50 protein-coding genes (1 of these 50 cut by a window edge) are annotated in these 57039 nt (G+C 76.3%); 26 read left to right on the top strand and 24 right to left on the bottom strand.

The annotated features are described in order from the left end of the window. Window positions 1–30 carry the 5' portion of a sugar kinase gene (locus tag HNR12_RS24865; protein ID WP_179769818.1) on the bottom strand. The gene continues 921 nt to the left of window position 1, outside the view, so only the first 30 of its 951 coding nucleotides appear in the window; it begins with the start codon at window positions 28–30; its stop codon lies beyond the left edge, outside the window. 173 nt (window positions 31–203) lie between these two features. On the opposite strand from HNR12_RS24865, the gene HNR12_RS24860 reads away from it, so the two are divergent. Then, a complete protein-coding gene (locus HNR12_RS24860) occupies window positions 204–1499 on the top strand; it encodes an amidohydrolase family protein (protein WP_179769817.1) in 1296 nt (431 codons plus the stop codon). Between the two features lie 106 nt (window positions 1500–1605). Next, window positions 1606–2943, top strand: coding sequence for an alanine racemase (locus HNR12_RS24855; RefSeq protein ID WP_179769816.1), 1338 nt, complete (start codon window positions 1606–1608; stop codon window positions 2941–2943). 319 nt (window positions 2944–3262) lie between these two features. Here HNR12_RS24855 and HNR12_RS24850 read toward each other — a convergent pair whose 3' ends face one another. Both HNR12_RS24850 and HNR12_RS29275 read right to left on the bottom strand, forming a co-directional pair. Continuing rightward, on the bottom strand, window positions 3263–3925 hold the full coding sequence (locus HNR12_RS24850; protein WP_218903347.1) for a hypothetical protein: 663 nt from the start codon (window positions 3923–3925) through the stop codon (window positions 3263–3265). 112 nt (window positions 3926–4037) lie between these two features. Continuing rightward, window positions 4038–6698, bottom strand: a complete 2661-nt coding sequence (locus tag HNR12_RS29275) for an AAA family ATPase (RefSeq protein WP_179769814.1) — start codon at window positions 6696–6698, stop codon at window positions 4038–4040. A 207-nt stretch (window positions 6699–6905) separates the two neighbouring features. Between HNR12_RS29275 and HNR12_RS24840 the strand changes: the two genes are divergently transcribed. After that, a complete protein-coding gene (locus tag HNR12_RS24840; RefSeq protein WP_179769813.1) occupies window positions 6906–8336 on the top strand; it encodes an MFS transporter in 1431 nt (476 codons plus the stop codon). Between the two features lie 43 nt (window positions 8337–8379). Here HNR12_RS24840 and HNR12_RS24835 read toward each other — a convergent pair whose 3' ends face one another. Next, the gene (locus HNR12_RS24835; protein WP_179769812.1) at window positions 8380–9189 is read right to left on the bottom strand and encodes a DeoR/GlpR family DNA-binding transcription regulator; all 810 of its coding nucleotides are present in this window, start codon (window positions 9187–9189) and stop codon (window positions 8380–8382) included. 575 nt (window positions 9190–9764) lie between these two features. Between HNR12_RS24835 and HNR12_RS24830 the strand changes: the two genes are divergently transcribed. The 10 genes from HNR12_RS24830 (at window position 9765) to HNR12_RS24785 (ending at window position 21178) form a co-directional block, all read left to right on the top strand. Further along, the gene (locus HNR12_RS24830) at window positions 9765–11447 is read left to right on the top strand and encodes a sodium:solute symporter family protein (protein WP_179769811.1); all 1683 of its coding nucleotides are present in this window, start codon (window positions 9765–9767) and stop codon (window positions 11445–11447) included. Between the two features lie 46 nt (window positions 11448–11493). After that, window positions 11494–11751, top strand: coding sequence for a hypothetical protein (locus HNR12_RS24825; protein WP_179769810.1), 258 nt, complete (start codon window positions 11494–11496; stop codon window positions 11749–11751). A 122-nt stretch (window positions 11752–11873) separates the two neighbouring features. After that, complete coding sequence (locus HNR12_RS24820) at window positions 11874–12689, top strand: alpha/beta fold hydrolase (RefSeq protein WP_179769809.1); 816 nt, start codon at window positions 11874–11876, stop codon at window positions 12687–12689. Next, the gene (locus HNR12_RS24815; RefSeq protein ID WP_179769808.1) at window positions 12676–13140 is read left to right on the top strand and encodes a MarR family winged helix-turn-helix transcriptional regulator; all 465 of its coding nucleotides are present in this window, start codon (window positions 12676–12678) and stop codon (window positions 13138–13140) included. Before HNR12_RS24820 ends, HNR12_RS24815 begins: the two co-directional genes overlap by 14 nt. A 219-nt stretch (window positions 13141–13359) precedes the next feature. Continuing rightward, a complete protein-coding gene (gene fdh, locus HNR12_RS24810) occupies window positions 13360–16611 on the top strand; it encodes a formate dehydrogenase (protein WP_179769807.1) in 3252 nt (1083 codons plus the stop codon). Window positions 16612–16674: 63 nt separating this feature from the next. Further along, window positions 16675–17559 carry a 4Fe-4S dicluster domain-containing protein gene (locus HNR12_RS24805; protein ID WP_179770895.1) on the top strand — a complete coding sequence of 295 codons (885 nt, stop codon included), beginning with the start codon at window positions 16675–16677 and terminating at the stop codon, window positions 17557–17559. Next, complete coding sequence (gene nrfD, locus HNR12_RS24800) at window positions 17556–18647, top strand: NrfD/PsrC family molybdoenzyme membrane anchor subunit (protein WP_179769806.1); 1092 nt, start codon at window positions 17556–17558, stop codon at window positions 18645–18647. The genes HNR12_RS24805 and nrfD overlap by 4 nt, the downstream gene beginning before the upstream one ends. Before the next feature lie 393 nt (window positions 18648–19040). Further along, on the top strand, window positions 19041–19634 hold the full coding sequence (locus HNR12_RS24795) for a dihydrofolate reductase family protein (protein WP_179769805.1): 594 nt from the start codon (window positions 19041–19043) through the stop codon (window positions 19632–19634). A 127-nt stretch (window positions 19635–19761) separates the two neighbouring features. Further along, window positions 19762–20733 carry a polysaccharide pyruvyl transferase family protein gene (locus HNR12_RS24790; protein WP_179769804.1) on the top strand — a complete coding sequence of 324 codons (972 nt, stop codon included), beginning with the start codon at window positions 19762–19764 and terminating at the stop codon, window positions 20731–20733. Window positions 20734–20878: 145 nt separating this feature from the next. Further along, window positions 20879–21178: a putative quinol monooxygenase gene (locus tag HNR12_RS24785; protein ID WP_179769803.1), complete on the top strand. Its 300-nt coding sequence runs from the start codon at window positions 20879–20881 to the stop codon at window positions 21176–21178. An 88-nt stretch (window positions 21179–21266) separates the two neighbouring features. Here HNR12_RS24785 and HNR12_RS24780 read toward each other — a convergent pair whose 3' ends face one another. After that, a complete protein-coding gene (locus HNR12_RS24780) occupies window positions 21267–22139 on the bottom strand; it encodes a sigma-70 family RNA polymerase sigma factor (RefSeq protein ID WP_179769802.1) in 873 nt (290 codons plus the stop codon). Window positions 22140–22322: 183 nt separating this feature from the next. Here HNR12_RS24780 and HNR12_RS24775 point away from each other — a divergent pair, with 183 nt between their 5' ends. Further along, a complete protein-coding gene (locus tag HNR12_RS24775; RefSeq protein ID WP_308118945.1) occupies window positions 22323–22691 on the top strand; it encodes a DoxX family protein in 369 nt (122 codons plus the stop codon). A gap of 52 nt (window positions 22692–22743) precedes the next feature. Here the strand turns inward: HNR12_RS24775 and HNR12_RS24770 are convergent, their stop codons facing one another. Continuing rightward, the gene (locus tag HNR12_RS24770; RefSeq protein ID WP_179769800.1) at window positions 22744–23388 is read right to left on the bottom strand and encodes a TetR/AcrR family transcriptional regulator; all 645 of its coding nucleotides are present in this window, start codon (window positions 23386–23388) and stop codon (window positions 22744–22746) included. A gap of 93 nt (window positions 23389–23481) precedes the next feature. Here HNR12_RS24770 and HNR12_RS24765 point away from each other — a divergent pair, with 93 nt between their 5' ends. From HNR12_RS24765 to HNR12_RS24745, 5 genes are all read left to right on the top strand, one after another. Then, window positions 23482–24324, top strand: a complete 843-nt coding sequence (locus tag HNR12_RS24765; protein WP_179769799.1) for an SDR family NAD(P)-dependent oxidoreductase — start codon at window positions 23482–23484, stop codon at window positions 24322–24324. Between the two features lie 94 nt (window positions 24325–24418). Further along, entirely contained in the window at window positions 24419–25444 is a 1026-nt protein-coding gene (locus HNR12_RS24760) for an SDR family oxidoreductase (RefSeq protein WP_179769798.1), read from the top strand. A 66-nt stretch (window positions 25445–25510) separates the two neighbouring features. Beyond that, window positions 25511–27541, top strand: a complete 2031-nt coding sequence (locus tag HNR12_RS24755; protein WP_179769797.1) for a glycoside hydrolase family 15 protein — start codon at window positions 25511–25513, stop codon at window positions 27539–27541. A 151-nt stretch (window positions 27542–27692) separates the two neighbouring features. After that, window positions 27693–28688: an ATP-binding cassette domain-containing protein gene (locus tag HNR12_RS24750; protein ID WP_179769796.1), complete on the top strand. Its 996-nt coding sequence runs from the start codon at window positions 27693–27695 to the stop codon at window positions 28686–28688. A 160-nt stretch (window positions 28689–28848) separates the two neighbouring features. Further along, a complete protein-coding gene (locus HNR12_RS24745) occupies window positions 28849–29700 on the top strand; it encodes an ABC transporter permease (RefSeq protein WP_308118668.1) in 852 nt (283 codons plus the stop codon). A 69-nt stretch (window positions 29701–29769) separates the two neighbouring features. On the opposite strand, the gene HNR12_RS24740 is transcribed toward HNR12_RS24745, so the two are convergent. The 5 genes from HNR12_RS24740 to HNR12_RS24720 form a co-directional block, all read right to left on the bottom strand. Further along, a complete protein-coding gene (locus HNR12_RS24740) occupies window positions 29770–30453 on the bottom strand; it encodes a response regulator (RefSeq protein ID WP_179770893.1) in 684 nt (227 codons plus the stop codon). Between the two features lie 529 nt (window positions 30454–30982). Continuing rightward, window positions 30983–32764: a sensor histidine kinase gene (locus HNR12_RS24735; protein ID WP_179769795.1), complete on the bottom strand. Its 1782-nt coding sequence runs from the start codon at window positions 32762–32764 to the stop codon at window positions 30983–30985. A gap of 177 nt (window positions 32765–32941) precedes the next feature. Continuing rightward, window positions 32942–33763: an ABC transporter permease gene (locus HNR12_RS24730; protein WP_179769794.1), complete on the bottom strand. Its 822-nt coding sequence runs from the start codon at window positions 33761–33763 to the stop codon at window positions 32942–32944. Continuing rightward, window positions 33760–34530, bottom strand: coding sequence for an ABC transporter permease (locus HNR12_RS24725; protein WP_179769793.1), 771 nt, complete (start codon window positions 34528–34530; stop codon window positions 33760–33762). Before HNR12_RS24725 ends, HNR12_RS24730 begins: the two co-directional genes overlap by 4 nt. Then, the gene (locus HNR12_RS24720; RefSeq protein ID WP_179769792.1) at window positions 34530–35447 is read right to left on the bottom strand and encodes an ABC transporter ATP-binding protein; all 918 of its coding nucleotides are present in this window, start codon (window positions 35445–35447) and stop codon (window positions 34530–34532) included. Before HNR12_RS24720 ends, HNR12_RS24725 begins: the two co-directional genes overlap by 1 nt. A 168-nt stretch (window positions 35448–35615) precedes the next feature. Here HNR12_RS24720 and HNR12_RS29630 point away from each other — a divergent pair, with 168 nt between their 5' ends. From HNR12_RS29630 to HNR12_RS24700, 4 genes are all read left to right on the top strand, one after another. Then, the gene (locus HNR12_RS29630) at window positions 35616–36869 is read left to right on the top strand and encodes a sensor histidine kinase (RefSeq protein ID WP_218902044.1); all 1254 of its coding nucleotides are present in this window, start codon (window positions 35616–35618) and stop codon (window positions 36867–36869) included. A gap of 62 nt (window positions 36870–36931) precedes the next feature. Beyond that, on the top strand, window positions 36932–37591 hold the full coding sequence (locus tag HNR12_RS24710) for a response regulator transcription factor (RefSeq protein WP_308118667.1): 660 nt from the start codon (window positions 36932–36934) through the stop codon (window positions 37589–37591). 168 nt (window positions 37592–37759) lie between these two features. After that, entirely contained in the window at window positions 37760–38701 is a 942-nt protein-coding gene (locus HNR12_RS24705; protein ID WP_179769791.1) for an ABC transporter ATP-binding protein, read from the top strand. Window positions 38702–38706: 5 nt separating this feature from the next. Further along, window positions 38707–39522: an ABC transporter permease gene (locus HNR12_RS24700; RefSeq protein WP_179769790.1), complete on the top strand. Its 816-nt coding sequence runs from the start codon at window positions 38707–38709 to the stop codon at window positions 39520–39522. A gap of 97 nt (window positions 39523–39619) precedes the next feature. On the opposite strand, the gene HNR12_RS24695 is transcribed toward HNR12_RS24700, so the two are convergent. From HNR12_RS24695 to HNR12_RS24680, 4 genes are all read right to left on the bottom strand, one after another. Next, window positions 39620–40279, bottom strand: coding sequence for a response regulator (locus HNR12_RS24695; RefSeq protein ID WP_179769789.1), 660 nt, complete (start codon window positions 40277–40279; stop codon window positions 39620–39622). 106 nt (window positions 40280–40385) lie between these two features. Beyond that, window positions 40386–42038, bottom strand: coding sequence for a sensor histidine kinase (locus HNR12_RS24690; RefSeq protein WP_179769788.1), 1653 nt, complete (start codon window positions 42036–42038; stop codon window positions 40386–40388). A 78-nt stretch (window positions 42039–42116) separates the two neighbouring features. Next, window positions 42117–43358 carry a phospholipase D-like domain-containing protein gene (locus HNR12_RS24685; protein ID WP_179770890.1) on the bottom strand — a complete coding sequence of 414 codons (1242 nt, stop codon included), beginning with the start codon at window positions 43356–43358 and terminating at the stop codon, window positions 42117–42119. Between the two features lie 334 nt (window positions 43359–43692). Further along, complete coding sequence (locus HNR12_RS24680) at window positions 43693–44190, bottom strand: DUF3145 domain-containing protein (protein WP_179769787.1); 498 nt, start codon at window positions 44188–44190, stop codon at window positions 43693–43695. A 218-nt stretch (window positions 44191–44408) separates the two neighbouring features. Here HNR12_RS24680 and HNR12_RS24675 point away from each other — a divergent pair, with 218 nt between their 5' ends. The 3 genes from HNR12_RS24675 (at window position 44409) to HNR12_RS24665 (ending at window position 49215) form a co-directional block, all read left to right on the top strand. Continuing rightward, a complete protein-coding gene (locus HNR12_RS24675; RefSeq protein ID WP_179769786.1) occupies window positions 44409–44993 on the top strand; it encodes an RNA polymerase sigma factor in 585 nt (194 codons plus the stop codon). After that, the gene (locus HNR12_RS24670; protein ID WP_179769785.1) at window positions 44983–45501 is read left to right on the top strand and encodes a hypothetical protein; all 519 of its coding nucleotides are present in this window, start codon (window positions 44983–44985) and stop codon (window positions 45499–45501) included. The genes HNR12_RS24675 and HNR12_RS24670 overlap by 11 nt, the downstream gene beginning before the upstream one ends. Before the next feature lie 1062 nt (window positions 45502–46563). Next, window positions 46564–49215: a CHAT domain-containing protein gene (locus tag HNR12_RS24665; RefSeq protein ID WP_179769784.1), complete on the top strand. Its 2652-nt coding sequence runs from the start codon at window positions 46564–46566 to the stop codon at window positions 49213–49215. Window positions 49216–49444: 229 nt separating this feature from the next. On the opposite strand, the gene HNR12_RS24660 is transcribed toward HNR12_RS24665, so the two are convergent. From HNR12_RS24660 to HNR12_RS24620, 9 genes are all read right to left on the bottom strand, one after another. Beyond that, a complete protein-coding gene (locus HNR12_RS24660; protein WP_179769783.1) occupies window positions 49445–49912 on the bottom strand; it encodes a DUF1707 SHOCT-like domain-containing protein in 468 nt (155 codons plus the stop codon). A 34-nt stretch (window positions 49913–49946) separates the two neighbouring features. Beyond that, window positions 49947–50369 (bottom strand): DUF1707 SHOCT-like domain-containing protein, encoded by a 423-nt coding sequence (locus HNR12_RS24655; RefSeq protein WP_179769782.1) that lies wholly within the window; start codon window positions 50367–50369, stop codon window positions 49947–49949. Between the two features lie 255 nt (window positions 50370–50624). Then, on the bottom strand, window positions 50625–51092 hold the full coding sequence (locus HNR12_RS24650) for a DUF1707 SHOCT-like domain-containing protein (RefSeq protein ID WP_179769781.1): 468 nt from the start codon (window positions 51090–51092) through the stop codon (window positions 50625–50627). A gap of 157 nt (window positions 51093–51249) precedes the next feature. Next, window positions 51250–52041 carry an inositol monophosphatase family protein gene (locus tag HNR12_RS24645; protein WP_179770889.1) on the bottom strand — a complete coding sequence of 264 codons (792 nt, stop codon included), beginning with the start codon at window positions 52039–52041 and terminating at the stop codon, window positions 51250–51252. 83 nt (window positions 52042–52124) lie between these two features. Continuing rightward, window positions 52125–53129 (bottom strand): ATP-grasp domain-containing protein, encoded by a 1005-nt coding sequence (locus HNR12_RS24640; protein ID WP_179770888.1) that lies wholly within the window; start codon window positions 53127–53129, stop codon window positions 52125–52127. A gap of 221 nt (window positions 53130–53350) precedes the next feature. After that, window positions 53351–53977 (bottom strand): HAD family hydrolase, encoded by a 627-nt coding sequence (locus tag HNR12_RS24635; RefSeq protein WP_179769780.1) that lies wholly within the window; start codon window positions 53975–53977, stop codon window positions 53351–53353. A gap of 104 nt (window positions 53978–54081) precedes the next feature. Next, window positions 54082–54618 (bottom strand): YbhB/YbcL family Raf kinase inhibitor-like protein, encoded by a 537-nt coding sequence (locus HNR12_RS24630; RefSeq protein WP_179769779.1) that lies wholly within the window; start codon window positions 54616–54618, stop codon window positions 54082–54084. Between the two features lie 84 nt (window positions 54619–54702). Beyond that, window positions 54703–55386, bottom strand: a complete 684-nt coding sequence (locus HNR12_RS24625; RefSeq protein ID WP_246425762.1) for a PIG-L deacetylase family protein — start codon at window positions 55384–55386, stop codon at window positions 54703–54705. Window positions 55387–55618: 232 nt separating this feature from the next. Beyond that, window positions 55619–56842 carry an MFS transporter gene (locus HNR12_RS24620; RefSeq protein WP_179769777.1) on the bottom strand — a complete coding sequence of 408 codons (1224 nt, stop codon included), beginning with the start codon at window positions 56840–56842 and terminating at the stop codon, window positions 55619–55621. Window positions 56843–57039: the final 197 nt, after the last annotated feature.

Raw genomic sequence — 57039 nt, 5'->3', positions numbered from 1 at the left:
CCAAAGGTCCGTGTGCCGCTGGTGGTCCATGCGCTCAGCGCCCCTTCTCGCCGATGCCGGTGCGCGGCGCGGGCGCGCCGCCGCACCGGGTGTTGACCCGCGTTCCGGCGGAATGCTATTCACGGTGCTGAGACATGCGCAACAGTGCTGCGCCCTGCGCAGCACGGCGGTCGGCACCAGCGCGGAGCAAGGGGTGGGCGGGCATGTGGGATCTGCTGCTGCGCGGCGGCCGGGTCATCGATCCGGCCTCGGGCCTGGACGGCCCCGCCGACGTCGCGGTGCGCGGCGGGCGCGTCGCCGAGGTTCGGCCCCGCCCGCCGGGCGGCGGCGCCCCCGATCCGGCGCAGCCCCCGCAGGCGGCCGAGGTCGTCGACCTCCACGGCGCCCTGGTCACCCCCGGCCTGGTCGACCTGCACACCCACGTCTGGCACGGCGCCACCTACTGGGGCATCGACCCCGACCCCGTGGCCTGGCGCACCGGCGTGACCACGTGGGTGGACGCGGGGTCGGCCGGGGCCTACGGCCTGGCCGGGCTGCGCCGCTTCGCGGCCGAGCCCGCGCGGGTGCGGGTGCTGGCGCTGATCAACGTCTCGGGCCTGGGCCTGGTCGCCGAGACCGGCGAGCACCACGACCTCGCCAACCTCGACGTGGACACCGCCGCGGCGGTCGCCGCCCGCCACGGCGGCTTCGTGCGCGGCGTCAAGGCCCGGATCGACTCCCGCACCGTGGGCCGCCACGGCCTGGAGCCCCTGCTCCGCGCCGCCGCGCTCGCACGCCGCCTGGAGCGCCCGCTGATGGTGCACGTGGGCTACGGCCCGCCCGACATCGCCGACATCGTGCCGCACCTGGCGCCCGGCGACATCATCACCCACTGCGCCTCGGGCTGCCCCGCCGACCTGGTGTCCGGGGGCCGCCTTACCGACGCCACGCGGCGCGCCCTGGACCTGGGCGTGGTGTTCGACCTGGGCCACGGGTCGGGCGCGCTGGCCTTCGACGTGCTGGAGGCCGAACTGGCGGCGGGCGTGCGCCCGGTGGCCTCCACCGACCTGCACGCCCGCTCGGTGCACGGGCCCGCCTTCGACCTGCCCACCGTGCTGGCCAAGCTCACGGCCGCCGGGGTGGACCTGGCCGAGGCCGTCGCCGCCGCCACCGTGCGTCCGGCCCGCGCGCTCGGACTCGACCCCGGTATCGGCACGCTGGCCCCCGGCGCGCCCGCCGACATCGCCGTCTTCGACCTCGCCGAGGGCCGATTCCCGGTGCTGGACGTGCACGGCGGGGTGCGCCACGCGCCGGTGCGGCTGACCAACACCGCCACCTACGTGGCGGGCCGACTGCTGCCGCCCTGCGCGGCCGAGCCGCCCGCGCCCTGGATCCCCCTCAGCGCCGCCCAGCGCGCCGCCGAGGCCGAACGCCGAGAGCGCACCCGCGCGGCGGTGCGCCACCTGACCCGCCCCGAGGACTTCGAGGAGCCGTTCCCGCGTTCGCCGGCCCGGCCGTGACCCCGCTTTCCGCACCGCACGCACCCGCAGTCCGCCACCGCCCACGGAGGGAGGGAAGCGGTGCCGCCCTCCGCGCCGCCGGGCCGGCGGGCGGGCCGCGCGCCCGATGACCAGTTCCCACAGCCCCGGTCCCGCGTCCCCGACCGCGCCCGCCTCGGCCCTGGCCGGAAGCGGGCTGCCCGCGCACCCGCTCGCCGCCCTCGACGCCGAACCCGTCGAGGCGCGCTCCCTGCCCGAAAGCCCCACCAGCCCCGCGCGTGTGCGCGCCGCCGGACTGACCCTTGCCGACCTGTGGCTGCCCGCCGTGGTGCTGCACGAGGAGGCGCTGCGGCACAACCTCGACCGGTTCGCCCGCTGGTGCGCCGAGCACGGCACCGACCTCGCCCCGCACGGCAAGACCACCATGGCGCCGCTGCTGTGGTCGGCCCAGCTCGACCGCGGCGCCTGGGGGCTGACGGCCGCCACCGTCGCCCAGGCGCGGGTGATGCGCCGCTTCGGCGCGCACCGGGTGATCATCGCCAACGAGGTCGCCGATCCCGCTCAGCTGGCCTGGCTGGCGCGCGAACTGGCCGACGGCGCGTTCCAGCCGGTGGTCCTGGTCGACTCTCCTGAGGGCGCGGCCCGAACGGCGGCCGGCCTGTCCGGCGCGCCGCGCCCGCTGCCGGTGCTGGTGGAGCTGGGGGTCGCCGGACGGCGCGCCGGGGCGCGCGGCCTGGACGCGGCGCTGGAGACGGCGCGGGCCGCCGCCGCGGCGCGGGAGCTGGTGCTGATCGGGGTCGAGGGATTCGAGGGGGTGTTCCCGCAGCGCCGCGACGACGACTCCGCTGCGCGGGCCCGAGCCTGGCTGGCCGGCTTCGCGGAGTTCGTGCGCCGCGCCGACGCCGAGGGCCTGTTCGCGCGCGCCGAGGAGGTGGTCGTCACGGCCGGCGGCAGCTCCTTCCCCGACCTCGCCGCCGAGGCGTTCGCCGACCTGCCGCGGCTGTCGCGCCCGGTGCGCCGCGTCGTCCGCTCCGGCTGCTACCTCACCCACGACGACCTGCTGATGGAGCGCGCCTCGCCGCTGCGCTCGGGCGCCGACCCCGACCCGCTGCGGCCCGCGCTGACCTGCTACGCGCGCGTGCTGTCCCGCCCCGAGCCCGGCCGGGTGCTGCTGGGCGCGGGCAAGCGGGACGTGTCCTTCGACATCGACCTGCCCGTGGTGCGCGCCGTGCTGGGCGGGGGCGCCGGCGGTCGCCGCACGCCCGTCGACTCGGGCCTGCGGGTGGTGGAGCTGAACGACCACCACGCCTTCCTCGACGCCGACCCCGGCGCGCCGGTCCCCGACGCGGGCGACGTGGTGGAGCTGGGGCTGTCGCACCCGTGCACGGTCTTCGACAAGTGGCCGCTGATCCCGGTGGTGGACTCCGGCGGCCGCGTGGTCGACGCCGTGCGCACGCTGTTCTGATCGGTGCGCGGTGCGCGGCCCGCCGCGCGCGTGAAAGCGGCCAGCCCCTCGCTGGAGGGGCCGGCCGCCGGGGAATGGGCATGGCTGGAGCTGGCCAGGGAGTGTGGAGTCCCTCGGGTGGTTTTTACCGGCTGCAGGTGACCCGCGACTGAATTACCGAAATACCCGCGCGGATGTGGAGTCCGCGCCTACCTGTATGCAACGAACACACCTGCTGAGTGAGTGGTAGGCGGATATGCGGATAGACGCGAATACGCCGCTACCTTTTACGAACCGACACTTCGGTGCTCCAGCCATGCGGTCGGTGGGGAAAAGGGCCTCAGCCCTCGTCCAGTTCGATGAGTTCGGTCTTGTTGGCCCGGTTGACGGCCTGCTTGACGCGCTGGGCGAACTCGCCGATGCGGTCGATCTCGTCCCACTGGGCGCGCCGCTGGAGGCCGTAGTCGGTGACCTCCACGACGTCGTAGCCCTCCAGGACGACCTCCTCGACCTTCAGGCCCTTGTCGCTGAAGGACTCCCGCTTGCGCTCGACCCGCTTGACCGTGCGGTAGCGGATCCAGTCGGGGCCGCTGTCGACCACGCCGACGTCGTCGGCGCGCAGCGGCACCGCGCGGGCCGCCGCCTCCAGCTTGGGGATGACGTCGTCCTTGAGCACGAGCAGCTCGGGGATGGACAGCTCGCGCACGGTGCCGTCGAGGTCCTCGATCTCGGCGCGGGCGCGCTGGTTGGTGCGCGAGATCCGCAGCGCCAGCCGCTCATCCTCGGCGAGGACGGCCGCGATGCGCTCCCGGCACTCCTGCACGGTGTAGCTGCGCGTGGTGGTCTTCTCGGTGCCGGGGGCCGGACGGTAGGCGCCGTCGCCGTCCAGGGCCGCGGTCCGGTAGGTGCGCCGCTCGGCCCCGGCGAGCTTGAGGCGGTTGATCCAGCTCTGCAGGTCCGCCGCGAGTTTCTTACGCCGATTGAAGGCGTCGCCAACGGTCATGTTCACGACGGGAAAACTAGCAGCCGCGCCGCCATTATGGCCACCGGTTTTTCCGCGGACGGTTTCCGCCGCCCGAATTCACCTTTCACCTTTCGCGTTTCACGTTCGCGTTTCAGCGCGCGAGGTCCAGGCGCGCCAGTTCGCGCCGCGAGCGCACGCCGAGTTTGGGATAGGCCTTGTACAGGTGGTGCTCCACGGTGCGCCGGCTGAGGAACAGCCGCGCGCCGATCTCGGCACTGCTGTGCCCCTCGGCGGCCAGCCGCACCACCTGCAGTTCCTGGGGGGTGAGCCGGTCGACGGGGTGGGCGGCGGTGTCGACCGCCGAGGCCGGAGCGCCCACCGCGCGAAGTTCGGCGCGGGCGCGCTCGGCCCAGGGCGCGGCGCGCAGCCGGTCGAAGTCGGCCAGGGCCGCGCGCAGCGGGGAGCGGGCGTCGCCGGGACGGCGGGCGCGGCGCAGCCACTCGCCGTAGGCCAGCAGGCTGCGCGCCCGCTCGAAGGGCCGCCCGCCCTTGTCGTGCAGGGCCAGCGCCCGCGCGAAGTGGTCCTCGCCCCCGCCCAGCAGCGCCCGGCAGCGGGCCGCCACCGCCTGCGCCCAGGGCTGGCCGCCGCTGCGCGCCCAGACCTCGAACCGGTCGAGGTCGGCGGCGGCGCGCTCGGGCTCGGCCAGCCGCGCGGCGGCCTCGACCTGGTCGGCGGTGGCCGCCATCAGCACGGCCGTGTGGTGCCCGCCCCGCTGCCGGGCGGCCGCCAGCCGCTCCAGTGCCTCGGCGTGGCGCCCGTGCCCCACGTCGCACAGGACGAGAGCGGCGTCGGCGGCGGCCCGGTTGGACTCCGTGGCGCCGTCGGCCAGGGCCGCACAGCGCTCGGTGTCGCCCTCCACGGCGGCGATGAACGCCAGCACGACGTCGAGTTCGGCGCCGCGGCGGCGCAGCCCGGTGTCGCGGGCGATGGCGGCGGCCTCGGCGACGGACGCCTCGGCCTCGCGGTGGCGCCCGGCGCGGAACAGCGCCTGGGCGTGCGCCTGGAGGACCTTGGGCAGCCGGCCGACGAGCCCGGCGGCGCGGCAGGCCGCGATCTCGGCCTCGGCCAGCGCCAGCGCGGCGTCGTCGTCGCCGATGATGACGGCGCAGTACAGCGCGGACATGCGCCGCTCGTCGGCGCCGGGCGCGCCGCCCTGGGCGGCCAGCACCTCCTCGATGTGGGCGGCCATCAGCGGCAGCCCGCGCTCGTGGTCGCCCTCGATCGCGGCGGCCATGCCGCGCACCCCGGGGTCGGCGCGGCCCATGTCCGCCAGCCGCTCGGCGGCCACGGCCAGGGCGCGGGGGTCGTCGGAGAACCAGGCGTAGCCGGCGGCGGTGCGCAGCATGGCGGCGGCGGTGCCGGGGTCGGTTCCGGCGATGGCGGGAGTGTGGTCGACGAGCAGCCGCGCGGCGGCACCGGCCGCGCCGCGCTCGAACTCCACCACCGAGCGGATCCGCGCCAGCGCGGCCCGCCGCGCCGGGTCCTCGGCGTCGGGATCGGCGCGGTCGGCCAGGTCGGCGGCCTGGCCGACGTCGCCGGCCAGCAGCGCGGCGTCGGCCGCGGCGGCCAGCAGCCGGCCGCGCTCGGGGCGCGCGGCGATCCGGGCGGCGCTGGCGAACAGGTGGGCGGCCGAGGAGTAGGCGGCGCGGTCCAGGGCCCGCTCGGCCGCCGCCGCGAGGCGGGCGCCGACCTGGGGGTCGGGGTCCACGGCGGCCGCGGCCAGGTGCAGGGCGGCGCAGTCGGGGTCGTCGGCGGCGTCGGCGAGCGCGCGGTGGGCGGCGAAGCGCTCGGGCAGGGCGGCCCGCTGGTAGGCGGCGGTGGCGACCAGGGGGTGGCGGAAGGCGACCCGCTCGGCGCTGACCTCGACCAGCCCGGCGCGCTCGGCGGGGCCCAGGTCGTCGGGGCCGGCGCCCAGGGCGCGGCTGGCCGCCAGCACGCGGGCGAAGTCGCGGCGGCCGTCGGCGGCGGCCACCAGCAGCAGGGTGCGCGTGCCGGCGGGCAGCGCGTCGACGCGCTCGCGGAACCCGGCGAGCACCCGTTCGGTGACGGGCAGCGGCGGTACGCAGTCGCCCACCACGACGCCGCGGTCGTGCGCGGCGGCGAACTCCACGAGCGCCAGCGGGTTGCCCTGGGCCTCGTCGCGGATGCGGGCGAGCGCGGCCGGGGCCAGGCCCCGGCCCGCCAGCACCCGCTCGGCGTCGCGGGGTCCCAGGCGGTGCAGGGGGATCTCGGGCACCCCGGCGGCGGCGAAGCCGTCGCGGGCGGCGAACACCACGGCGACCCGCTCGGCGGCCAGGCGGCGGGCGGCGAACAGCAGCGCCTCGGCGCTGGCCGGGTCCAGCCAGTGGGCGTCGTCGGCGGCCACCAGCACCGGCGCCTCCTCGGCCAGTTCGGCCAGCAGGGTGAGCACGGCCAGGCCGGTCAGGAAGCGGTCGGGGGTGCGGGGCGCGGCGGCGCCCAGGACGGCGCGCAGGGCGTCGGCCTGGGGCGGGGGCAGGGCGTCGAGGCGGTCCTGCAGCGGCCACAGCAGCTGCACCAGGCCGGCGAAGCCCAGCGCGGCCTCGGCCTCCACACCGGTCAGGCGCAGGACCCGCATGCCGCGCCCGGCGGCGTCGTGGAGGGCGCGGTCCAGGAGGGCGGTCTTGCCGATCCCGGCCTCGCCGCGCAGGACGACGGCCCCGCCGGCGCCGGCCTCCGCCGACTCCAGCAGGCGCGTCAACGCCGCCAGCTCGGTTGTCCTGCCCCGCAGCACCCGCGCGTCCTCCGCTCCTTGCGTAGGTGTGAACCGCGACTTACGTAGGCCAATTCCGCAACGTTACTGATTCGCGGCCAGGCGCCCGAAAAGTACGTTTCCCGTGTCCCGGTCGGCGACCGCCGACCCGGCCGCGTCCGGCCGCGCGCACCCGTGGCCGCCCGCGCCCCACCGTTCTCGATCCGTGCCTGTCACCTGGGAGTGGCCATGTCAGAGTTGTCGGCGCCGGAACTGTCCCCGGCCCGCGCCCGCCGGACGGGGGCGCGCCTTGCGCTGCTGTCCGTCGGGCACCTCATCATCTCACTGGACTTCACGATCATCTTCGTCGCGCTGCCCGCCATCGCGCGCGACGTCGGCTTCACCCAGCACGGCCTGCAGTGGGTGGTCAGCGCCTACGCGATCTCCTACGGCGGCTTCCTGCTGCTGGGCGGGCGGCTGTCCGACCTCGTCGGGCGGCGCCGGATGTTCCTGGTGGGCGCCGTCCTCTACGGCCTCGCCTCGCTGCTGGGCGGGCTGGCCGCCGACCCGGCGCCGCTGCTGGCCGCCCGCGTGCTCCAGGGCCTGGGCGGGGCCGTGCTGTTCCCCGCCGTCCTGTCGCTGGTCAACACCGGGTTCGCCGAGGGGCCCGAGCGCAACCGCGCGCTGACCGTGTGGGCGCTGGCCGGCGCGGGCGGGCTGAGCATCGGCGCGCTGGCGGGCGGCCTGCTCACCCAGGCGTTCGGCTGGGAGGCGGTGTTCTTCGTCAACGTGCCGATCGTGCTGGCGGTGGTGGCCGGCGGGCTGGTGCTGCTGGCCGCCGACGGGCCGGTGGCGCGCGGCCGGTTCGACGCCCCCGGCACGCTGACCGGCACGGCCGGGGTCACCCTGCTGATCTTCGCGGTCGCCCAGGGCGGCGAACTGGGCTGGACCGACCCGCTGGTGCTGACCGCCGGCGTCCTGGCGCCGGTGCTGCTGGCGGCCTTCGTCGCGATCGAGGCGCGCTCGGCCGAGCCGCTGATGCCGCTGCGGCTGTTCCGCAACCCGTCGCTGGTGGCCGCCGTGCTGGTCATCCTGGTCTTCGGCCTCACCGCGCAGAACGTGCCCTACTTCCTGACGCTGTTCCTCCAGGAGGTGCTGGGGTTCGGCGCCCTGGAGAGCGGCCTGGCCTTCCTCGCCCCCACGCTGGCCATCACGCTGGGCAACTTCGTGTGCGAGCGGATGATCCACCGGGTGGGGGTGCGCGCGGTGCTGCTCATCGGGTTCGCGCTGGGCGCCGCCGGCGCCGTGGCGCTGGGCCTGGGCATGGTGCCCGGCGCCGGGTTCGCCGCCCTGCTGCCCGGCGTGCTGCTGGTCGGCCTGGCCATGGGGCTGGTCTTCGAGGCGATGTGGGTGGCGGCGGGCACCGGCGTGCCCGACGCCGACCAGGGCCTGGCCTCGGGAGTGGCCTCCACCGCCGTGCAGGTGGGCCTGGCCGCCGGGCTGGCGGTCCTGGTGACCGTGTCCTCCCCCGGCTCCGCTGCGGCGGCGGGCGCCGCCGCCTCGGCCGCCGCCGCGGCCGAGGGCATGCGCACCGCCCTCTACACGGTCGCCGGCGGGATGCTGCTCGGCCTGCTGGCCGCCCTGCGGCTGCCCGGCCGCGCCAAGGAGCCCGCCGCCTGAGCCCCGCCCCGCGGCCGCGCGGACCGGCGCCCTGGACCCCGCCTCACGCCATCCCCGGGGCGGGGCCCTCGGCGCCCTCGTCGTCCTCGGCGATCAGCAGGCCCCCGACGTGGTCGGCCAGCACCGCGCGCGCGGGCGGCTCCAGGCCGGCGTCGCTGACGAGGACGTCGCAGCGCTCCAGGGGCGCGATGGTGCACAGGCCCACCGTGCCCCACTTGGTGTGGTCGGCGACCACCACGAGCTTGCGGGCGGCGGCCACCAGCGCCTGGTCGGTCTCGCCCTCCATGAGGTTGGGCGTGGTCAGCCCGGCGCTCTCGTGCATGCCGTGCACGCCCAGCAGCAGCAGGTCCAGGTGCAGGCTGCGCACCGCCGCCACGGCCAGCGGCCCCACCAGGGCGTCGGAGGGGGTGCGGAACCCGCCGGTGAGCACCACGGTCTGGTCCGGGCGCGGCGCGCGGTAGAACACGTCGGCCACGCGCAGGCAGTTGGTCACCACGGTCAGCCCCGGGATGTCGCGCAAGTGCTCGGCGACCGCGCAGGTGGTGGTGCCCGCCGACAGGCCCACGGCGCTGTGCGGCTCCACCAGGCGGGCCGCGGCCCGCGCGATCGCCCGCTTCTCGCGCTCCTGGCGGGTGGAGTTGACCTCGAACCCGGGCTCCTCGGTGCTGCGCCGATGGGGGGCCACCGCACCGCCGTGGACCTTGCGCAGCAGGCCGCGCGCCTCCAGGGCGTCGAGGTCGCGCCGGACGGTCATGTCGGACACGTCCAGGCTCTCGACGAGTTCGGTCACCCGGACCGCGCCCGAGTCCCGGAGCCGCTCCAGGATGAGCGCCTGCCGCTGCGCAGCCAGCATCGGTGTCCCCCCGCGATCGACCGCTCCGGCCGCGCCCTCGCGGCGGGTCCGGCCCGCGCGGAACCGGCGGCGCCCGCCGGGCGCGCGACCGTGTTGAAAATTGTTGGATGAATTGTGACATCCTGCGCATCGGTGTCAAGACCTTCCCACGCGCCCGGTCCCCGTCCGCCCGCCGGCGCCGCCGCAGTCCCGGCGGCACGGCCCTTTCCGCGTGGCGGGCGCGGCTAACGGCTGGTCCAGCGCGTGTCAACCCTGTGAAGCGGCATGCGTTCTGCGACGCTTGACACACCGGCGGTTGTGCCACAAAGTTGCACCGAATGTGCGGTCTTGTGCGTTTTCGTTGCCTCATGAACGGGGATGCACCGCACGCCCCAGGTGTAACCGTTCCGGAGGGGGTAACCACACACCACCGCACGGAACGGCACATCCACCCCGTCCGGACCCGCGGCACCCGCCGCGGCCGGTGCCGCCGAGCCGGTCGCCTGCACCGACCGGGTCGGCACCCGGCCGCGGGAACCGCCCCGGGCCACAACCCCCATTGGGAGGACCATCGTGTTCAGAGAGGACCAGCCGTCGTGATCGCGCTAGCACAGGAGCCGCTGCGGCTGGACGCATCGGTCATCGACTACGTCCTGCTCGCGGTGTACTTCGCGTTCGTGTTGGGAATCGGCTTCCTCGCCCGCCGGTCGATCTCCTCCAGCCTGGACTTCTTCCTGTCCGGGCGCGCCCTGCCCGCCTGGGTGACCGGCCTGGCCTTCATCGCGGCCAACCTCGGCGCCATCGAGATCATCGGCATGTCGGCCAACGGGGCCATGTACGGCATGCCGACCATGCACTACTTCTGGATCGGCGCCGTCCCGGCGATGCTGTTCCTGGGCCTGGTCATGATGCCGTTCTACTACGGCTCCAAGGTCCGCAGCGTGCCGGAGTTCATGCTGCGCCGGTTCGGCCGCGCCGCCCACCTGGTCAACGGCATCAGCTTCGCCCTCGCCCAGATCCTCATCGCGGGCGTCAACCTGTTCCTGCTGGCCACCATCGTGGACGCCCTGCTGGGCTGGCCGCTGTGGGTGTCGCTGCTGGTGGCCGCGGCCATCGTCCTCAGCTACACCGCGCTGGGCGGCCTCTCGGCGGCGATCTACAACGAGGTGCTGCAGTTCTTCGTGATCGTGGCGGCGCTGCTGCCGCTGACCATCGTGGGCCTGCACCGCGTCGGCGGGTGGTCGGGCCTGGTGGACGAGATCACCCACAGCCCCGGCGGCGCCGAGCAGCTGTCGGCCTGGCCGGGCAACGCGCTCACCGGGTTCGGCAACAGCTTCCTGAGCGTCCTGGGGATCGTCTTCGGCCTGGGCTTCGTGCTCGCCTTCGGCTACTGGACCACCAACTTCGTCGAGGTCCAGCGCGCCATGGCGTCCAAGAGCATGTCGGCGGCCATGCGCACCCCCATCATCGGCGCCTTCCCCAAGCTGTTCATCCCCTTCCTCGTCGTGGTGCCCGGCATGATCGCCGGTGTCAGCGTGTCGGAGATGGTGGCGCTCAAGGCCGGCGAGCAGTCGGGTGTCGACTACAACGACGCCATCCTGCTGCTGATGCGCGACCTGCTGCCCAACGGCCTGCTGGGCGTGGCCCTGGCCGGCCTGCTGGCGTCGTTCATGGCGGGCATGGCGGCCAACCTCAGCTCGTTCAACACCGTGTTCACCTACGACATCTGGCAGTCCTACATCGTGAAGGACCGGCCGGACTCCTACTACCTGAACATGGGCCGGTGGGTCACCGTCGGCGCCACCCTCGGCGCGGTGGGCACGGCGTTCATCGCCTCGGGCTACTCCAACCTGATGGACTACCTGCAGCAGCTGTTCTCGTTCTTCAACGCGCCGCTGTTCGCCACGTTCATCCTGGGCATGTACTGGAAGCGCATGACCCCGGCCGCCGGCTGGAGCGGCCTGGTCAGCGGCACCCTGGCGGCCGTCCTGGTGTTCCTCGCCAACAACCTCGGGGTGATCGAACTGTCGGGCCAGGGCGCCAGCTTCGTGGGCGCGGGCGCGGCGTTCGTCGTCGACATCCTCGTCAGCGTGGTGGTCACCCTGTTCACCCGGCCCAAGCCCGACTCCGAACTGGTCGGCCTGGTGCACTCCCTGACCCCGCGCGAGTCCCGGCGCGCCGAGACCACCGGCGAGGACGCCGGCTGGTACCGCCGCCCCTGGGTGCTGGCGCTGATCGCCGGCGTCATCGTCGTGGCGCTCAACATCATCTTCTTCTGACGGCCCGAAAGGCGGCACCAATGAACACGCGCAAGGAGGCAGCCCGATGAGCGCCAACGCGCCCGAGCCCCGCACCAGCCCGTCGCGGGCGTTCGACATCCGGATGGTCATCGCCCTGCTGTTCGCGATCTACGGGATCGTCCTCACGGTCATGGGGGCCTTCGGCTCCGCCGAGCACGTCGAGCAGAGCGCCGGGGTCAACATGAACCTGTGGTCGGGCCTGGGCATGCTCGTCTTCGCGATCCTGATGGGCGGCTGGGCCCTGATCCGCCCGCTGAAGGTGCCCTCCGACACCGAGAAGTAGCCCGTCCCGCGGCAGCGGCCGCCCGCGCCACCCGGCGCGGGCGGCCGCTGCCCTTTCCGGCGGCGGGCGGCGCACCCGGGGCAAATTGTTGACACGACATCTATGTCGTGTAATCTAATTTCATGACCGATCCGAGAGCCACCACCCTCGTCTTCCTCCCCTGCCTGTCCGGAGCGCCCTGGACCCCGCGGCAACTGGCCCCCTACCGGCACCGGCCCGTGCGCACCCCGGCCCTGCCCGACGGGGTCGACGACGTCGAGCGCTACGCCGACCACGTCGCCGCCTCCCTCGCCGACCTCGACCGCCCCGGCACCGCCGGGGACCCCGGCGGCTACGTCCTGGTGGGCGACTCCTTCGGGGCCAACGTCGCCCTGGCGCTCGCCGTCCGCCGGCCGAGCGGGCTGCGCGGCCTGGTCCTGTCCGGCGGCTTCGCCGCCAATCCCGTCACCTCTCCCCTGCGCAGACGCGCACTCCAGGCGCTGGGCCGGATGCGCGGCCCGCTGTACCGCGGTGTCGCCCTGCGCGCCCACGCCCGCACCCTGGCCTCCCCCCACGACTTCGCCGGCGAGGTAGGCTGGAGCACGGCCGACAGCCGCCGCCTCTTCCTCGACCACACCCCCGCCGCCTCCTACGGCGCCCGCCTGGCCGCCGCGTTCGCGGCCGACTACACCGGCCGGCTCGCGCGGGTGCGGGTGCCCACCCTCGTCCTCACCCCCGCCCACGACGTCCTGATCGGCCCCGACGCCGCCCGGATCCTGCGCGAGGGCATTCCCGACGCCCGCGAGGTGGTGCTGCCCCGGACCGGGCACATGTTCCGCTTCTCCCACCCCGACACCTACGGGCGCGCCGTCGAGGAGTTCCTGGCCGAGCGCGTCGACCCCGTCGCCGCGGCGGCGCCGGGCCCCGATCGGGAGGCGGCCGGCCGTGCGACCCGCTGAGGAACTGCGCTACCTGATCCTGGCCGCCCAGCGCGAGGGCAACCGGATGCTCGCGCGCCGGCTCCAGCCCCTGGGCGTCACCCCCTCCCAGGCCGAGGTCCTGCGGCTGCTCCACGACCGCGAGCCGCTCACCCTCAAGGGCATCGGGGAACTCCTGGTGTGCGAGAGCGGAGGCAGCCCGAGCCGGCTGGTCGACCGCCTCCACGCCGCCGGGCTCATCGAGCGCCGGGTGCCCGACCACGACCGCCGGCAGGTCACCCTCACGCTCAGCGCCGAGGGGCGGCGGATCGCCGAGCACATCGCCGGCATCGAGGAGGAGCTGTACGGGCGCATCGACGCCGCGGCGCGGGGCCGCCCGGTCGAGGAGGTCGCCGCGTTCCTGCGGTCCTTCGTCAGCGGCCTGCCCTCCGGCGACGCCCTGGCCCGCCGCACCGCCGCCGGCGACGACTGAGGTGGCCCCCGGCCGGGCCGCGTTGTCCACAGGCCCGGCACGGCCGCCGGCAGCCACGATCACCCTGGGTTACGTTTACTCCATCCGCCGTGTGCGCCGGGCGGCCCTGGGCCGCCCTCGGGTCCGGGTTTCGCGGATCAGCGGCCGGGTAGCGGGCGGCCACCCCTGGTCACCGGGTGTGTCCGCACCGGGCCGAGCAGTCTACGGCGGAGGAGAGACATGGGTGTGCGCAGGCTGATCCAGTCGTGGCCGGTCTACCGGCAGTTCACCGGCGGCGACCCCTCGGGGCGCGGCGCGGCGGCCCAGTCGGCCGCCAGCCGCCGCCTCACCCCGCGCACCGCCCGGGCCGACCGCGTCGTGAAGTCGGTCTGCCCCTACTGCGCCGTGGGCTGCGGGCAGAACGTCTACGTCCGCGACAACAAGGTCATCCAGATCGAGGGCGACCCCGACTCCCCCATCAGCCGCGGCCGGCTGTGCCCCAAGGGCTCGGCCAGCCTCCAGCTCACCACCGGCTCCTCGCGCCGGCACACCGTGCTCTACCGGCCGCCGCACGCCCCCGACTTCCAGGAGATCGACCTGTGGACGGCCATGGACATGGTCGCCGACCGCGTCATCAAGGCCCGCCGCGAGGGCTGGCAGGACGAACACGAGGGCCTGCGGGTGGCCCGCACCATGGGGATCGCCAGTCTGGGCGGGGCCACCCTCGACAACGAGGAGAACTACCTCATCAAGAAGCTGCTCACGGCGCTGGGCGTGGTGCAGATCGAGAACCAGGCGCGGGTCTGCCACAGCTCCACCGTCGCCGGGCTGGGCACTTCCTTCGGGCGGGGCGGCGCCACCACCTTCATGCAGGACCTCCAGAACTCCGACTGCATCGTCATCGAGGGCTCCAACTACGCCGAGGCCCACCCCGTGGGCTTCCAGTGGGTCATGGAGGCCAAGGCGCGCGGCGCGGTGGTCATCCACGTCGACCCCCGCTTCAGCCGCACCAGCGCGCTGGCCGACCTCCACGTGCCCATCCGCGCCGGCACCGACATCGCCTTCCTCGGCGGGCTCATCAACCGCGTCCTGTCCGAGGGGGCGTACTTCCGCGACTACCTGCTCGCCTACACCAACGCCGCCACCATCGTCACCGAGGAGTTCCAGGACACCGAGGACCTCGACGGCCTGTTCTCCGGCTTCGACCCCGACAACCGCGCCTACGACCTGCGCACCTGGCGCTACTCCGGCGTGGACATCGCCCCGGCCTCCAGCGACCGCGACGCCCAGTACGCCGAACGCTCCGGAGGCCCGCAGGAGACCGCCGAGGCCGGCCGCCCCGAGCAGCAGGGCTCGGGCGGCGCGGCGGTGGGCGGCGCGCCCGAGACCGACCCCACCCTCACCCACCCCCGGTGCGTGTTCCAGATCCTCAAGCGGCACTACTCCCGCTACACCCCCGAGGCCGTCGAGGAGATCTGCGGCATTCCGCGCGACCTGTTCGACCGGGTCTACCGCCACCTGACCGACAACTCCGGCCGCGACCGCACCTCGGCGTTCTGCTACGCGGTGGGCTGGACCCAGCACACCGTGGGCGCCCAGTACATCCGCGCGGCCTGCGTGCTGCAGCTGCTGCTGGGCAACATCGGCCGCCCCGGCGGCGGCATCCAGGCGCTGCGCGGCCACGCCAGCATCCAGGGCTCCAGCGACGTGCCCACCCTGTTCAACCTGCTGCCGGGCTACATCCCCATGCCCCACGCCCACGCCAACCAGGACCTCGACGACTTCGTCACCGCCGACGCCGCCCTCAACGGCTTCTGGGCCGAGATGCGGTCCTACCTGGTCAGCCTGCTCAAGGCGTGGTGGGGCGACCACGCCACCGCCGACAACGACTTCGCCTTCGACTACCTGCCGCGCATCACCGGCTCCCACAGCACCTACGACACCGTCATGGCCCAGCTGCGCGGTGAGTGCAAGGGCTACTTCCTCATGGGCGAGAACCCGGCGGTGGGCTCGGCCAACGCCCGCGCCCAGCGGCTGGGCATGGCCAACCTCGACTGGCTGGTGGTGCGCGACTTCTCGCTGATCGAGAGCGCCACCTGGTGGAAGGACGGCCCCGAGATCGAGTCGGGCGAGCTGCGCACCGAGGACATCGCCACCGAGGTGTTCTTCTTCCCGGCCGCCGCCCACACCGAGAAGTCGGGCACCTTCACCAACACCAACCGCACCCTGCAGTGGCACGACCGCGCCGTGCTGCCCGAGGGCGACGCGCGCAGCGACCTGTGGTTCATGTACCACCTGGGCCGCATCATCCGCGAGAAGCTGGCGGACTCCACCGACCCGCGCGACCTCCCCCTGCTCCACCTCACCTGGGACTACCCGCTCGAAGAGGGCGAGGAGCCCGACGCCGCCGCCGTCCTGGCCGAGATCAACGGCTACGGCCCCGACGGCGCCCACCTGGGCGCCTACACCCAGCTTCGCGACGACGGCTCCACCAGCTGCGGCTGCTGGATCTACTGCGGCGTCTACGCCGACGGCGTCAACCAGGCCGCGCGCCGCAAGCCCCACACCGAGCAGGACTGGATCGCCGCCGAGTGGGCGTGGGCCTGGCCGGCCAACCGGCGGGTCCTCTACAACCGCGCCTCGGCCGACCCCCAGGGCCGGCCCTGGAGCGAGCGCAAGGCGCTGGTGTGGTGGGACGCCCAATCCCGGCGCTGGACCGGCCACGACATCCCCGACTTCGAGGCCGACAAGGCGCCCGACTACCGCCCGCCCGAGGGTGCCAGGGGGGTGGCCGCGCTCAGCGGCACCGACGCGTTCATCATGCAGGGCGACGGCAAGGGCTGGCTGTACGCCCCGGCCGGGCTCACCGACGGCCCGCTGCCCACCCACTACGAACCGCAGGACTCCCCGTTCGGCAACCTGCTCTACGGCCAGGACCGCAACCCGGTCCGCCTGGTCTACCCGCACGACGTCAACCGCTACCACCCCGGGCCCGGCGAGCCCGGCGCGGACGTGTTCCCCTACGTCGTCACCACCTACCGGCTCACCGAGCACTTCACCGCCGGCGGCATGAGCCGCTGGACCCCCTATCTTGCCGAGCTGCAACCGGAGTTCTTCTGCGAGGTCTCCCCCGAACTGGCCGCCGAACGCGGGCTGACCCACGGCGGCTGGGCCACCGTGGTCACCGCCCGCAACGCCATCGAGGCGCGGGTGCTGGTGACCGACCGCATGGCGCCGCTGCGCGTACGCGGCCGCACCGTGCACACCATCGGCATGCCCTACCACTGGGGCCCCAACGGCTACAGCACCGGCGACGCGTTCAACGAGCTGTCGGCGATCGCGCTCGACTCCAACGTGCACATCCAGGAGGTCAAGGCGCTCACCGCCGACATCCGCCCGGGCCGCCGACCGCGCGGCCCCGACCGCCTGGCCCTGGTCCGCGAGTACCACGAGCGCGCCGGGATCACCGCGCGCACCGGAACGGAGGTGTGAGCCATGGCCCTGGACGAGCGGCGCGCCGACGCCCCCGCCGACACCGCCGGCCCGGCCGACGGCATGACCGCCGGCGACCGGCCGCGCATGGGGTTCTTCACCGACACCAGCGTGTGCATCGGGTGCAAGGCGTGCGAGGTCGCCTGCAAGGAGTGGAACGCGGTGCCCGAGGACGGGCTGAACTTCACCGCCATGTCCTTCGACAACAGCGGCGGACTGGGCGCCGACACCTGGCGGCACGTGGCGTTCATCGAGCAGCGGGCGTCGGTGGGCGTGCAGGAGAGCGGCGTGGGCCGCCCCGACGGCGCGTCCGCACCGGTGGACCTGGGCATGCCCGCCTTTGAGAAGCCGGGCGACTCCGCCGGCGCCGACGAGCGCGGCGAGTTCCGCTGGCTGATGTCCTCCGACGTCTGCAAGCACTGCACGCACGCCGCCTGCCTGGACGTCTGCCCCACCGGCGCGCTGTTCCGCACCGAGTTCGGCACGGTGGTGGTGCAGGAGGACATCTGCAACGGGTGCGGCTACTGCGTGCCCGCCTGCCCCTACGGCGTGATCGACAAGCGCGAGGACGACGGCCGGGTGTGGAAGTGCACCCTATGCTACGACCGGCTGGGCGACGGCCTGGAGCCCGCGTGCGCCAAGGCGTGCCCCACCGACTCCATCCAGTTCGGCGAACTGGACGAACTCCGCGCCCGCGCCGACGATCGGGTGCGCCACCTGCACGAGGCCGGCATCGAGTCCGCGCGGCTCTACGGCCGCGACCCGGATGACGGTGTGGGCGGCGACGGCGCGTTCTTCCTGCTCCTGGACGAGCCGGAGGTTTACGGGCTGCCGCCGGACCCGGTGGTGACCACGCGCGACCTGCCGTCGATGTGGCGGCACGCGGGCGCGGCCGCCGCCGTGCTGCTGGCCGGTATCACCGCGACGTTCCTGGGGAGGCGGCGTTGAGCACATCGGACGTGACGCGCGAGGGCATCCGGGGCGCCCACCCGGGCCGCGAGGCCCTGACGGGCGCGGTGAGCACCCTGGACGGCCACCGCCGGGAGCACCCGCGCGGCCGCCGGATCCGGCGGGGCGAGCCGGAGTTCCGCAGCTACTACGACAAGCCGGTGCTCAACCAGATCGTGTGGGAGCCGCGCGACATCGCCGGGTACCTGTTCCTGGGCGGCCTGGCGGGCGCGTCGTCGGTCCTGGCCGCCGGAGCGGACCTGACGGGCCGCCCCGGCCTGGCCCGGCCGCTGAAGTACACGGCGCTGGGCGCGATCACCGGCTCGGTGGCCGCCCTGGTCAACGACCTCGGACGCCCGGCGCGGTTCGTGAACATGCTGCGGGTGCTGAAGTGGACCTCGCCGATGAGCGTGGGCTCCTGGATTCTGATGGCCTACGGCCCCCTGGCGGGCGCGGCGGCGGTCTCGCAGGCCACCGGCATCCTGCCGGGCCTGGGCCGCGCGGCGGCCCTGGGCGCGGGCGCGGTGGGTCCGGCGGTCGCCGCCTACACGGCCCCGCTGATCTGCGACACCGCCGTACCGGCCTGGCACGAGGGCTTCCGCGAGATGCCGTTCGTGTTCGTGGGCTCGGCAGCGGCGGCTGCCGGGGGCATGGGCATGGCCACGGCCCCGGTGTCCCAGGCGGGCCCGGCACGGCGGGCGGCGGTCCTGGGCTCGGCCCTGGAGACGGCGGCCCTGTGGCGGATGGAACGCCGCATGGGCATGGTCGCCGAGCCGTACCGGACCGGCCGCAGCGGCCTCTTGATGCGCGCCGCCAAGGCCCTCACGGTCGGCGGAGCGGTAGGTGCCCTGCTGGGCGCCCGCAGCCGGAGGGTGTCGGCGGTGGCGGGCGCCGCCCTGCTGGCGGGATCGGCCTGCACCCGCTTCGGCGTATTCCACGCGGGGGTGGCGTCGGCGGCCGACCCCAAGTACACGGTGGTGCCGCAGCGCAGGCGGTTGGAAGAACGCAAGGCCGCAGAGGCCAACGAGTCGGCCCAGGCGGCGGCGTCGTCAGCCGCACAGGAGGCAGAGGGCTCCGCCGACTCCTGATGCAACTCGGCAGCCACACCTTTACAAAGTAGATTTCGGACATCCCACCCAAATCAGGGATGGATGCCCACTCCGCAGTAGGCAACGGGAAACCATCCCCGCGCGCGGGGAGCACATCCACTCCGAGGACCTGGCCGCCGCCCTGGGGGGACCATCCCCGCGCGTGCGGGGAGCGCTCTTGCTGACGCGGGAGCATACCGGCCGGTATCCCCGTCTCGTCCACTTTCTCGGCGGCGGCCCCGGCCGCCGTCTTCCTCTGGTTGCCCGTTCTCTTACCGATGCTGGTCAGCGCGGTGAAAAGGACCCGCCAATCACGTGCCCGGCGATGAGTTTTCGTCGGTACCCGCGTCTACCGTTCAGACCACACTGCAACGGCGTACAAGGAGCGCGGACATGCGGATCGTACTGAGCTACTTCATGAGCCTCGACGGCGTGGTGCAGGCGCCGGGTGGGCGTGAGGAGGACACCGACGGCGGGTTCGCGCACGGGGGGTGGTCCATGCCCTACTTCGACGAGAAGGTCATGGGCGAGTTCATCGGCGAGGCCATCGCCACCACCCAGGCGCTGCTGTTCGGCCGCCGCACTTGGCAGGTCATGGCCGACGCCTGGCCCGACCGCGCCGGCGCCGACCCGTTCGCCGACCACATGAACGCGGTGCCCAAGTACGTCGCCTCGACCACCCTCACCCCCGACGACATGCGGTGGAACACCACCCTCCTGCCCGCCGACGACGTGTTCGGCGCCATCGGGCGGCTGCGCGACGAGGACGGCGGCGACCTCCACATCATGGGCAGCTCCAACCTCTCCCGCCAGCTCGTCTCCCGCGACCTGGTCGACGAGTACCGGGTGATGATCGAGCCCATCACCCTGGGCGGCGGCAAGCGCGGATTCCCCGACGACGGCCGCGCCCGGCCGCTGGAGCTGGTGTCCACCGCGACCACCTCCACCGGCGTGCTGGTCTGCACCTACCGCCCGGCCAAGCAGTAGGCTCCGCCCGCGCTCCCGGCCCGGCGGGGTGGCCGGGCCCCGCCCGCCCCGCCCGGCCCGCTCCCCGGCGGCCCGCGCGCCCGATCCCGTGCGTCATGGCGCCGCTCTTGTGGGTAGCGGGGCGCGCATGCGAGCACTGATCACCGGATGGTTCGGGTTCCTGCACGGCGAGGCCACGGCCGGCGACGTGGGCGCGGCCCTCACCGTCGCCGCCGCGCTGCGCGAGGCCGGGATTCCCCACGACCTCGGGCGCAGTCCCAACGTGCGCCTGGACGCCCCTGTCCTGGACGATCTCGACCCCACCGACTACGACCTGCTGCTCTTCGTGTGCGGCCCCGCGCACGGACGGCAGGTCCGCGACCTGCACACCCGGTTCGCGCACTGCCGCCGCATCGCGGTCGGGGTGTCGGTCATCGACCCCGGCGACCCCGCCGTGCGCGGCTTCGACTCCGTCCTCCCCCGCGACGCCCCCGATGCGGCGCCCCGGCCCGACCTGGCCGCCGCCGCGCCCGACCGGCCCGCCGTCCCCGTGGTGGGGGTGGTGGCGGCGCCGCACCAGCCCGAGTACGGCGCAAGCGGCGGCCACGACGACGTGCACGCCGAACTCGCGGCCTGGCTGACCGCCAAGGACTGCGCGCGGGTGCCCCTGGACACCCGCCTCGACGCCGCCGACTGGCGGCACTGCGCGTCCTACAGCGCGTTCGACGCCCTCGTCCGCCGGGTGGACCTGGTGGTGTCCACCCGGCTGCACGGCCTGGTGTTCGCGCTGCGCAACGGCGTCCCGGCTATCGCGGTCGACCCGGTGCTGGGCGGCGCCAAGGTCAGCGCGCAGGCGCGCGCCCTGGGCTGGCCCGCCGTCGCCGTGCGCGAGCCCGGTGAGCCGCTGGGCCGCGAACGCCTGGACGGGCTGTGGGACTGGTGCCTGTCGCCCGCCGCGCGCGCCCGCGCGGGGTGGGCGGCGGCCACCGCCCGCGACCGCTCCCCGCTGGTCGCCGACCTGCTCGCCGCGCTGGTCGCCCACCGCCTGCCCCGCCCCGCCGAGGCCGCCGGCGCCGAGCCCCGGCCCGGTCCCGACGCCGACACCCTCCAGGGCGCCTGACCGCGCGCTCCGCACGGGCGCACCGCATCCGCCGCAGCCGCGTGCCCGGGCCGCCCCCGGCACGGGCGCCGCCCGGGTTGTCGGCACCGCGTGCGACGATGCCGCAGCGCACACGACCCGCGCCCATTCCGACCCTGGGGGGACCATGACCTACGGCACCATCAACTCCATGAAGACCAAGCCGGGGCGGCGCGACGAGGTGGTGGCGATCCTCCTCAGCGGCGCCGAGGGCCTGCGCGCCGCCGGCTGCCACCTCTACGTGGTGGGCACGGCCGCCGACGACGACGTCACGGTGTGGGTCAGCGAGGTGTGGGAGTCGCGCGAGCACCACGCCGCCTCGCTCCAACTCCCGGAGACGCAGGAGGCGATCAGCGCCGCGATGCCCATGCTCGCCGGGGAGTTCACCAGCCAGGAGGTCCGCGTCCAGGGCGGCGTGGGCGTCTGACGGGCCGCCGCCCGGCCCGCCGGGCGCGGCCGGCCGCGCGCACCCGCGCCGTCCGGTCCGCCTCCGGCCGCACCCCGGCGGCGCTTGGTCAGCGCCCGGCCCGCGCGGTGCCGGGCGCGGCCGCCGGCCCCACCGCCCCGGGCGTGTAGGGGGTGATGTCGATCGCGGCGACGCGTCCGGCGCCGACGGCGAACCGGATGAGCGCGTAGGGGTGCCCGCCGGGCGCGATGACCGCGCCGGGACACCCGCCGACCAGCACGGGTGCGGCGGCCGCGATCCGGTCGCGGAAGGCCGTGGTCTCCTCGGCGATCGCCGCGGCGCCGCGCACCTCGACCGGCGCGCCCGCCGGGAGCAGCCGGGGGTCGGCCCGGCGGACGGCGTCGGGGGCCAGCAGGTCCACCAGGCGGGCGATGTCGCCGCCGCGTGCCGCCGCCAGGAACGCCTCCACGATGTCGGCGTGTCCGGCGTGCTCCCCGCCGCCTTCGCCCGGCCGGGCGCCGCGCAGCCGTACCCGGGCGCGGCTGGCCAGCTTCTTCGCCGCGTCGGTGCTGGTGCCGAGCACGGCGGCGACCCCGTCGAACGGGACCGCGAAGAGGTCGTGCAGGACGTAGGCCACCCGCTGGCGGGGCGACAGTTCGCCCAGGAGCACGAGCAGCGCCCGGGAGACGTCCTCGCGGCGGAGGAACGCCTCGTCGGCGCGGACCGCCTCGACGGGCAGGTCCTCGGACAGCAGCGGGAGTTCGCCGCGCCGCCGGCGGGCGCGGAGCAGGTCGAGGCACACCCGCGCGGTCACCGTGGTGAGCCAGCCCTCGGGGTTGGCGACCTCTGCGGGGTCGGCCGCGCTCAGGCGCAGCCAGGCGGTCTGGACGGCGTCCTCGGCGTCGTGGCGGGAGCCGACGATCCGGTGGGCCAGGGAGACCAGCCGGGGCCGTGCCGACTCGAAAAGTTCGACGTTTTCCACGGGAGGGGGTCACCTTTCACGCGTGCTCGGCGTCAGGAGCGGCGAGTGGGCCCGACCCGACACGCACGAGAGGACGACACCCATGAGCATAGTCATCGCCCGGTCCGGCGCCGCCCCGGCGCGCCCGCAGGCCGGGGCGCCGGCCCTTCCACGCCCCGCCGCCGCGCCCGGGCGGTGCCCCCGGTGACCGGGGGCGTCGGCGGCGCGCTGTTCGCCGCGACCCTGCTCTGCGTCCTCGCCAACGCCGCCGAGGTCGCCGCCAAGGCCGTCCGGGCGCGGTTCATGCTGCGCAACGCCGCCGAGGTCGGCGTGGACCACGCCTGGATCCCCTACCTGGCGCTCCTGGAGGGGGCCGGTACGGCCGGGCTGGTGCTGGGCCTGCTCGGCCTGCCGCTCGTCGGCCTGGCGGCGGCCGCGGGGCTGGTGCTGTTCTTCGTCGGCGCGGTGGCCGCCCACGTCCGCGCGCGGGTGTTCCACAACATCGCGTTCCCGGCGGCGTTCCTCGGCCTGGCCGTCGCGGCGCTGGCCTACTTCGCGGGGCGGATCGGCTGACCCGGCGGCCCGGCGCCGCGGAGGACGGCCCCGCACGCGGCCGGGGGCGTCCTCACCGGTCGCCCTCCTCGTTCCGGGCGAGGGCGGCCACCACGCGGTCGACCAGCGGCCGGGCCTGGCCGAAGGACGCCTCGCCCAGCGCCGGGCTGCCCACCAGCGAGCGCATGACGCCCATCCCCAGCAGCAGGGCGCCCAGGAGTTCGGCCCGCAGGTGCGCGTCGGGGCCCTCAAGGCGCCGGGTGAACTCCCCCAGGTAGTCCTCGCAGACGCGGGTGCGCAACTGCTCGCGCACGTGGTCGCGCCCCGACGACCGCAGCATGACCAGCAGCGGGTGCTCTCCGTCGTAGGCCGACCAGTCTGCGAAGACGACGTCGTGCAGCAGGTCGGCGGTGATCGCCTCCAGCGGGCGCCGCCGGTCGGCGGCGAGTCCGGCCGGCACCTCGGCCCGCACCGCCTCGGCGTAGAGGCGCTCCTTGGAGCCGAAGTAGCGGAACACCAGGGCGGGGTCGACCCCGGCGTCGGCGGCGATGTCGCGCACGCCGGTGCCGTCGTAGCCGTGGCGGCCGAAGCGCAGGCGGGCGGCGTCGAGCAGGGCCGCGCGGGTGGCCGCCCTGTCGCGGCGGCGCGGCCTCGGCTCCGGCTCCGGCTGGGACTGGGACTGGGGTCCGGGCCGGGGCCCGGGTGCGGTGGCGTCCATGGAGTCAGCATAAGTCGTCAATCGTTGACTTATCTCTCTACTCCGCCTACCGTTCAGTCATCACTCGATGACTTCAGAGAGGCGCGGGAGACCATGCGCACCTACGCGATCACCGGCGGCACCGACGGAATCGGGCGCGCCCTGGGCCGCCTCCTGCTCGGCCGGGGCGACCGCGTCATCGCCCTGGGCAGCGGCGCCGCCAAGGGCGCCGCGTTCCTCGCCGAGGCGGCCGACCTGGACGCGGGCGCCCGGGCGCACTTCGTCCAGGCCGACCTCAGCACCCTCGCCGGCATGCGCCGCGCCGTCGAGCGGGTCGCGGGCCTGGCCGGCGCCCTCGACGGCGCCGTGTTCGGGGCGCAGCGCTTCCAGACCACCCGCGTGGAGACCGCCGACGGCCTGGAGTTCACGTTCGCGCTCGCCTACCTCAGCCGCGCGGTCCTCGGCGAGGGCCTGCTGCCGCTGCTGGAGCGCGCCGAGCGCCCGGTGATCGCCAACCTCGCCGGGCCCGGCGGCCTGCCCGGCACCGTCGCCTGGGACGACCTCCAACTCCGCCGGCGCTACTCCGGCCGGCGGGCGGCCATGCAGGGGTCGCGCTGCAACGACCTGCTGGGCGCCGACTTCCCCGCCCGCCACCCCGGGGCCCGCACCCGCTACGTGCTCTACAACCCCGGCTTCGTGCGCACCGCCATGGCCGACCCCCTGCCCCTGCCCGCGCGCGCCGCCACCAAGGCGCTCGCCCTGCTCCTGGCCCAGCCCGCCGCCGCGGCCGCCGCACGCGTCCGGGAACTCCTGGACTCCCCGCCGCCGGAGCCGGCCGCCGCCTTCTTCCGGCGCCGGCCGGTGCCGATGACCGGCCCCGACTTCGACCCCGCCGCCGCGGCGCGGCTGCGCGAGGTCACCGACACCCTCCTGGCCGACCCGCGCAGACGGGTGTAACCGCGCCGCGCGCCGGGTAGCGGCGGCGGCGCACGCGAGCCGCCCGGCGCGGGCCTCCCGCCTCCCGCGCCGCCGACCGACCGGGAGGTCCGCCATGGCCCACCAGCCCAGAACCGTCGTCGTCACCGGCGCCAGCGGCGGTGTCGGCAGGGCCGCCGCCCGGGCGTTCGGCGGGCGAGGCGACCGCGTGGCCCTGCTGGCGCGCGGCGCCGAAGGCCTCGCCGGCGCCGCCGAGGACGTCCGCGCCGCGGGGGGCACCCCGCTGGAGATCCCCACCGACGTCGCCGACTCCGCGCAGGTCGAGCACGCCGCCGAGCGCGCCGAGGCCGAACTCGGCCCGATCGACGTGTGGGTCAACGTCGCCTTCACCGGGGTCTTCGCGCCGGTCAGCGAGATCGAGCCCGCGGAGTTCCGCCGCGTCACCGAGGTCACCTACCTCGGCTACGTGCACGGCACCAAGGCCGCCCTGGCCCGCATGCTGCCGCGCGACCGCGGCGCGGTCGTGCAGGTCGGCTCCGCCCTGGCGCACCGGGGCGTCCCCCTCCAGTCGGCCTACTGCGCCGCCAAGCACGCCGTCCAGGGCTTCCACGAGTCGCTGCGCTGCGAACTGCTGCACGACGGCTCGGGCGTGGCCGCCACCATGGTGCACCTGCCCGCCATGAACACCCCGCAGTTCGACTGGGTGCGCTCGCGCCTGCCCCGGCAGGCCCAGCCCGTACCGCCCATCTACCAGCCCGAGGTCGCCGCCCGCGCGATCCTGCGCGCCGCCGACCACCCGCGGCGGCGGGAGTACTGGGACGGCGCCTCCACCGTGCAGACCATTCTGGGCAACCGGATCGCGCCCGGGCTGCTCGACCGCTACCTGGCGCGCGGCGGCTACTCCGCCCAGCAGACCGGCGAGCCCCGCGACCCCGACCAGCCCGCCAACCTGTGGGAGCCCGCCGACGCCGCCGGCCGCCGCGACTACGGCGCGCACGGCTCCTTCGACGACCGCAGCAAGGGCTCCAGCGCCCAGCAGTGGGCGTCCCGCCGCACCGGCCGGCTCGCCGCGGCCGGCGCCGGCACCGCGGCGGCGGCCGGGTACCTCGCCTGGCGGATGCTGCGCCGCGCCGGCCGGTGATCGCGGCCGATCTCGGGGAAGGCTGGTAACGACCGTGCCCGACCCCCGGCCGCGAGGAGGACCCGGTTGCCACTGCGCATCGAGGACTACGCCCTCATCGGAGACACCCAGACCGCCGCCCTGGTGGGAACCGACGGCAGTATCGACTGGCTGTGCCTGCCCCGCTTCGACTCCGGCGCCTGCTTCGCCGCCCTCCTCGGCGACGGCGGCAACGGCTACTGGCGCGTCGCCCCGGCCGGCGGGCACCGCCTGCTGGGGCGGCGCTACCGGCCCGACTCCCTGGTGCTGGAGACCGAGTTCGCCGCCGAGGACGGCGTCGTGCGGGTCACCGACTGCATGCCCGTCCGCGACGAGCACCCCGACCTGGTGCGCCGGGTCGAGGGCGTGCGCGGGCGGGTGCGGGTGCGCACCGAGATCGCGGTCCGGCCCGACTACGGCGCCATCGTGCCCTGGACCCGCAAGGACGGGGGCCGGCTCAGCTTCGTCGCCGGGCCCGACACCCTCTACCTGGCCTCCGACCTGCCCTTCGACCTGGGCGAGGCCGGGTGCCCGACAGCGGAGTTCACCGTTGAGGCGGGCGAGGTCGTGGACTTCCGCCTGGCCTGGGTGGCGCCGCAGGCCCCGGCGCCCGCGCGGGTCGACGTGGGCGCCGCCATCGAGCGCACCGAGCGGTGGTGGCGCGACTGGGCCGGGCGGTGCGGCTACGACGGCGAGTACCGCGACGCGGTCGTGCGGTCGCTGATCACCCTGAAGGCGCTGACCTACTCCCCCAGCGGCGGAATCGTGGCCGCCCCCACCACCTCCCTGCCCGAGCAGCTGGGCGGCGTGCGCAACTGGGACTACCGCTTCTGCTGGATCCGCGACGCCACCTTCACCCTGCTGGCCCTGCTCAACTCCGGCTACGACGACGAGGCGGTGGCCTGGCGGCAGTGGCTGCTGCGCGCGGTGGCCGGGGAGCCCGCCCAGATGCGGATCATGTACGGCATCCAGGGCGAGCGCCGGCTGCCCGAGGTCGAACTGGAGTGGCTGGCCGGATACGCCGGCTCCCAGCCGGTGCGGGTGGGCAACGAGGCGTACCTGCACTGGCAGCTCGACGTCTACGGCGAACTGATGGACGCTCTGCACCAGACCCGGGTGCGCGGCATCCCGCCGGACGACCCGGCCTGGGACCTCCAGTGCGCGCTCATGGAGTTCCTGGAGGAGCACTGGCGCGACCCCGACAACGGCATCTGGGAGATGCGCGGCCCCCGGCGCGACTTCACCCACTCCAAGGTGATGGCCTGGATCGCGGCCGACCGGGCGGTCAAGGCGGTCGAGGAGTTCGGGCTGGAGGGCCCGGTGGAGCGGTGGCGGCGGCTGCGCTCGGAGATCTTCGAGGACGTCTGCCGCAACGGCTTCGACCCCGAGCGCAACACGTTCACCCAGTTCTACGGCTCCAAGGCGCTGGACGGCTCGCTGCTGCTGCTCAGCGCCGTGGGGTTCCTGCCCGCCGACGACCCCCGCATGAAGGGCACGGTGGAGGCCGTCCGGCGGGACCTGATGAGCGACGGGTTCGTGCTGCGCTACACCATGGACGAGCACACCGCAGAGGTCGACGCCCTGCCGCCGGGCGAGGGCGCGTTCCTGCCGTGCACCTTCTGGCTGGCCGACAACCTGATCATGCAGGGCCGGGTGGAGGAGGGCCGCGAACTGTTCGAGCGGCTGCTGGGGCTGTGCAACGACGTCGGGCTGCTGGCCGAGGAGTACGACCCGGCCGCGGGGCGGCAGGTGGGCAACTTCCCGCAGGCGCTGTCGCACATCGCCCTGGTCAACACGGCCTTCCACCTGCGGGGCGACCGCGGCCCCATCGAGCAGCGCGCCGCGGCCGGCCGCTCCGGGCGGGGCCACGCGTCGGCCAACGAGCCCAGCGCGCTGGCCGCCGGCTCCCGTCCGGAGCCTCGGCGGAGCGCGAACGGGCACGGGCCCGATTCCGCCGCCTGCGCCCCCGCGCGGGAGGCCGCACCCGCCGGCGCCTCCGGTACGGGCGGCTCCGGTGCCGGCGACCCGGCCGCGCCCGCCGAGGAGCCCGTTCCCGGCCGCCCGCGCGAACACGGCTAGCGCGGGCGCCGCCGGCGCGGTCGGCGCGGCGGGCGCGGCGGCTATGCACTTGGGCATAGCCGCCTCGCGACGAAGCACCGATGTGCCGCGCGCCCCGCGCTCGTAGCGTCGGGTCCTGTCAACGGACATCCGTGAAAAGGACGGCGCAGCGGTGCTGAAAGTACGGGATCTGACCAAGCGCTACGGCGAGACCACCGCCGTGGACGGCCTGACCTTCGAGGTCGCACCCGGGCGGGTGACCGGCTTCCTGGGCCCCAACGGGGCGGGGAAGTCGACGACGATGCGGCTGCTGCTCGGCCTGGACCGCCCCACGTCGGGCACGGCGCTGGTCAACGGCCGCCCCTACGCCGACCTCGCCGCGCCCGCGCGCGAGGTGGGCGCGCTCCTGGACGCCTCGGCCGGGCACCCCGGCCGCACCGCCCGCGCGCACCTGCTGGCGCTGGCGCGGGGCACCGGTGTCGCGGCCGCGCGGGTCGGCGAGGTGCTGGAGACCGTGGGCCTGGCCTCGGCGGCGCGCCGCCGCATCGGCGCGTTCTCCCTGGGCATGCGCCAGCGGCTGGGCATCGCCGCCGCGCTGCTGGGCGACCCCGCGACCGTCATCTTCGACGAACCGGTCAACGGGCTCGACCTCGACGGCGTGCTGTGGGTGCGCGGCCTGGTGCGCCGGCTCGCCGACGAGGGCCGCACCGTGTTCGTCTCCAGCCACCTGATGGGCGAACTGCAACTGGTGGCCGACCACCTGGTGGTGGTCGGCGGCGGCCGCCTGGTCGCCGACGCCCCGATGGCGGAGCTGATCGCGGCGTGGTCGCGCACCCACGTGGTGGTGCGCAGCCCCGACGCCGCCGACCTGGCCGCGCGCCTGCGCGCCGCCCGCGCCGAGGGCGGCGAACCGGTGGAGGTGGCGGCCGAGGCGCCCGGCGAACTGCGGGTGCGGGGCCTTGCCCCCGAGGCGGTCGGCGACATCGCCCACGCGGCGGGGGCCCGGATTCACTCCCTCTACCGGGAGGAGACGTCCCTGGAGCAGGCCTACCTGGAGCTCACCGAGTCGGCGGTCCACTACGCGGCCGGACGCCGGGCGGACACCGGTGCCGCGCCGGGGCCGGGAGCGCCCGGCGCCCCCGCGCCGCGCCGGGGGCGCCGCCGGTGACCGCCCGTCCCGCCCGCGTCCGCGCGGCGGGGGCCCCGGTCCCCGCCCTCGGCACCGGGCCCGCGCGGCGCGGGCCCGGGCCGCGCCACCGGCACCCGTCCGTCCCCACCGCGACCGCTCCGCGCCCCGGTTCCGGTCGCCCCCGAAAGGAGCACCACCCGTGACCGAATCCGCCGCCCCCGCCCGCACCGCCGCCGGGCGCCCGACCGCCCCGGCGCCCGCGCCGCCGCCGCGGACCCGCGCCTTCGGGCGCGCCGTGGCGATGGAGTGGACCAAGCTGGCGTCCGTGCGCACCACGTGGTGGTGCCTGGGCCTGGGGTTCGCCGTCATGATCGCGTTCGGCCTGCTCATGGGGTTCTCCGCGGCCGACCGGATCGCCGACGACCCCGCATCGGCCGGGACGTTCTCCTACTCCCAGGTCACCTCCCAGGGCGTGTTCTACCTGGTGCAGTTCATCGTGCTGATCCTGAGCGCGCTCGCGGCCACCAACGAGTACGCCAACCGCGGCATCACCACGACCCTGCTGGCGGTGCCGCAGCGCGGCCGGGTCCTGGCGGCGCGCGCCCTGGTCACGGCCGGGCTCGGCTTCGTGGCGGGCGCGGTGACCACGGCGCTGGGGATCGGCGCGGTGTGGACGGTCATCGGCGCGCACGCGCCGCTGCGGGCCGGGTACGCGCTGGGCACGGTCGGCGGGTCGGGCCTGTGCATGGCGCTGTTCGCCGTGCTGTTCGTCGGGCTGGGCACCGCCCTGCGCGGCACCGCCGGCACGATCGGGCTGGGGTTCCTGCTGCTGCTCGGCGTGCCGCTGGTGCTGCAGCTCAGCGGTGTGCAGGCGCTCAACGACATGGCCGCCTACTTCCCCGGGATCGCCGGGATCGAGTTCTACGCGGCCGGTGACGTGGGGTTCTACACCGCGCCGCACGACGGGCCGATCAACCTCGCGGTCGTCGTGGGCTGGGCCGCGGCGGCGATGATCGTCGGCTGGACCGAGCTGCGCCTGCGCGACGTCTGACCACGGCAGCCGCGGGCCCCGTGCCGGGCGTCCCTCCTGGGGCGCCCGGCCGCCGTCTTGGGTGGGCGGTCAGCGGTGCCGGGGGAAGGGGCCGTCGGCCACCAGCCCGGCCTCGTAGGCCAGGATCGCCGCCTGCACCCGGTTGCGCACGTCCAGCTTGGCCAGGATCGAGCCGACGTGCACCTTGGCCGTGCCCGGCACGATCCCCAGGCGGCCCGCGATCTCCTCGTTGGACAGGCCCTCGCCGATGAGGGCCAGGACGTCGCGCTCCCGCGCGGACAGGCGGCCGGTGCGCTCGCGCGCGGCGGCGCCCCGCGACATGCGGCCGCCGGTGCCCGTGGCGCCCAGTTCGGCGATGAGGCGGCGGGCCACCTCGGGCGAGAGGTAGGCCCCGCCCTGGGCCACGGCGCGCAGTCCGGCGACGAGGTCGCGGGGGTCGCCCGTCTTGAGCACGAACCCGCTCGCGCCGCCGCTGAGGGCGCGGGCGATGTAGGCGTCCTCGGAGAACGTCGTCAGGATGACCACGGCGGTGCCGGGGTGGTGCGCGGTGATGGCCTCGGTGGCCGCGAGGCCGTCGGTGCCGGGCATCTGCACGTCCAGCAGGGCGATGTCGGGCCGGTGCTCGGCCACGAGGGCCACGGCCTCGGCTCCGTCGGCGGCCTCGCCGACCACGTCGATCCCGGGATCGGCGGTCAGGATGGCGCGCATGCCCGCGCGGATCATCCGCTCGTCGTCGGCGAGGACCACGCGCAGCCGCGCGCCGGGGGCCGCGCCGGAACCGCCGCCCGATGTCGCTGGTGAACCCACCGCAGCAGCCTATCGGCGGGCGGCCGTGCCCCGGCACGGAGGGAGCGTGCCGCGGACGGGGACGGGCACGCCCGCCGCACCGGGGACGACGGCCGTCCACCGCCCCGCGGGCAGGCGGCCGCGCCGGCGGTACCGCGCGCCCCGCACCCGCCGCAGACGGGTCTACTTGCGACTACGCCGGTTTTGTGACCGATAGCGCCGCAGGGGCGGCCCTGGGGCCACGGTGCCCGCACCGCGGCCGAGGGGCACCCCGGCCCCCGCCCCGCCTCACCCGTTCCGTATCGGCCACGGGCCCGGACGCGGCACTCACCCCCTCCCAGCAGCGGCGACGGCCGACCACGCCACCAGAGCCCTCCGGAAGGGCCGCCCGACCCGGTTCACCGACTCCGGCCACCACCGGGCCGAATGCGGAGCTCCACCCTCCACCCGGGACGACCGTCCGCTCCGGGAAAGAAAGAGCCCTCCCCGGGCGCGGTCAGCCGGGCGGGGTCGCGTCCGTCGCCGGGGCGTCGGTGCGCTCGATGCGGTCCTTGGCCGCCAGCACGCCGTCGGCGAAGCACAGGCGGTACACCGGGGGCAGGCCGTTGGCCCACTCGACCAGGTAGTAGCGGCACGACGCGCCCGGCGGCGGGGGCGGCGGATCGACCATCCGCCCCGGCTCGTAGTCGAACCGGGGCAGCCGGGCCTCGACGGCGGCCTGCTCCTGACCGACCCGCAGGCGCGCGTAGTCCTCGGGCGGCAGCACCGAGTTGACGCCGACATACCAGAGCACCAGGAACGCGACGGCCACGACGGAGGCGGTCAGGCCCGCCGGCACCGCGAGTGCGGCGGCCAGCCGCCGCCGCGCGCTGCGGCGGACGAGTCGGAGCCGCCGCGCGGTCTCGGTGGCGTCGTCGGGCGCGGCGGTGCCGGGGGCCTCGGCGGTGTCGGGGATGCGCGCCGCGACCACGAACCCGGCTCCGTCGGCGGCCGCCGGCTCCGCCCCGGTCCGCCCCTCCGCCCGGCCGCCGCCCGCTTCGGTACGCGGTTCCCCGCCGGTTCCGCCGTGGTCGTGCCGGCCCGCGGCCCCCTCCCCCGGCGCGGCCGCCGCGTCGGCCGGTCCGGCGGTCAGGGTGCCGCCCAGGCCCGCCACCAGGGAGCGCAGTCCCGCCAGGCCGGAGCCGTTGCCGGTCCCGGCGGCCGCCCCCGGCGCGGGCGAACCGGTGTCGGACACCCGCACCGCCGTCGCGCCGTCCTCCCGCACCACGCGCACGGTCACCCGCGCGCCCGGCGCGTGCCGGGCGGCGTTGGTCAGCGCCTCCTGCACCACCCGGTGGACGGCGCGCCCGGCCGGGGTCGCCGGGTCGACGTCGGGGCCCTCCCGGATGAGGCGCACCGGCAGCCCGGCGCCGGCGGCGCGCGCCACCAGGGTGGCGACGTCCTCATCGGCCGGTCCGCCGCCGGGCGCCTCGGCGTCCTCGCGCAGCACGCCGATGATGTCGCGCAGCCGCAGGTTGGCGTCGTGCGCCGCGACCCGCAGTTCGGCCGCCGCACCGCGCGCCGCCTCGTCCTGGGCGGCCATCTCCAGGGCGGCGGCGCGCACGGCGATCAGGGCGAGGTCGTGGCCCAGCGAGTCGTGCATCTCCCCGGCGATGCGGGCGCGTTCGCGCAGCCGGGCGCGCTCGGCGTCGACGTCGCGGGCGCGCTCCATGCGGTGGGCGATCTCCCAGCCGGCGGTGCGCAGCTCGGTGTGCCGCCGCCAGTACCGGCCCAGCAGCCACGGCGCGATGACCGCGCCGACCAGGACGCCGACGGCGCCGAACCAGTCGGTGAGGCCGGTGAGCGTCTCCCGGAGGTCTCGGAGCCGCAGCCAGGTGAGGGCCTTGGCGGCCAGGAGGACCGCGGCCGCGCCTGCGGTGAGGGCGGCGACGGGGGTGGTGCGGTCGGAGCGCCGCCCGGCGAGGAAGGCGAGGGCGGCGCCGGGCAGCAGGTAGGAGACCAGGAAGAGGTCGGCGGGGGTGAGCGCGAGGTAGGCGGTGTGCGCGACAGCGGCGCCCACGGCGAGCCCGAGCGCGGTGAAGGGCCGCGCCCGGCGGATCCCCACCGCCGCCGCGAGCAGGGCGGCCATGGCGGCGATCTCGGGCAGGGGCCGCGCGCGGACGCCGCCCAGCTCCGCCGCGAGCACGCCGGTCAGCGCCGCCCACAGCAGCGCGTCCGCGACCCGTGCCCGCCAGACGCCCCGGTCGCGGCTGTGCCGTTCCACCCCGCCCAGACCCATGGCGCCGAGGCTACCGCCGCCCGGCGCGGAGGACGGGGCCGGTTCGCCTCCGTCGCCGCCGCTGCGGCGGTGAGCCGCGCGCGGCCCGCGGCGCGGTCCGCCCGCAGCGTGCCGCGTCCCTGGCGCGTGGCGGCGCGGCCCGGCGCCGCGAAGCCGGACCGCGCGGGTCCCTGGGCGTCAGGCGTCGCGGCGGTGCAGGGCCGCGGCTCCGGCCAGCAGGGGCAGGACCGCGTAGCAGGCCATCAGCGCCACCGCCTCCAAGGGCGAGAGCACGGCCTCGAACGCGGGCCCGGTGTCGACGCCCCCTACCACCTGGTAGGGCAGGTTGCTCGGCAGCACCGACGACAGGCGGTGCGACCACGGCGCGGGCAGGTTCATCGCGATCATCGGGGCCAGGTAGACCAGCACCACCAGGACCACGATCGAGACCGCCGTCGAGCGCAGTAGCGTGGCAACACCCAGCACGGCCAGGGCGACCACCATCACCGAGACCCCCTGCGCCAGCACCACCGGCAGCTCGTCCTCCAGCGGCAGGGAGTTGAACCCCAGCGGGCGGTCGCCCGCGATCCACCGGCCCAGGAAGAACGTCGCCGCCACCCCCGCCAGCCCCGCCGCCAGGGTGACCGCCGCCACCACCAGCGCCTTGGCCGCGAGCACGGTGCCCCGGTGGGGCACCGCCGCGAGGGTCACGCGGATCATGCCGGTGGTGTACTCGCGGGTGATGGCCAGCACCGCCAGCACGCCCAGGGCGATGCTCAGCGGCAGCACCACCACCCGGTCCAGCGGGGCGACGGTCATGTCGTCCTGGCGCTCGGCCGGCAGCCCCTCCCAGGTGTTGACCGCCGCCACCGCCACCAGCACGACGGCGGCCACCGCCACCACGGCCCCGAGCAGGGCGGCGCGGGTGGATCTGGCGGTGCGGGCCTTGACCCACTCCGCCGCGACCGCTCCGGCCAGCGGCTCCAGCACTCCGACCGGCCGCACGCGTTCCGCGTTCACGCGTCCCTCCTCACCAGCGCGACCGCGCCGGCGGCCAGCGCGGCCAGCGCGTAGGCGGCGAGCACCGCGCCCGCCGCCGCAGGCTCCAGTACGGGGTCGGGCGCGGTGCCCGCGACCTCGGCGGGCAGACCGGTCAGTGTCACCGCCGACACCCGCTCCGCCCAGGGGTCGGGCAGGAACCGCGCGACCATCGGCAGTGCGTAGACCAGCGCCACGGCCGTGACGATCGCCCCGGCGGTCGAGCGCAGCAGCACGCCCGCGCCCAGCCCCACCAGCCCGGCCGCCGCCGCCGAGGCGGCCAGCGCCGCCAGCAGCGGCAGCGTCTCGGCCATCGGGGCCGTGTAGGCGTCGAACGGCCGGTCGCCCAGCACCGACCGCACCGCGAAGTGCGTGCCCGCGACCGCGGCCGCCCCGGCCGCCAGCGTCAGCGCGCCCACCGCCCCGGCCTTGGCGGCGAGCACGGCGCCGCGCCGGGGCACCGCCGCCAGCGTCGTGCGGATCATGCCGGTGCCGTACTCCGGCGTGATGGCCAGGGCGCCCAGCACGGCCAGGCACAGCTGCCAGAACGGCAGCAGGAAGACCTGCTCGATCGCGCCGGCCGCCTCCCACCGGCGCCGGTCCGCCGCGCTGCCCGCCTCGTCCCAGGCGTTCGCGCCGTTGACCGCCATCAGCAGGCCCAGGGCCGCGACCACCGCCACCAGGCCCAGCACCACGAAGGTGGAGCGGGCGCTGCGCAGCTTGACGAACTCCGCCGCGAGGACCGCCATCAGCGCTCCACCCCCGCCGCGGCCGCCCGGTACTCCACGCTGCCCCCGGTCAGGTGCAGGTAGGCGTCCTCCAGCGACGCGCCGCGCCGCACCACCTCGTGCACGGGCAGACCGCGCCGGGAGGCGATGACGCCGATCTCGGCCGGCTCCAGGCCGCGCACGGTCAGCGCCCCGCCCTCGGCGGCGGCGACCTCGGCGCCCGCGCCGCGCAGGGCCTCGGCCAGCTCCGCCGCCCTCGGCGAGCGCACGTCGGTTCCCCGGTCGAAGCGCCGCTCCAGCTCGCTCAAGGTGGTGTCGGCGATGAGCCGCCCCTGCCCGATGACCACCAGGCGGTCGGCGATCAGCGACATCTCGCTCATCAGGTGGCTGGACAGCAGCACGGTCCGGCCCTCCTCGGCCAGCGACCGCATGAGCACGCGGATCCACCGCACGCCGTCCATGTCCAGCCCGTTGACCGGCTCGTCGAACAGCAGCACGGCCGGGTCGCCCAGCAGCGCCGCCGCGATGCCCAGCCGCTGGCGCATGCCCAGCGAGAACGCGCGCACCCGCGTGCGCGCGGCGCCGGACAGCCCGACCCGCTCCAGCACCTCGGGGACGCGCCGTGCGTCGATGCCGTTGCTGCGCGCCAGCCAGCGCAGGTGGTTGACGGCGCTGCGGCCGCCGTCGACCGCGCCCGCGTCCAGCAGCGCGCCCACCTCCCGCAGGGGGCGGCGGATGCTCCGGTAGGGGCGGCCGTTGACCAGGGCCGCGCCGGAGGTGGGCGCGTCCAGGCCCAGCACCATCCGCATCGTCGTGGACTTCCCGGCGCCGTTGGGGCCCAGGAAGCCGGTCACGCGGCCCGGCTCGACCCGGAAGGACAGGCCGTCCACGGCCACCGTCCGCCCGTAGCGCTTGGTGAGTTGGCGTATCTCGATCATGCCGCCCACGCTTTCGCGCCGGCGGCGGGCGGCGCATCGGCCGGCGGCCCGAATCCGTGCTTCGTGCCCTCGGCGGAGCCCGGACCGGATCGGCGCCCCGGGGTCATACCCCGGTATGACGGCCCCGGGACCGAGGCGCCGCACCGCCCGGCGCGCTACCGTCGAGGCGTGCCCGACGCCGATCCGCATCCCGCGCCGCCGCACGGCCGCCCCTGGGCCGGGGAGCCGCGCCGCCGCGACCTGGTCGCCCTCGACGCGCTGGCCGCCGCGGCCTATCTGCTGGCCGCCCTCGCCGCCCCGTCGCCGCTGGGCGCCGCAGGGTGGGCCGCGCCGCTGATGGCGGCGGTGGGCCCGCCGCTGGCGCTGCGCCGGGTGTGGCCGGTGCCGGTCCTGGCGGTGGTCGCTGCGGGCGCGGCGGCGGCCGTTCTCGCGGGCGGCGGGGTGCTGCCCTTCGCGGCGGTGGCCTTCGCCCTGTACCCGGTGGCGCTGAAGGCGCGGCGGCGGCGCTTCGAGCCCACGCCCACGGTCGGCGCGGCCGGCATGGTCGTGATCGTGCTGGCCACGGCCACCGGCACCCCCGCCTGCTGCGGGCCGCTGCCCTCGGTGCTGCTGCTGGGCGTTCCGGCGCTGGTGGGCACGTGGGCCCTGGCCCGGGTGATGCGGGAGCGGCGCACGGCCGCGGCGCGCTGGGCGGCCGAACTGGCCGAGCGGGCGGTGGCCGAGGAGCGGCTGCGCATCGCCCGCGAACTGCACGACTCGGTCGCGCACAGCATGAGCGTCATCGCGGTCAAGGCGGGGATCGCCAACCACGTCGCGGAGTCGCGCCCGGAGGAGGCGCGCGCGGCGCTGCGCGTCATCGAGGCCACCAGCCGCGACGCGCTGGGCGAGATGCGCCAGGTGCTGGGCGTGCTGCGCGCCGCCGACGAGGACCCCCGGAGCGGGGAGGCGGGCGGCGGTCCGCCCGGCGCCGCCCCGGCCGCGCTCGCGCCGCTGCCCGGTACCGACGCGCTGCCCGCCCTGGTGGAGCGCGCGGCCATGGCGGGGGTGCGGGTGGACCTGGCGGTGCGCGGGGCCGAGGCGCTGTCGGAGCAGGTCGGCGCGGCGGTGTACCGCATCGTGCAGGAGTCGGTGACCAACGTGGTCAAGCACGCCGCGCCCGCGCGGTGCGCGGTGCGGGTGGAGGCGGCGCGGGGCCGGGTGCGCGTCGAGGTCACCGACGACGGCCCGGGCGCGCGGGTGCTGCCCGCCGCGGCGGAGGGCGGCCACGGCCTCATCGGCATGCGGGAGCGGGTCGCGGTCTACGGCGGCACGTTCGCCGCCGGGCCCCGCCCCGAGGGCGGATTCCGCGTCGCGGCGGAGTTCCCCCTGCCCGAGGCGCGGCCGGGCGCCGCCGCCCCGGAGCGAGCGGCGGCCGACGCGTGACGCCGCGCGGACCCGGTACGCCGCCGGGCGGGCCCGGCGAAGGCGCTGGCGGCCCCGTCCGCGTGCTGGTCGTGGACGACCAGGCGCTGCTGCGCGGCAGCTTCCGGATGCTGGTCGACACCGCGCCCGGCCTGGTCGCGGTCGGCGAGGCCGGCGACGGCGCCTCGGCGGTGGAGCTGGCGGCGGCCGAGCGGGCCGACGTCGTGCTCATGGACGTGCGCATGCCCGGCATGGACGGCATCGAGGCCACCCGCCGCATCTGCTCCTCCCCCGCCACCGCCGGCACGCGGGTCCTCATCCTCACCACCTTCGACCTGGACTCCTACGTCTACGCGGCGCTGCGCGCGGGCGCCAGCGGGTTCCTGCTCAAGGACACCCCGCCCGCCGACCTGCTGGCGGCCGTACGGGTGGTGGCCGCCGGCGACGCGCTGCTGTCCCCGGCCGTCACCCGCCGGCTCATCGCCGAGTTCGTCCGCCGGCCCGAGCCCGCCCGGAGCCCCGGCGGCCTCGACGGCGTGACCCAGCGCGAGCGGGAGGTCCTGGTGCTCATCGCGCGCGGCCTGTCCAACACCGAGATCGCCGACCACCTCCACCTCAGCCTGGCCACGGTCAAGACGCACGTGGGCCGGCTGCTCGCCAAGGTGCCCGCGCGCGACCGGGCCCAGCTGGTCATCGCCGCCTACGAGACGGGCCTGGTCACCCCCGCGCCGCGCCGCACCTGAGCGCCGCCGCCCGCGCCCCGCCCTCGCGCGCACCCCCTTCGGCGGTGCCCGCGGCGGCCCCGCCCCTGCCGAAAGTGGGGGCCGGCCGCTGCCGTTCGCGCACTGCGCCCGCCCGCCGCACGTCCGTAGCGTCAGTGCCGTGAACAGCGACGACGAACGGGAGAGCGCGTGATAAGCCTGCGAAACCTCACCAAGCGCTACGGGGACAGGACGGTGGTCGACGGCCTCACCGTGGAGATCGCGCCGGGCCGGGTGACCGGATTCCTCGGCCCCAACGGGGCGGGGAAGTCGACCACCATGCGGATGGTCCTGGGCCTGGACCGGCCCTCGGCCGGGCAGGCCCTGATCGACGGCCGGCCCTACGCCGAGCTGCGCCACCCGCTGCGCCGGGTCGGCGCCCTGCTGGACGCCAAGGCCGTGCACCCCGGCCTCACCCCGCGCAACCACCTGCGGGCGATGGCGCGCAGCAACGGCATCCCGGTGCGGCGCGTGGACGAGGTGCTGGAGACGGTCGGGCTCACCGGGGTCGCCGACCGCCGCTCCGGCAAGTTCTCGCTGGGCATGGGCCAGCGGCTGGGGATCGCCGGGGCGCTGCTGGGCGATCCGGCGGTCCTGATGTTCGACGAGCCGGTGAACGGGCTCGACCCCGACGGCGTCCGCTGGATCCGCGACCTGATGCGGTCGCTGGCCGCCGAGGGCCGCACGGTGTTCGTCTCCAGCCACCTGATGAGCGAGATGCAGGCCACCGCCGACCAGCTCGTGGTCATCGGCCGGGGCCGGCTGATCGCCGACGCGCCCGTCGCCGAGGTGATCGAGCGCAGCTCGCTGACGGCCGTGCGGGTGCGCACGCCCCAGCCCGCGGAGCTGGAGCGCCGCCTGCTGGCCGCGGGCATGCGGGTCGAGCGGCCGGGCGGCGAGGAGCTGCTGGTCACCGGCGGCACGCTGGAGCGCGTCGGCGCGGCGGCGCACGAGGCCGGGGTGTGTCTGCACGAGCTGAGCCCGCGCGCGGCCTCCCTGGAGGAGGCCTACATGGAGCTGACCGCGTCCGCCGTGGAGTACGCGGCGCCGACGCCCGCGGCCGCCGGCCGCGGCGAGAAGGCGGGAGTGTGAGGACGATGGCGACGACGAACGCGGCCGCACCGGTGGCCGGCGCCGAAGGAACCCCCGCCCCGGCGGGCCGGCGGGGCGGCAGCGGGTTCGCCCAGGCCGTCGCGGCGGAGTGGACCAAGCTGTGGGGCCTGCGCTCCACCTGGACCTGCCTGGCGATGGCGGTGCTGCTGACCGCCGGGCCCAGCGCCCTGGGCGCCACCGCGCTGGAGGCCGGCGACCAGGTCCAGAACATGACGGCGCACGGCATGCTGCCCACCGTCGTCATGCTCTCGCAGTTCGCGCTGGTGGCCGTGGCCTCGCTGATCGTCACCGGCGAGTACGCCACCGGGGCGATGCGCACCACCCTGACCGCCGTCCCGGTGCGGGGGCGGGTGCTCGCCGCCAAGGCCCTGGTCCTGGCCACGGTCGTGTTCCCGGTCGGCTGCGCGCTGGGCGGCGTCTCGATCGGGGTCTCGACGGCGGTGTTCGGCGACGCGATGATCTTCGAGGCCGACCACGTGGCCCACGCCGTGCTGGGCACCGCCGGCTACCTCACAGCGGTGTCGCTGTTCGCGCTGGGCCTGGGCACGGCCCTGCGGAGCACGGCCGGCACCATCACCGCCGCCGTGGGCGTCCTGATCGGCGTGCCGATGTTCGCCAGCATGCTGGGCAACGAGACGGTCGAGGAGGTCGCGAGCTACCTGCCCGCCGACGCCGGGCTCCCGCTGATGACCGGTATCACCGACCCCTACGGGTGGGCGGCGGGCGCCGCCCTGCTGGGCGCCTGGGCCGCGCTGGCCCTGGCCGCCGGCTACGCCCTCCTGCGCACCCGCGACGCCTGACCCCCGCCTCCTCCCCCGGCGGCGCCCTCGGCGAGGGCGCCGCCGTCGGCGTGCGGGCCCCGGTCCGCGGCGGCGCGGCGCCGCCCCGGCGCCGCGCTCAGGCGTCGCCGCCGACCAGGCCCGCCTCGTGGGCGAGGATGGCGGCCTGGACGCGGTTGCGCAGGTCCAGGCGGCCGAGGATGGCGCTGACGTAGCTCTTGACCGTGCCCTCGACCAGGTAGAGGCGGGCGGCGATCTCCGCGTTGGACAGGCCCGCGCCCACCAGCGCCAGGACGTCGCGTTCGCGGGCCGTCAGCTCGGCCACCCGGGCGCGCGCCTCGGCCTCCCGGCTCATGCGGCCCCCGCTCAGCTCGTCGATGACGTGGCGGGCCACGCGCGGCGACAGGTAGGCGGCGCCGTCGGCCACGGCGCGCACCCCCGCCACCAGCTCGCGGGGGTCGCCCGCCTTGAGCAGGAAGCCGCCGGCGCCCTCGCTGAGGGCGCGCGCGATGTAGGCGTCCTCGCCGAAGGTGGTCAGGATGACCACGGCCGTGGCGGGCACCTCCCGGCGGATCTCGGCGGCGGCGCTGAGGCCGTCCAGGCGTGGCATGCGGATGTCGAGCAGGGCGACGTCGGGTCGGTAGGCGCGGGCCAGCTCGACCGCCTGGCGGCCGTCGGCGGCCTCGGCCACGACCTCGATTCCGCCGTCGGTCTCCAGGATGGCCCGCACTCCGGCGCGGATCATGGCCTCGTCGTCGGCCAGCAGGGTCCGGATCACCGCTGGGCACCTTCCTTGTCGGGTCGTGGGGTGTGGTCGGGGAGTCGGGCGCGGTCGGGGCCGCCTGCGGGCGCCGCCGGTGCCCCGCCGCCCGCGCGGCGCGGTGTCACGCGGGCGGCTCGCCCAGCTCGGGAAGCGCGTCCTTGGCCGCGAGCACGCCGTCGTCGAAGCACAGCCGGTAGACGGTGAACCCGCCGCTGAGGAAGCCGTGGTGGGAGCGGTAGTAGCGGCAGTCCAGCCGCCGGGCGAGGGCGCTGCCGTCGTCGGCCGCGGCGCTGTCGTACTCCTGCCAGGGCAGTTCGGCGGCGACCTCCTCGGCCGGGGCGCCCACCCGCAGCGCGCGGTAGTCGGCGGGGTCCAGCGTGGCGGAGTCCATCCGCACGAACGTGCCGGCCACGCCCAGCGCCATCCCGACCACCGCCAGGGCGCCCGCCGCCAGCACCATGCGGGCCGTGCGCCAGCGCAGCCGCCGGTGCTCCGCGCGCAGGTGCCGGTCGGCGGCCGACGTCGGCGACGCCGCAGGCGCGGACGCGGGGGCGGCGCCCTTCGCCGGGAAGCGGGCCGTGACGGCGAACCCGCCGCCGTCCTCGCCCGCCTCCAGCACGCCGCCCGCCAGGCGCACCCGCTCGGCCAGCCCGATCAGCCCGTGGCCGCCCGGGGCCGGGTGGCCACCCGCGCGCCCGCCCGGAGCACCGCGCGAGGGCACCGCGCCCCGGGGCGGCGCCGCGTTGCGCACCGCCGCGACGGTCCCCGCCGGCCCGCGCTCCAGCAGCACCCGCACCGGCGCACCGGGGGCGTGCCGGGTGGCGTTGGTCAGCCCCTCCTGCACGACGCGGTAGGCGGCCCGGTCCACCATCGGGGGCAGGCCCTCCCAGGTGCCGCGGCGCTCCAGCACCACCTGCACGCCCGCCTCCCGCGCCCGCTCGACCACGGCGGCGATCTCCTCGTCGGCGGGCGCCGTGGGCGCGGCGGCGTCGGCCTCCCGCAGCACGCCCACGATCTCCCGCAGCCGGTCGGTGGCGGCCGTGGCGCGCTCGCGCACCCCGGCCGCCGCCGCGCGGTGATGCTCGGCCAGGTCGGGCGCGAGCTCCAAGGCGCCCGCGCGCAGGGCGATGAGGCTCAGCTCGTGGCCCAGGGAGTCGTGCATGTCCTGGGCGATGCGGGCGCGCTCGCGCAGCCGCGCCTGGTCGGCGGCGATCTCCTGCTCGCGTTCGAGCCGACGGGCCAGCTCCCACCCGGAGTCCGCCAGGCGGCGGCGCTGGCGCCGGAACACCCCGACCATCCACGGCAGCACGATGACGAACACGATGGTGATGTACAAACCGGGCAGGGCGAACAGCTGCTCGGCGCTGCCGAGCGAGAACACCACCGCGCCCAGCGCGACGGCGCCGAGCGCGGCGGCGGCCGGCCACACGCGGGGGTCGCGCCGGCCCGCCAGGTAGGACAGCACGATCAGCGCCGGTGCCCCCGCCGGGTTGACCGCCACCACCCCGACCCCCAGCACGCCGGCGGCCACCGGGTAGGGGCGGCCCAGGGCGACGGCGGCGGCCAGCAGCGTGCACGCCAGGACCGCCTGCAGGGGGGTGATCGCGCCGCTGCCGCCGGTGTCGGCGGCGACCACCAGCGGCATGACCGCCGGCACGCACAGCGCCGCCCACAGCAGCGCGTCGCCCGCCAGGCTCCCGGCGGTGGGCCGGCCGGAGAGCGGCCGCAGGAGTTCGCCGCCCGCCCGCGCGGCGGCCGCACCCAGCTTCCTCATGCCAGGAACGCTACCTGCACCGCGACCTGCGGCGGCACTGCCGAAAGTGGGGAACGCGCGACGGCGGGGCGGCGCGCCTCACAGCAGCGGGCGCAGCGGCACCAGCAGGGTCTCGCACAGCTTGGCCACCACGGGGCGGCGGCTCCACTCCTCCGCGGTGAGGACCCGGACGTTGGTGCAGTCCTTGGCGAAGACCTGCTCCAGGTGGTAGGCCAGGCCCTCGTCGAAGATCTCGACGTTGATCTCGTAGTTGCCGGTGAGGCTGAGCCGGTCGACGTTGGCGGTGCCCACGGTGGACCAGCGGCCGTCGATGGTGGCGGTCTTGGCGTGCACCATGGCGTCCTGGTACAGGCACAGGCGCACGCCGCCGCGCAGCAGCTCGGAGTAGAAGCCGCGCGAGATCCAGTCGGCCACGATGTGGTTGGAGCGCTCGGGGATGAGGATCCGCACGTCCACGCCGCGCTGGGCGGCCCGGACCAGCGCGGCCAGGATCTCCCGGTCGGGGATGAAGTACGCCTGGGTGATGTAGATGTGGGTGTGCGCCCGGTCGATGGCCTCCAAATACATGCCCCGGATGGGGTAGACCAGCTGCTCGGGCACGTTGCGGTGGGCGCGGATGCTGGGTGTCCACTCGTGGGTGCCGGTGTCGGCGATCTCGGGCTGGTCGTCAGTGCGCAGCATGTTCCAGAAGTCGCGGAACGCGTTCTCCAGCTCCCACACCGAGGGGCCGCTGATCCGCAGGTGGGTGTCGCGCCACTGGGTGGCGTAGACCGAGCCCACGTTGTAGCCGCCGATGAACCCGACCTCGCCGTCGACGGTGAGGATCTTGCGGTGGTCGCGGCCGGACTTGCGGATGTCCAGCAGGAGCAGGCCGGGGCGCAGCAGGGGGTACTCGATGACGTTGACCTCCGGCGGGAACCGGAAGAAGCTGCGCGGGACGACGAGGTTGGCGAAGGCGTCGTAGACGACGTAGACCTCGACCCCGCGGCGCGCCGCCTCGATCAGCGCGCGCTTGAACTCGTGGCCGGTGGCGTCGCCCTTGACGATGTAGGACTCGAACATGATCCGGTGGCGAGCGCCGCGGATCGCCTCCAGCATGTCGCGGTAGAGGTCCTCGCCGTAGGTGTAGGTGGTGATGTCGGACTCGGCCACCCGCACCGAGGTGGGCGGGGTCCGCGGGAACCCGGCGTGGTGGGGGCGGACGCGCTTGCGCCACTGGTTGATGCCGATGAGTCCGAGGATCACCGCGAGCTGGGCGGCGAAGAAGCCCAGCAGCACCCGCAGCAGGATCTTGGTGACCACGGAGCGTCGTCGCGACATGTTGTTCGTCTCCAGTCCTAAGCTGCCCAGGGCCAGAGTCGCCGGGTGCATCGGTCCCTTCCCGGGACGGCGCTGATGACCGGTGCGGGGCGCGCGCAAAGTCGGCTCTTTACCGTATCGTGCCGCCCCCGGTTTCCCGCCGCGGCGCGGCGGAGGCCCGTGTCAGGTGGCGCGGCGCACGTCGGCGACCGGCGGCCGGGCCGGCTCGGAACGCGCCGGGGCGCGGCGCGGTGACGGGAGCCGGAGCGCACGGGCGGTCCCCGGCCTCCGCGGCGCCCGGGGCCGGAGCGCCGCCGCGGGCGCGGCCCGCGCGCGGGAAAGCGGGTGGCGGCGGCTACCCGGCCGCGTGCAGCCAGCGGACGGGGGCGCCGTCGCCGGCGTAGCGGAAGGGCTCCAGCTCCTCGTCCCACTCGCGCCCGGTGAGGCGGTCCAGCTCGGCCGCGAGGTCGATGTCCTCCTGGGCGGCGGCGCGCTCCACGGCGTTGCGCAGCCGGGCCTCGGAGACCAGCACCTCGCCGGAGGCGCTGGTGACCGCGGTGAAGATGCCGAGTGTGGGCGTGTAGCTGTAGCGCACGCCGTCGCAACCGGGGGTGGGCTCCTCGGTGACCTCGAAGCGCAGCCGCTGCCAGCCGTTGAGCGCCGATGCGATGGCACCGGAAGTGCCCGGCGCGCCCTGCCAGTTCAGCTCGGCGCGATGAGCGCCGGGAGCCGCGGGCTGGGCACCCCAGTCGAGTTTCACAGGCACGCCAACCACACCCGCGACCGCCCACTCGACGTGTGGGCACAGCGCCGCGGGCGCGGAGTGGACGTACAAGACGCCACGTGCGGACACCGAACCTCCTGATACGAACGAGTGCGCTTCCCCGACGCCCTCGTACCCGAAGAGGAGCTGTCCGTCCCGGTTTTTCCTCGCCCCATTGTGCCCCATGTGCACCATCGGCACCAGGTCTTCACCGCGGCCGGATCCGGCGTTTCCCCGCTTCCCCTCGGGCGAGCGGCTACTGTGATCCTGCGCGCGAGGCGGGAGCTGTGAGTCTACTGGGGGTAGGAGTGGCTGACCAGCCCTATGCGGAGGTCTCGACGAGCGAGCTGGTGGCGCTCGCCCGGGGCGACGACCCCGCCGCGTGGGAGGCGCTCCTCGACCGCTTCGGCGGCCTCGTCGGCTCTATCGTGCGCGGCTACGGGCTGTCCGTGCACGACGCCCAGGACGCCGAGCAGACCGTGTGGTTCAACCTGGCCCAGCACCTGTCCACCCTCCACACACCCGAGCGCGTGGGCGCGTGGCTGGCCACCTCCGCGCACAACGCGTGCCGCCGCCAGCACCGGATCGCCCGGCGCACGGCGCCCCGCGACCCCGCTCTGCTGGACCTCGCCGACCCGCGCAGCCCCGAGGCGATCCACCTCGCGGCCGAACGCGGCGACATGGTGCGGCAGGCGATCGCGGCGCTGCGCGAGCCCGACCGCACGATCGCCTACCTGGAACTGGAGGAGCCGCGCTCGCCGGCCCGCACGGTGGCCGCGCGCACGGGGCTGCGCCCCGAGGAGGTCCCGGCGGCCCGCCGCCGCGTGCGGCGGCGCCTGCAGCGCCTGCTCGGCGAAGCCAACGAGGAGAAAGGCCCGCAGCATGACCCGTGACGACTCGCCCGGCCCCCGGCCCGGCCGCCCCCTCCCCGACGCGCGGCCCGGGGACACCGGGGCGCACCGCGGGTCCGGCACCGCGCCGGACGGCGGTTCCGCCTACGAGATGAGCCCGCGGATGCGCGCCGCGGCGCGGGCGGCCTACGCGATGCGCGTGGACCCCGCCGTGGTCGCCGGTGTCAGCGCCGACTCCGTCGAGACCCCGGCCACGGGCATCCGCGCCGCCGCCCTCCTGGACGAGGCCCCCCGCTACGTCACCTTCCACGCCGAGGGCGTGACCATCGACCTGGAGATCACCCCGCGCGCCGAGCGCTGCGACGTGGTGGGCAGAGTGGCGCCGCCGGGCCCCACCACCGTGCAGGTCCGCCACCTGCGCGCGACCACCGGCCACACCGTCGACGCCTACGGCACGTTCATCGCCCGCGACGTGCCGCGCGGCCCCATCAGCCTGGTCCTCCACCGGCCCGAGGACCCCCCGGTCGCCACCGACTGGCTCTCCGTCTAGAACGCCTTCCACAAAGCGTCCACCGAGGCCGGGATCGCGCACCTGCTCCCCCGCCCGCCCGGCCGGTCCGAGGACGTCCGCCGCCGCGCGTCCTGGCCCGGCCAATGTTCGCCGCGGCGATGCGGCTGCCCGGCGCGGCCCCGACCCGGCACGGTGGCAGCGCGGCCGATGGACGGCACGCGCGCCCGGCGCGGGGCGTCGCACACCACCGTCCACCGCTCCGGACCGGGCGGGACCGCCGGCGGGGACGGGGACATGGACACCCCCGCCCCGCCTTCGCCGAAGCGCCGGGCTCATGCCCGGCCACCACCTCCGAGAGGCCGTGACCGCGTTCAGCCTGGCCGCCCAAGGAACCGGGCGAACGCCGAGGGCCTGCACCCGTCCACACCTGGGGAGCGGGCGATGTGCTGGTCCGCCCGGCCGCGCCGATGAGCCCGGCCCCGGTGTGCGCGCCGGATGGCTGCGCGGGCGCGTCGAGGCGGTCGCCTGGGGCACTGGCGAACCGGCTCGGCCTGGAGCGCCACGCTCCCGCACCGCCGAGGGGCTGTGGGCGCGCACCGGCCGGCGGCGTGCGCGCCGGCGGTGGCGGCTGCCGGCGCGTCACCGATTCCTGGTATTCCAGGTTCGCTTCGCCGCTGATTCGTCACCCAACCGAGGCGGTCGGCGGGGCCCGCGCACGCGCACGCGCGGCCGGTCCGGGCGGCGGTCTGCAGCGGCCCGCGCGTTCGCGCACGTCGGAGCCTGCGCGGCGGTGATGCGCTTCCGACGGCGGCCGCCGGCGGCACGACCGCCCCGCCGTCCGGGCCGCCGCCGCGGCGCGCGGCGCCGGGCCGCGCCCGGCCGCCCCGTCGGCGGCCTTTGTCCGGGTCCTGGGGAATCCGGTTGTCCACAGGCGCGAAACCGGGGGTCCCCTTGCCCCGAGGTCAGGTGTTATTACTTTGCGTGACCGCGCGGCGGAGGTCCGTGCGCAGCCGAAACCCCTCCGCCGCGCCGAGTGCGTAACCCGGCATCCCGGGCATCCCCGACACCCCTCGCACGCACCGATCGCGAAAGGCCCTCGCCATGGCCCCAGGGCGGCTTGACGACGTCCGCACCCCGGTCACCCTCGTTGCCCGCGACCCCGTCGCCGCGCTTAGGCGCGGCGAGGAGGTCCTCGACACCGCGCCCGAGCCCCTGGAGCGCTCGACCGCCCTGCGCCTGCTGGGCATGGCCCACCGCGAACTCGGGCGGTGGCGCAGTGCCCGGCGGCTGCTCACCCAGGCGGCGGCCGTGGCGGCGCGCGCGGGCCTGGACGAGTCCGCGGCGCACGCCCGCGCCTCGCGCCTGGGTCTGCTCATGATGCGCGACGGCCCCGGCGCGGTCGGTGGCGCGCTGGGCCGCCTGGCCGGCGCCGCCCCTTCGGCCCGGGCCCTCGTGCTGGCGCACCAGGGTGTCGGCGCCGCCCAGCAGGGGCGGTTCGAGTCCGCCGTCGCCGCCTTCGACTCCGCCCTCGCCCGCGCCGACTCCGATCTCGATCGCCACCTGCTGCCCGGCATGCTGAGCAACCGGGGTCTGGCGCTGATGTACACCGGGCGGCTCGACGACGCGGCCGCCGACCTCCACTCCGCCCTGCGCCGCACCCAGGGCGCGGGCATGGCCTGCCTGCGCGGCGTCGCCCTGCAGAACCTCGGCTGCGTGGAGTTCCGGCGCGGCGACTTCGCCGCTGCGGCCGCCCACTTCGCCGCGGCCGACCGCCTGGTGCCCGCGGCGCGGCGCCCGGCCCTGCGGCTCGACCACGTCGACGCCCTGCTGGCGGGCGGCATGTCGGCCGAGGCGGGCCGCCTGCTCGCCGAACTGGCCGATCCCGAGGGCCCCGACCGCGCCGAGGCCGATATCGCCATCGCCCGGCTGCTGGCCGCCAAGGTCCTGCTGGGGCGCGGCGACCACGACTCCGCCTACCGGCAGGCCCGGCGGGTGCGCCGCGCGGCCGCGCGCACCTCGCTGTGGGCCCGGCTGGCGGCCCTGATCGAGTGGTCCGCCCGGTGCGCCGCCACCCCCGGGCCGACCGCGGGGCGGTCCGGGCGGCCGGCGCGTCCGGGGCCGCGCGCCGGGCAGCGCACCCCGTCCTTCCCCGACCTCCCCGGCTCCGCCCTGGCGGCGCTGCCCGACTGGGCCGCCGGGCTGCCCGCCGGCACCGACGAGACCGCGGGCGCCCTCGCCCGGTGCGTGCCCACCACCCCGCTGGGTCCGCTGTCCCTGTCCCTGCCCGCCCCGCTCCCCTCGGCGGCGCTGCGCGCCCTGGCCGACGGCGACCACACGCGCGCCCGCCGCGCGCTCCTCGGCCGCACCGGCGGCGCGCCCTCCCCGGGCCTGCGCCACCTGGAACTTCTGGCCCACCACCGCTCCCACCACCGCGAGGCCGCCGCCGCCGGGGCGCGCGTGGCCCTGCGCGGCGGCGACGCCGCCCTGGCCCTGGACTGGATCGAGCACCGGCACGCCCTCGACCGCGCGCCGGGCCCGTGCCGCGACACCGCCTGGCTGCGGCTGCTCGACCGCTGCCGGCTGGCCCACGCCCGCGCCCTGCGGGGCGACCCCGACGCCCGGCAGCGGTTCGCCGACCTCGCCGCCCGCCTCACCACGGCGCAGTGGCACCCCGGGTGCGCCGCCCCGCACGGCCACACCCTCCCCCGGCACGGCCCGGCCGCCGCCGAACTCGCCGAGCGGCTGGGGGCGCGGGCGTTCGTCTGCTACGCGCCGGCCCCCGGGTTCGACGCCGCGATCACCGTGGTCGACGGCCGCGCCCGCCTCCATCCCCTCGCGCCCGCGGGCGAGATCGAGGCCGCGGTCGCCGGTCTCGTCGCCGCCGCCCGCGCGCGACTCCTCGGCGCGCCGCCGGGGGCGGCGCCGCGCCTGGTCGACGGCGCCGCCGAGGCCCCCGGCGTCCTCGGCGGCGCCGAGGTCGCCACGGCGGCGGCCCGCGTCGACCGGCTGCTGTTCGCTCCCGTCGCCGACACGGTGGGCGACCGCCCGATGGTGGTCGCCCCGGCGCCCGCCATGCAGGCGCTGCCGTGGGGGCTGCTGCCCGGGCTGCGCGGCCGCGAGGTCAGCGTGGTCCCCTCCGGGCGCGCGTGGCTCGCCGCCCGGGACACCGCGCGGTCGGGCCCGCCCGGTCCGGCCGGCGGCACGGTGCGGCGGCCCGGCGGGCCGCCGGGCACGGCGCGGGTGCTGCTGGCCGCCGGACGCGATCCCGAGGGCGCGGCCACCGAGGTCCGGGCACTGGGGCGGCTGTACCCGCACGCCCTCCAGGTCACCGGCGCGCGGGCCGACGTCGGCACGGTGCTGGCCGAACTCGACGGCGCCGACCTCGCGCACCTGGCCGCGCACGGCCTGGCGTGCGCGCAGGCCCCGATGCTCTCCGGGCTGGTGCTGGAGGACGCCTCGCTCTTCGCCTACGACCTGGAGTGCCTGCACCACGTGCCGCGGACCACGGTCCTGTCGGCGTGCTGGGTCGGCGGCTCGGTGCCCGCGCCGTGGGGCACGCCGCTGGGCATGGCGGCGTCGCTGCTGTCGCGCGGGGGCGCGGTGGTGGTGGCCTCGGTGCTGCCGATCAGCGACCGCGGAGTGGCCGAGGCCATGGTCGGCTTCCACTCCGCCCTCGCGGGCGGCGCCACCCCGGCCCGCGCGGTCGCCGACCACCTCGCCGGGGCCGGGTTCCTGTGCTACGGCGCCGGCTGACACACCCTCGGCCGCGGGCGCGCCCACCCGCCGCGCGGCCTGCGGACGTGCGCGGCGCCGCCCGCACGCCCACGCCGCGTGCCGTGGCGCCGCCCGGGACAGCCGCGGTCCAGGAGGACCCGGTGGGACGTGGCGCGCGCACAGGGGGGGTGTCGGCGCGGTCGTCCCCACTGGTCCGCGGCGCCCATGGCCATGGGCGCGGCAGGTTCGGGAACCGCTCGTCGGCGGCCTAGGGGCCGCGGCTGTCGCCGCCGGGGCGGTCGGTGGGGGTGCCGGCGATCGCCCCGGCCAGGGTGAACAGGAACATGAAGCCGATCGGGATCATCGGCCAGAACAGCAGCGGCTCGGCCGCGATGATGCTGGTGACTCCCCAGATGCCGATCAGGATCACCGAGATCGCGGCCAGGCCGCGCCACGGCTCCAGGCGGTCGCGCCACTCGGGCTGGCCCGCTCGGGCGCCGGGGGCCGGGGGGATCTCCGCCGCGGGCTCGGGCACGGCGGGCGGTTCGGGAAGGTCGGCGGTCAGCGGCCACAGGTCCCCCATGACCTTGGCGCGCATGGCCAGGCCGAGGCGCTCCTGGTACTCCGCGAGGTCCAGCCGGCCCTCTTGGAGGCCGCGGGCCAGGCGCTCGGCGCAGGCGTCGCGGTCGGCGTCGGACGCCCGCATCCGGTCCGGGGGCAGCTTCTGGTCGTCCATTGGTCGTCGGTCCCTCCACGAGGAGTGGTGACGCTCACCTGCGGGAGCCGGAGCTTTCGTCGGGCCAGATGGCGGCGGCGACCAGGATCGCCGCCCAGATACCCAGCGGCACCAGCGGCCAGTAGGGCAGCAGGTCGCCCCCCATGATGCTGGTGACACCCCAGATGCCGGTCATGATGACCGCGCCGCCCAGCCACCACCGCCATTCGTCTACCCAGTCCTTCCACGGCGATGCCAGGGCGGAGCGGGACGACGCGGCCGGCGCGAAGTCGTCGCGTTCGGCGGGCGGCGCGGGCGCGGGGAGGTCGGCCGTCAGCGCGCGCAACTGGCCGATGAACACCGCGTTCATCGCCTCGTCCAGGCGGCGCTCGTACTCGGCGAGGTCCAGGCGGCCCTCCGACAGAGCGGTGGCGAGGCGTTCGGCGCAGGCATCCCGGTCAGCGTCCGAAGCACGCATTCTGCTCTCCGGGACGCGTTCGTCGTCCAACGCCCACCCCCTGCCGCACGATGATGGGGATTTCACGATACGCCGCGCGGGCGCGGGAGAAAAGCGGCCCGGCGGGCCCCGCCGCGAGGCGGCGCGCACGGGCGCGGACCTGTGTTGTGGGAGGTCAGCGGGGTCGGCGCGGGAGGGCGGCGGGGCGCCGAGCGGGGCGGTCCGGCGCGGCGGCGGGGCCGCCGCCGGCGGGCCGGTCCGTCTCGGGGAAGAGGATCAGTCCTTCTCGGGGAAGATCAGCGAGGCCACCAGGACCGCCGCCCAGATGCCGAGCGGGATCAGCGGCCAGTACGGCTGCATCTCGCCCGAGGCGATGCTGGTGACGAGCCAGATGCCGGTCATGATCACCGCACCGCCGCCCCAGGAGCGCCACTCCTCGACCATGCCCTTGCCGCCCTTGCCGCGCCTGCGGCCGCGGGCGGCCTTGGCGCCGGTCTCGGCGAGGTCCACGGGGCCGTCGTCGGACGCGGGCGTCCCGGCGGGGTCCTGGGGCGCGGGCAGGTCGGCGGTGAGCGGGACGAGGTCGCCGATGGTGACCGCGCCCATGGCGGTGTCCAGTCGCTGCTCGTACTCCGCGAGGTCCAGGCGGCCCTCGGAGAGCGCGGTCGCGAGGTGCTGAGCGACCCGGTCCCGGTCGGCGTCCGACGCGCGGAGCCCGCTGTGCGGTGTCAGGTCGGCACTCAACGGCCCCTCCTCATCAGTGCGGCTTTTCCGAGGTTAGACGCCGTGCCCCCGCCGGCGGATCCCTCCCCGGGCGTGTGTGGTGTACGACTTTTGGACTACGCCCGCCCTGGTGGGCGGCCGGCGCGGCCCGCGGTGCGCGCGCCGACGCGCGGCGGGGTCACCCGGGCCGGTGCCACTCCGCGACGGCGGCGCACAGGCCGGGGTCGGCGGCGCCGATCAGCCCGGTGTGCTCGAAGGAGCCGGTGAAGTTGAACAAGGTGCCGTCGAGCCGGCGCAGCGCTCCGCCCGCCTCCTCCAGCACGAGGCCCGGCGCGGCGACGTCCCAGTCGCGGACAGGCACGTCCTTGACGAACAGGTGCGCCCGCCCCTCGGCGATCCGGCACAGCTTGAGCGCCAGGCTGCCCGACTCCAGGTAGCCCGAGCAGCCGAAGCGGTTGTAGGCGGCGCGCGCGATACCGGTCGGCCGCGGCGTGTTGTCGGTGAGCACGCCCGCCCCGGGGCCGGGGTGCGGCGCGGCGGCCAGCCGCGCGCGGGCGCCCGCGGCGCCGCCTTCGGCGAAGGCGCCGCGACCGCGCAGGGCGGTGAAGCGGACCTTCCACTCGGGCGCGCACACGGCGGCCAGGACCGGGCGGGCGGCCGCCACCAGCGCGGCCTGGGTGACGTAGCCGGGGTATCCGTGCGCGTAGCTGGCGGTGCCGTCGATCGGGTCGATGAGCCAGTACAGGTTGGGGCGGGGCCCGCGCAGCCCGGCGGGGTCCTCCTCGCTGAGCACGGGCACCCCGGGGGCGACGCGCCGCAGCCGGGCGGCCAGCGCCTCGTGCGCCATGGCGTCGGCCCGCGCCTTGAACTGGGCGCCCTCCCAGCGGCCGGAGGTGGCGCGGGTGTCGGCCCGCCACGCCCGCAGCAGCGCGCCGACCTCGCCCACGGCGCCGGCGGCGCCGGGCAGCAGGGCGGCCCACTCCCGTGCCTCGGCTGCCCCGGCGGCACCCGCCGCCGCCTCCTCGGGCGCGGGCGGCCGCGTGCCGGTGCCGCTCACCGGCGGCCCGCCCCAAGGGCCGGGCCGGCCCCGGGGATCCCCGCGGCCGGGTCCAGGCCGTACTCGGCGAAGCGGGACTCCTCCAGGAACTCGTCGGCCGTGCGCCGGACCATCACCACGCCCGCACGCCAGTCGTCGGTCAGGCGCGGGCCGCCCGCCACGGCCTGGCGCAGCAGCCCGCCGATCTCGTCCACCCCGGCGGCCGCGGTCAGCGGCGCGGTGGAGGAGAAGCGCGGGTTGATCTCGAAGATGCGCGGCTCCCCCCGATCGTCCAGGGCCAGCTGCACGTTGAACGGACCGTCGGCGCGCAGCTCCCGCTGCACCGCGCGGCAGACCTCGGCGATCCGCTCGTGGCGGCGGGTGACGGCGAACCGGGTCACGCCCTGCTTGAGGATGACCTCCTTGGGCACCACCGCCTGCACCTCGCCGTCGCGCCACACCACCACCGAGACCGTGTACTCCGGGCCGGGGATCCGCTCCTGCACCACGAGCCGGTCGCCCGCGCCGGCGCCGGTGGCCAGCAGCCGGTTCAGCTCCTCAGCGGAGGCCGACAGGGTGACCCCGCGGCTGCCCCGCCCGGTGCGCGGCTTGACGACCAGCGGCGGCCGGGGATCGCCCGACCACTGGGCGGCCAGCGCGGTGCGCGGCACCGGCAGCCCGGCGGCCGCCAGCCGGCGCATGAGCGCGAACTTGTCCAGGCAGACCGCCACGAACTCCGGGCGCGGCAGCAGCACGGCGATCCCGTCGTCGGCGAGCGCGGCGACCGGCGCCAGCTCCTCGTCCACCAGCGGCACCACCGCCACCGCGTCCTCCTTGAGGCAGATGCCGCGGATCTCCGGCACGAACGCCTCGCTGCCGCCGGGCGGCACCAGGTAGGCGCGGTCGGCCAGGTAGAGCCCGGGGGCGCTGGGGTCGATGTCGGTGGCGACGACGCGGTAGCCCAGCCCGCGCAGGTGCTGGACGGTTCCGGCGGTGGGGGCCGAGCCCGCCGTGGTGACCACGACGGTGGGCGGGGCGGAGGGCTGCGCAGCGGACACGGGGCACCTTCTTCGTCGCGGCCGGCCGGGGCGGCCCGCGGGGGTCCGGAGCCGCTCTCGTTGATGCGAGCCTAGACCCGGCTGTGACGTACGGGACGCCGGTGGCCGGTTGCGGTTGCCCGGACAACCGGACGCCGGCGGTGGCCGCGACCGGCCGCCCGGTCGCGGCGCCCCCGCCGCTCCCGCTAGGCGGGCGAGCCGACGAGGTCGGCCAGGAACGCCTCCAGGTCGGCCGTGCCCGCGTAGTGGTGCGCCACGATCCCCAGCTCCTTGGCCGCCAGGATGTTCTCCTCGCGGTCGTCCACGAACGCCGTGCGCTCGGGCGGGGTGCCCAGCCGGTCGAGGATGTGCCGGTACACCTGGGGGTCGGGTTTGCACCGGCCGAGGTCGGCGCTGAAGAACAGCTCCTCGAACCGCGCCAGCACCGGTGAGTGCCGCAGCGCGCCGGCGATGTCGAAGGGGGCGTTGGACAGCAGGGCCAGCCGCACGCCGCGGTCGGCCAGCCGCTCCAGCAGGGCGGTGCTCTCGGGCCGCACGTGCAGCCAGGACCCCACGTCCACCGCCCACAGGGCCTGCCGGGCCGCGGAGTCCCAGGCGGCGCCGAGGCGGTCGGCGACCCGCCGCCAGTACTCGTCGCCGCTGATCCCGGCGTCGTAGGCGCGCCGCTCCGCCCAGTAGGCCGACCAGAACTCCTCGGCGGACCCGCCGGCCAGCCGCTCCAGCGCGGTGCGGTCCTCGGCCGAAGGCGGCAGGGAGATGACCTCGCCGTAGTCGAAGACGACCGCCTCGACACCGTGTCCGGCGGCTGCCATGGGCACTCACTCTCCGTTCGGGGCCTGCGGCGCCGCCCGACCGCGCGGCACCGGATCGAAACGCGTGCCCGGCGGGGTACCGGCCCCCGCCGGGCACCGGGACTCTACTTCTGCTCGTAGACCGGCGCGACGACCGCCCGCCCGACGGCGTGGGAGAACAGGTTGAACCCCAGGAAGGCGGGCGTTGCGGTCTCGTCGATGCCCAGCGAATCCACGCCGACGGCGTGCACGGCGAACATGTAGCGGTGCGGCCCGTGCCCGGGCGGCGGGGCGGCGCCGACGTAGCGCCTGCCCCCGGCGTCGTTGCGCAGCGTGACGGCACCGGAGGGCAGGCCCTGGCCCGACTCCCCGCCCGCGCCCGCCGGCAGCTCGGTGACCGACACGGGGATGTCGCACACCGCCCAGTGCCAGAACCCGCTGGCCGTGGGCGCGTCGGGGTCGAAGCAGGTCACGGCGAAGCTCCGGGTGTCCTCGGGGAACCCGCTCCAGGCCAGGTGCGGCGACACGTCCTCGCCGCCGGCGCCCATGATGCCGCTGACCTGCGGCGTGGGCAGGGTCTGGCCGTCGGCGACGTCGTCGCTGCGCAGGCTGAAGGACGGAAGGGCGGGCAGGAACTCGTACGGGGATGGCGGCTGTGCCACGGGTCCTCCTGTTGACGTCGTAACCGGCGCGGGGGTCTCCCCGGCCTCCTCTACCCCACGAATATCGTCTGCGGGCCCGGGACGCTAACGCGTGTCGACGGTTTGGAAGGACTCCGCCAGCCGGCCCTCGGGCAGCCCGCCGGCCTCGGCGTTGGCGGTGAGCCACGGCCGCAGGGCGTCGGCCAGGGAGTCGGGGTCCTCGATCTGGCTGGCGTGGCAGGCCAGCGCCGCCATCTTGCGGTCGAACACGTCGGTGATGTCGACGTAGACGTCGCAGTCGGGGCCGTGCACCAGCCAGACCTCGGGGACGGTCCAGGGCTCCAGCCCTTCGTCGCGCAGCAGCTCGGGATGGGCGTGGGGGTTGCGGGCGTCGGGGTAGACGGCGTTGATGGCGGCCTCGCCCGTGGCGAGGTGGTCGGGGTGGCTGGGGGGGATGCGCTTCCAGTCGCGTTCGGGACTGGGGATCAGCACGCGGTCGGGCCGCACCTGGCGGATGACGCGGGCGATGTCGCGCCGCAGCTCCAGGCTGGGCACGACCCGGCCGTCGGCGTAGCCGGTGAGGAAGCGGACATCGTCCACCCCCACGGCGGCCGCGGCCTTGCGCTGCTCGGCGCGGCGGAGTTCGGCCATGGCGTCGGAGTCGAGGGTGCGGGTGTCGCCGCCCGCCTCGCCGGCGGTGACCAGCAGGTAGGTGACCTCCACACCGGCCCGGGTCCAGACCGCGACCGTGCCCGCACAGCCGAAGTCGACGTCGTCGGGGTGCGCCATGACCACCAGCGCGCGTTGGATGTCGGTTGAGGCCGACACGACGGCCCTCCTTTCGCTCCGCGGGCGCCCGCGCGGACGCCCATCCCACCACAGCGCCGGGCCGGCGCCGACCATTCCGCGCCGCGCGTCCCGGCCGGTGCCGCCCGCCGGGGCCCGGCGGGGCCGGTGACGGGTGGCACCCGGCGCTCCGCGGCGCCGCCTATGCACCCGTAGTTCCTGTTGCTCCTCGTTTCTACCGCCCGGGTCCGACAGGCCGCCTCCGCAGGGTCAGCGCCACGGCCAGGTAGGGCAGCGCCGCCAGCGCGAACAGCGGTCCCGCCCCCAGCCACACCGACCCCAGCCCGTAGGCGGCGAACACGCCCACGGTGGCGGTCTCGCCGCCGAACCCCGACAGCGAGGTCACCGTCGCGCGGGCGCGGTCGCCGATTCCGTCCTGCAGCCGGGACTCGGCGGAGGCCACGGCCCACTCGGCCGCGCCGAAGGCGGCGGCCACCAGCAGCAGCCCGGCGGGGTGCCCGCTCAGCGCGCCGGCGATCTGGCAGGCCGCGGTCGCGGCCAGCACCGGCAGCGTCCACCGCCCGCCGCGCCCGGCCAGCCAGCCGCCCGCCACCGAGGCCGCCGTGAAGGGCAGCAGGTACAGCGGCACCAGGTCGGTGGGCACGCCCGTGCCGCGCACCAGCAGCGGGACGAACTCGTCCAGGGACAGGGCCGCCAGCAGCACCGACAGCAGGAGGAGGGCGCGGCGCAGCGCCGCCGAGCGGCCGACCTCGCCCAAGCCCTCAACGAGCACCCCGCGCGCCGCGCCGGCGGCCCGGCGCACTTCGGCGAGGACGGCGCGGACCCCGCTCCCGCGCCCGGCACCGCTCCCGGCCGGCCGGTCGTGCTCGGGGAACGTACGGCCCACCAGCGCGCAGGCCGCGGCCGCCAGGACGCTCAGCGCGCCCGCGGCCGCGTAGCCGCCGAGCGCCGTGACCGGCGCGGCCAGGGCCGTGGCGAGCAGGATCGCCACGGCCGACGCCGCACGGGAGCGCCCGATCAGCCGGGCGTAGGTGGTGGACACCCACTCCGACGGCTCCGCGGGCGCATCGCCGGAGGCGCCCGCGGGCGCGCCGGGCGGCGGGGCGGCGCCCGCGCGGGAGGGGTCGACGCGGGTGAGCTCGGTGTAGACCAGCGCCTGGAGGGTGCCCGAGTGCAGCGCGCCGCCCACGCCCCAGAGCACGAAGCCCAGCGCGAAGGCCGGGTAGCCGGGCGCGAGGGTCCACAGGGCGAACCCGGCGCCGGTGAGCAGCGGCGCCACCGTGAGCATGCGGCGCCGCGAGACCATGTCGGCGAGCACGCCCGAGGGCACCTCAAGCACGATGCCGGTGGCCGACCACAGCGCGAACAGGCCGGCGATCTGGGCGGTGCTCAGCCCGGTGTCGGCGAACAGCAGCGCGTAGACCGGGTAGAGCGGCACGAAGTCGTCGAGGAACGCGTAGGCGTAGAGCCGGCGCGCGATCGGGGATTCAGCTGAGGGTCAACATCGCCACGTCATGGACGCGACTCTAGCCGCCCTCGCGCGGCGGCGACAGCGCTTTTCCCGGCCGCCCGCGGCCGCCCCGCCCTCCCGGCGGCGCCGCCCCGCACCGGCGCCCGCGCGCGATGGTCTAGCGT

Origin of the sequence: Streptomonospora nanhaiensis, from assembly GCF_013410565.1 — a bacterium.
Classification (GTDB): Bacteria; Actinomycetota; Actinomycetes; order Streptosporangiales; family Streptosporangiaceae; genus Streptomonospora; species Streptomonospora nanhaiensis.
This window is presented reverse-complemented; position numbering and strand designations above follow the sequence as displayed.

What these genes read in the sequence shown, in the direction of transcription:
- HNR12_RS24760 (WP_179769798.1), top strand. Translation starts at nt 24,419, where the DNA reads ATGGCCCACCAGCCCAGAACCGTCGTCGTCACCGGCGCCAGCGGCGGT.
- HNR12_RS24840 (WP_179769813.1), top strand. Translation starts at nt 6,906, where the DNA reads ATGTCAGAGTTGTCGGCGCCGGAACTGTCCCCGGCCCGCGCCCGCCGG.
- HNR12_RS24655 (WP_179769782.1), bottom strand. Translation starts at nt 50,369, where the DNA reads ATGCGTGCTTCGGACGCTGACCGGGATGCCTGCGCCGAACGCCTCGCC.
- HNR12_RS24770 (WP_179769800.1), bottom strand. Translation starts at nt 23,388, where the DNA reads ATGGACGCCACCGCACCCGGGCCCCGGCCCGGACCCCAGTCCCAGTCC.
- HNR12_RS24860 (WP_179769817.1), top strand. Translation starts at nt 204, where the DNA reads ATGTGGGATCTGCTGCTGCGCGGCGGCCGGGTCATCGATCCGGCCTCG.
- HNR12_RS24795 (WP_179769805.1), top strand. Translation starts at nt 19,041, where the DNA reads ATGCGGATCGTACTGAGCTACTTCATGAGCCTCGACGGCGTGGTGCAG.
- HNR12_RS24835 (WP_179769812.1), bottom strand. Translation starts at nt 9,189, where the DNA reads ATGCTGGCTGCGCAGCGGCAGGCGCTCATCCTGGAGCGGCTCCGGGAC.
- HNR12_RS24720 (WP_179769792.1), bottom strand. Translation starts at nt 35,447, where the DNA reads ATGATCGAGATACGCCAACTCACCAAGCGCTACGGGCGGACGGTGGCC.
- HNR12_RS24825 (WP_179769810.1), top strand. Translation starts at nt 11,494, where the DNA reads ATGAGCGCCAACGCGCCCGAGCCCCGCACCAGCCCGTCGCGGGCGTTC.
- HNR12_RS24665 (WP_179769784.1), top strand. Translation starts at nt 46,564, where the DNA reads ATGGCCCCAGGGCGGCTTGACGACGTCCGCACCCCGGTCACCCTCGTT.
- HNR12_RS24855 (WP_179769816.1), top strand. Translation starts at nt 1,606, where the DNA reads ATGACCAGTTCCCACAGCCCCGGTCCCGCGTCCCCGACCGCGCCCGCC.
- HNR12_RS24765 (WP_179769799.1), top strand. Translation starts at nt 23,482, where the DNA reads ATGCGCACCTACGCGATCACCGGCGGCACCGACGGAATCGGGCGCGCC.
- HNR12_RS24820 (WP_179769809.1), top strand. Translation starts at nt 11,874, where the DNA reads ATGACCGATCCGAGAGCCACCACCCTCGTCTTCCTCCCCTGCCTGTCC.
- HNR12_RS24660 (WP_179769783.1), bottom strand. Translation starts at nt 49,912, where the DNA reads ATGGACGACCAGAAGCTGCCCCCGGACCGGATGCGGGCGTCCGACGCC.
- HNR12_RS24850 (WP_218903347.1), bottom strand. Translation starts at nt 3,925, where the DNA reads ATGACCGTTGGCGACGCCTTCAATCGGCGTAAGAAACTCGCGGCGGAC.
- HNR12_RS24725 (WP_179769793.1), bottom strand. Translation starts at nt 34,530, where the DNA reads ATGGCGGTCCTCGCGGCGGAGTTCGTCAAGCTGCGCAGCGCCCGCTCC.
- HNR12_RS24805 (WP_179770895.1), top strand. Translation starts at nt 16,675, where the DNA reads ATGACCGCCGGCGACCGGCCGCGCATGGGGTTCTTCACCGACACCAGC.
- HNR12_RS24670 (WP_179769785.1), top strand. Translation starts at nt 44,983, where the DNA reads ATGACCCGTGACGACTCGCCCGGCCCCCGGCCCGGCCGCCCCCTCCCC.
- HNR12_RS24685 (WP_179770890.1), bottom strand. Translation starts at nt 43,358, where the DNA reads ATGTCGCGACGACGCTCCGTGGTCACCAAGATCCTGCTGCGGGTGCTG.
- HNR12_RS24690 (WP_179769788.1), bottom strand. Translation starts at nt 42,038, where the DNA reads ATGAGGAAGCTGGGTGCGGCCGCCGCGCGGGCGGGCGGCGAACTCCTG.
- HNR12_RS24625 (WP_246425762.1), bottom strand. Translation starts at nt 55,386, where the DNA reads ATGGCGCACCCCGACGACGTCGACTTCGGCTGTGCGGGCACGGTCGCG.
- HNR12_RS24785 (WP_179769803.1), top strand. Translation starts at nt 20,879, where the DNA reads ATGACCTACGGCACCATCAACTCCATGAAGACCAAGCCGGGGCGGCGC.
- fdh (WP_179769807.1), top strand. Translation starts at nt 13,360, where the DNA reads ATGGGTGTGCGCAGGCTGATCCAGTCGTGGCCGGTCTACCGGCAGTTC.
- HNR12_RS24635 (WP_179769780.1), bottom strand. Translation starts at nt 53,977, where the DNA reads ATGGCAGCCGCCGGACACGGTGTCGAGGCGGTCGTCTTCGACTACGGC.
- HNR12_RS24700 (WP_179769790.1), top strand. Translation starts at nt 38,707, where the DNA reads ATGGCGACGACGAACGCGGCCGCACCGGTGGCCGGCGCCGAAGGAACC.
- HNR12_RS24790 (WP_179769804.1), top strand. Translation starts at nt 19,762, where the DNA reads ATGCGAGCACTGATCACCGGATGGTTCGGGTTCCTGCACGGCGAGGCC.
- HNR12_RS24735 (WP_179769795.1), bottom strand. Translation starts at nt 32,764, where the DNA reads ATGGGTCTGGGCGGGGTGGAACGGCACAGCCGCGACCGGGGCGTCTGG.